The 57,671-nt window shown below is 69.1% G+C and carries 44 protein-coding genes and 1 riboswitch (2 of these 45 cut by a window edge); of the genes, 15 read left to right on the top strand and 29 right to left on the bottom strand.

What is annotated here, in order from left to right:
* The 3 genes from dnaJ to hemW all read right to left on the bottom strand — a co-directional run.
* Positions 1-244, bottom strand: the 5' portion of a protein-coding gene (gene dnaJ, locus G9Q41_RS15835; RefSeq protein ID WP_092523271.1) for a molecular chaperone DnaJ. The gene continues 935 nt to the left of window position 1, outside the view; the window shows 244 of its 1,179 coding nt (coding positions 1-244); the start codon lies at positions 242-244; its stop codon lies off the left edge, out of view.
* An 89-nt stretch (positions 245-333) separates the two neighbouring features.
* Positions 334-1,359, bottom strand: a complete 1,026-nt coding sequence (hrcA, locus tag G9Q41_RS15830; RefSeq protein WP_165633274.1) for a heat-inducible transcriptional repressor HrcA — start codon at positions 1,357-1,359, stop codon at positions 334-336.
* A 279-nt stretch (positions 1,360-1,638) separates the two neighbouring features.
* On the bottom strand, positions 1,639-2,865 hold the full coding sequence (gene hemW, locus G9Q41_RS15825; protein WP_347567571.1) for a radical SAM family heme chaperone HemW: 1,227 nt from the start codon (positions 2,863-2,865) through the stop codon (positions 1,639-1,641).
* A gap of 133 nt (positions 2,866-2,998) precedes the next feature.
* Here hemW and G9Q41_RS22745 point away from each other — a divergent pair, with 133 nt between their 5' ends.
* The 7 genes from G9Q41_RS22745 (at position 2,999) to G9Q41_RS15800 (ending at position 9,047) form a co-directional block, all read left to right on the top strand.
* Positions 2,999-3,091: a putative leader peptide gene (locus tag G9Q41_RS22745; protein WP_342751275.1), complete on the top strand. Its 93-nt coding sequence runs from the start codon at positions 2,999-3,001 to the stop codon at positions 3,089-3,091.
* Positions 3,092-3,212: 121 nt separating this feature from the next.
* Positions 3,213-4,925 (top strand): nitrite/sulfite reductase, encoded by a 1,713-nt coding sequence (locus tag G9Q41_RS15820; protein ID WP_165633194.1) that lies wholly within the window; start codon positions 3,213-3,215, stop codon positions 4,923-4,925.
* Positions 4,922-5,113 (top strand): hypothetical protein, encoded by a 192-nt coding sequence (locus tag G9Q41_RS22740; RefSeq protein ID WP_092523279.1) that lies wholly within the window; start codon positions 4,922-4,924, stop codon positions 5,111-5,113. The genes G9Q41_RS15820 and G9Q41_RS22740 overlap by 4 nt, the downstream gene beginning before the upstream one ends.
* On the top strand, positions 5,110-5,835 hold the full coding sequence (locus G9Q41_RS15815) for a phosphoadenylyl-sulfate reductase (RefSeq protein WP_092523281.1): 726 nt from the start codon (positions 5,110-5,112) through the stop codon (positions 5,833-5,835). The genes G9Q41_RS22740 and G9Q41_RS15815 overlap by 4 nt, the downstream gene beginning before the upstream one ends.
* A gap of 132 nt (positions 5,836-5,967) precedes the next feature.
* Complete coding sequence (gene cysD, locus G9Q41_RS15810; protein WP_165633275.1) at positions 5,968-6,912, top strand: sulfate adenylyltransferase subunit CysD; 945 nt, start codon at positions 5,968-5,970, stop codon at positions 6,910-6,912.
* Entirely contained in the window at positions 6,912-8,267 is a 1,356-nt protein-coding gene (locus tag G9Q41_RS15805; RefSeq protein ID WP_217637828.1) for a GTP-binding protein, read from the top strand. Before cysD ends, G9Q41_RS15805 begins: the two co-directional genes overlap by 1 nt.
* A 15-nt stretch (positions 8,268-8,282) precedes the next feature.
* Positions 8,283-9,047: a sirohydrochlorin chelatase gene (locus G9Q41_RS15800; protein WP_165633195.1), complete on the top strand. Its 765-nt coding sequence runs from the start codon at positions 8,283-8,285 to the stop codon at positions 9,045-9,047.
* Positions 9,048-9,221: 174 nt separating this feature from the next.
* Here G9Q41_RS15800 and G9Q41_RS15795 read toward each other — a convergent pair whose 3' ends face one another.
* Positions 9,222-10,016 carry an FkbM family methyltransferase gene (locus G9Q41_RS15795; RefSeq protein WP_165633196.1) on the bottom strand — a complete coding sequence of 265 codons (795 nt, stop codon included), beginning with the start codon at positions 10,014-10,016 and terminating at the stop codon, positions 9,222-9,224.
* Between the two features lie 197 nt (positions 10,017-10,213).
* On the bottom strand, positions 10,214-11,152 hold the full coding sequence (locus tag G9Q41_RS15790) for a DUF5818 domain-containing protein (protein WP_165633197.1): 939 nt from the start codon (positions 11,150-11,152) through the stop codon (positions 10,214-10,216).
* 726 nt (positions 11,153-11,878) lie between these two features.
* Between G9Q41_RS15790 and G9Q41_RS15785 the strand changes: the two genes are divergently transcribed.
* The 3 genes from G9Q41_RS15785 to G9Q41_RS15775 all read left to right on the top strand — a co-directional run bounded on the left by G9Q41_RS15785 (position 11,879) and on the right by G9Q41_RS15775 (position 20,480).
* Positions 11,879-17,116 carry a type VII secretion system-associated protein gene (locus G9Q41_RS15785; RefSeq protein ID WP_165633198.1) on the top strand — a complete coding sequence of 1,746 codons (5,238 nt, stop codon included), beginning with the start codon at positions 11,879-11,881 and terminating at the stop codon, positions 17,114-17,116.
* Between the two features lie 208 nt (positions 17,117-17,324).
* Positions 17,325-19,625, top strand: a complete 2,301-nt coding sequence (locus tag G9Q41_RS15780) for an ADP-ribosylglycohydrolase family protein (RefSeq protein WP_242687518.1) — start codon at positions 17,325-17,327, stop codon at positions 19,623-19,625.
* Between the two features lie 78 nt (positions 19,626-19,703).
* On the top strand, positions 19,704-20,480 hold the full coding sequence (locus tag G9Q41_RS15775) for an enoyl-CoA hydratase-related protein (RefSeq protein ID WP_165633199.1): 777 nt from the start codon (positions 19,704-19,706) through the stop codon (positions 20,478-20,480).
* Positions 20,481-20,589: 109 nt separating this feature from the next.
* On the opposite strand, the gene G9Q41_RS15770 is transcribed toward G9Q41_RS15775, so the two are convergent.
* The 7 genes from G9Q41_RS15770 to aceA all read right to left on the bottom strand — a co-directional run bounded on the left by G9Q41_RS15770 (position 20,590) and on the right by aceA (position 28,366).
* Positions 20,590-20,967, bottom strand: coding sequence for a barstar family protein (locus G9Q41_RS15770; protein ID WP_245695744.1), 378 nt, complete (start codon positions 20,965-20,967; stop codon positions 20,590-20,592).
* 353 nt (positions 20,968-21,320) lie between these two features.
* The gene (locus tag G9Q41_RS15765; RefSeq protein ID WP_165633200.1) at positions 21,321-21,605 is read right to left on the bottom strand and encodes a hypothetical protein; all 285 of its coding nucleotides are present in this window, start codon (positions 21,603-21,605) and stop codon (positions 21,321-21,323) included.
* 174 nt (positions 21,606-21,779) lie between these two features.
* The gene (gene mmsB / locus G9Q41_RS15760; protein ID WP_165633201.1) at positions 21,780-22,670 is read right to left on the bottom strand and encodes a 3-hydroxyisobutyrate dehydrogenase; all 891 of its coding nucleotides are present in this window, start codon (positions 22,668-22,670) and stop codon (positions 21,780-21,782) included.
* Between the two features lie 55 nt (positions 22,671-22,725).
* On the bottom strand, positions 22,726-23,784 hold the full coding sequence (locus tag G9Q41_RS15755) for an enoyl-CoA hydratase/isomerase family protein (protein ID WP_165633202.1): 1,059 nt from the start codon (positions 23,782-23,784) through the stop codon (positions 22,726-22,728).
* Positions 23,781-24,962 carry an acyl-CoA dehydrogenase family protein gene (locus G9Q41_RS22415; RefSeq protein ID WP_092523300.1) on the bottom strand — a complete coding sequence of 394 codons (1,182 nt, stop codon included), beginning with the start codon at positions 24,960-24,962 and terminating at the stop codon, positions 23,781-23,783. The genes G9Q41_RS15755 and G9Q41_RS22415 overlap by 4 nt, the downstream gene beginning before the upstream one ends.
* 182 nt (positions 24,963-25,144) lie before the next feature.
* The gene (locus G9Q41_RS15745) at positions 25,145-26,644 is read right to left on the bottom strand and encodes a CoA-acylating methylmalonate-semialdehyde dehydrogenase (RefSeq protein ID WP_165633203.1); all 1,500 of its coding nucleotides are present in this window, start codon (positions 26,642-26,644) and stop codon (positions 25,145-25,147) included.
* 399 nt (positions 26,645-27,043) lie between these two features.
* Positions 27,044-28,366, bottom strand: a complete 1,323-nt coding sequence (gene aceA, locus G9Q41_RS15740) for an isocitrate lyase (RefSeq protein WP_165633204.1) — start codon at positions 28,364-28,366, stop codon at positions 27,044-27,046.
* Positions 28,367-28,482: 116 nt separating this feature from the next.
* Between aceA and G9Q41_RS15735 the strand changes: the two genes are divergently transcribed.
* Positions 28,483-29,955 (top strand): XRE family transcriptional regulator, encoded by a 1,473-nt coding sequence (locus G9Q41_RS15735; protein ID WP_165633205.1) that lies wholly within the window; start codon positions 28,483-28,485, stop codon positions 29,953-29,955.
* Between the two features lie 373 nt (positions 29,956-30,328).
* On the opposite strand, the gene G9Q41_RS15730 is transcribed toward G9Q41_RS15735, so the two are convergent.
* The 7 genes from G9Q41_RS15730 to G9Q41_RS15700 form a co-directional block, all read right to left on the bottom strand.
* On the bottom strand, positions 30,329-32,008 hold the full coding sequence (locus tag G9Q41_RS15730) for a BCCT family transporter (protein WP_242687516.1): 1,680 nt from the start codon (positions 32,006-32,008) through the stop codon (positions 30,329-30,331).
* A 514-nt stretch (positions 32,009-32,522) separates the two neighbouring features.
* Positions 32,523-33,503 (bottom strand): LysR family transcriptional regulator, encoded by a 981-nt coding sequence (locus tag G9Q41_RS15725; protein ID WP_347567572.1) that lies wholly within the window; start codon positions 33,501-33,503, stop codon positions 32,523-32,525.
* A gap of 108 nt (positions 33,504-33,611) precedes the next feature.
* On the bottom strand, positions 33,612-34,571 hold the full coding sequence (locus G9Q41_RS15720) for a formylglycine-generating enzyme family protein (RefSeq protein ID WP_207631199.1): 960 nt from the start codon (positions 34,569-34,571) through the stop codon (positions 33,612-33,614).
* Positions 34,564-36,927: an arylsulfatase gene (locus G9Q41_RS15715; protein WP_165633206.1), complete on the bottom strand. Its 2,364-nt coding sequence runs from the start codon at positions 36,925-36,927 to the stop codon at positions 34,564-34,566. The genes G9Q41_RS15720 and G9Q41_RS15715 overlap by 8 nt, the downstream gene beginning before the upstream one ends.
* Before the next feature lie 553 nt (positions 36,928-37,480).
* A complete protein-coding gene (locus tag G9Q41_RS15710; protein ID WP_165633207.1) occupies positions 37,481-37,954 on the bottom strand; it encodes an OsmC family protein in 474 nt (157 codons plus the stop codon).
* Positions 37,955-38,225: 271 nt separating this feature from the next.
* The gene (gene lepA / locus G9Q41_RS15705; protein WP_092523312.1) at positions 38,226-40,079 is read right to left on the bottom strand and encodes a translation elongation factor 4; all 1,854 of its coding nucleotides are present in this window, start codon (positions 40,077-40,079) and stop codon (positions 38,226-38,228) included.
* Positions 40,080-40,259: 180 nt separating this feature from the next.
* Positions 40,260-40,640 carry a VOC family protein gene (locus G9Q41_RS15700; RefSeq protein ID WP_165633208.1) on the bottom strand — a complete coding sequence of 127 codons (381 nt, stop codon included), beginning with the start codon at positions 40,638-40,640 and terminating at the stop codon, positions 40,260-40,262.
* Between the two features lie 245 nt (positions 40,641-40,885).
* On the opposite strand from G9Q41_RS15700, the gene G9Q41_RS15695 reads away from it, so the two are divergent.
* The 3 genes from G9Q41_RS15695 (at position 40,886) to rpsT (ending at position 42,504) form a co-directional block, all read left to right on the top strand.
* Complete coding sequence (locus G9Q41_RS15695) at positions 40,886-41,830, top strand: SPFH domain-containing protein (protein WP_092523316.1); 945 nt, start codon at positions 40,886-40,888, stop codon at positions 41,828-41,830.
* 8 nt (positions 41,831-41,838) lie between these two features.
* The gene (locus G9Q41_RS15690) at positions 41,839-42,060 is read left to right on the top strand and encodes a hypothetical protein (protein WP_165633209.1); all 222 of its coding nucleotides are present in this window, start codon (positions 41,839-41,841) and stop codon (positions 42,058-42,060) included.
* Between the two features lie 183 nt (positions 42,061-42,243).
* Entirely contained in the window at positions 42,244-42,504 is a 261-nt protein-coding gene (gene rpsT, locus G9Q41_RS15685) for a 30S ribosomal protein S20 (RefSeq protein WP_017973828.1), read from the top strand.
* A 264-nt stretch (positions 42,505-42,768) separates the two neighbouring features.
* Here the strand turns inward: rpsT and holA are convergent, their stop codons facing one another.
* Positions 42,769-43,749, bottom strand: a complete 981-nt coding sequence (gene holA / locus G9Q41_RS15680; protein WP_165633210.1) for a DNA polymerase III subunit delta — start codon at positions 43,747-43,749, stop codon at positions 42,769-42,771.
* 106 nt (positions 43,750-43,855) lie between these two features.
* A riboswitch (SAM riboswitch) is annotated at positions 43,856-43,987 on the top strand.
* Between the two features lie 14 nt (positions 43,988-44,001).
* Here holA and thrC point away from each other — a divergent pair.
* Complete coding sequence (gene thrC, locus G9Q41_RS15675; RefSeq protein ID WP_092523320.1) at positions 44,002-45,273, top strand: threonine synthase; 1,272 nt, start codon at positions 44,002-44,004, stop codon at positions 45,271-45,273.
* 143 nt (positions 45,274-45,416) lie between these two features.
* Here thrC and G9Q41_RS15670 read toward each other — a convergent pair whose 3' ends face one another.
* The 9 genes from G9Q41_RS15670 to G9Q41_RS15630 form a co-directional block, all read right to left on the bottom strand.
* The gene (locus G9Q41_RS15670; protein WP_347568693.1) at positions 45,417-47,789 is read right to left on the bottom strand and encodes a ComEC/Rec2 family competence protein; all 2,373 of its coding nucleotides are present in this window, start codon (positions 47,787-47,789) and stop codon (positions 45,417-45,419) included.
* An 11-nt stretch (positions 47,790-47,800) separates the two neighbouring features.
* A complete protein-coding gene (locus tag G9Q41_RS15665; RefSeq protein ID WP_092523324.1) occupies positions 47,801-48,625 on the bottom strand; it encodes a helix-hairpin-helix domain-containing protein in 825 nt (274 codons plus the stop codon).
* A 110-nt stretch (positions 48,626-48,735) separates the two neighbouring features.
* Complete coding sequence (locus G9Q41_RS15660) at positions 48,736-49,611, bottom strand: DegV family protein (RefSeq protein ID WP_165633212.1); 876 nt, start codon at positions 49,609-49,611, stop codon at positions 48,736-48,738.
* A gap of 70 nt (positions 49,612-49,681) precedes the next feature.
* The gene (locus G9Q41_RS15655; protein ID WP_165633213.1) at positions 49,682-50,296 is read right to left on the bottom strand and encodes a histidine phosphatase family protein; all 615 of its coding nucleotides are present in this window, start codon (positions 50,294-50,296) and stop codon (positions 49,682-49,684) included.
* A complete protein-coding gene (gene rsfS / locus G9Q41_RS15650) occupies positions 50,293-50,718 on the bottom strand; it encodes a ribosome silencing factor (RefSeq protein ID WP_165633214.1) in 426 nt (141 codons plus the stop codon). The genes G9Q41_RS15655 and rsfS overlap by 4 nt, the downstream gene beginning before the upstream one ends.
* A gap of 512 nt (positions 50,719-51,230) precedes the next feature.
* Entirely contained in the window at positions 51,231-52,166 is a 936-nt protein-coding gene (locus tag G9Q41_RS15645) for a DUF2247 family protein (protein WP_165633215.1), read from the bottom strand.
* Between the two features lie 465 nt (positions 52,167-52,631).
* Positions 52,632-53,066 (bottom strand): hypothetical protein, encoded by a 435-nt coding sequence (locus G9Q41_RS15640; RefSeq protein WP_165633216.1) that lies wholly within the window; start codon positions 53,064-53,066, stop codon positions 52,632-52,634.
* 69 nt (positions 53,067-53,135) lie between these two features.
* The gene (locus G9Q41_RS15635; protein ID WP_165633217.1) at positions 53,136-53,645 is read right to left on the bottom strand and encodes a DUF2247 family protein; all 510 of its coding nucleotides are present in this window, start codon (positions 53,643-53,645) and stop codon (positions 53,136-53,138) included.
* Positions 53,642-57,671: the 3' portion of a DUF6531 domain-containing protein gene (locus tag G9Q41_RS15630; RefSeq protein WP_165633218.1), read on the bottom strand. The gene runs 1,208 nt beyond the window's last position; 4,030 of the gene's 5,238 nt are visible here — the last part of the coding sequence; its start codon lies beyond the right edge, outside the window; its stop codon occupies positions 53,642-53,644. Before G9Q41_RS15630 ends, G9Q41_RS15635 begins: the two co-directional genes overlap by 4 nt.

Below are 57,671 nucleotides of genomic sequence, written 5' to 3'. Positions count from 1 at the left end.
CGCGTCCTCCCGCGCCACCGCCGCCGCTGTCCATCGGATCGCCGCCCAGATCGACCATCTGACGCTTCTGGGGATCCGAGAGGACCTCGTAGGCGGTGCTCACCTCCCGGAAGCGCTCCTGGGCACCGTCCTCCTTGTTGACATCAGGGTGCAGTTCCCGCGCAAGCTTGCGGTAAGCCCGCTTGATCTGATCCTGGGTCGCGTCCTTGGATACCCCGAGGATCCCGTAGTAGTCCTTGGCCACCTTGTGCGTTCTTCCTCTGCTCGTCTAGCGGGTACATGCCGAAGATTTCCGAGGGATGGGTGCCGCTCGCCACGCCTGCCACGCGGACGTCACCGTCCCGCCAGGATCTCTCCCACGTAGGACGCAACGGCACGAACCGCTGCCATCGTTCCCGGATAGTCCATCCGAGTGGGGCCGACCACGCCCATGCCCCCCAGTACCGTCCCATGCGAACCGTAACCGGTGGAAACGACCGAGGTGGTCTGCATCTCCTCGGCCTCGTTCTCCATGCCGATCCGGACCGTCACGCCCTCCGAGTCACGGGCCGCCGCCAGCAGGCGCAGCACGACCACCTGCTCCTCGAGAGCTTCGAGCACCTGCCACAACGAACCGGGGAAATCCGCGACGTTGCGGGTCAGGTTCGGGGTCCCCCCGAGAACCATCCGCTCATCGGGGTGCTCGACCAGGGTCTCGATGAGCACGCCGCAAACCCGCGACATGGTCTCACGCAATTCGGGAGGCGCCTGTTCCGGAAGTTCTGCGACCGAAGCGGAGGCGTCGGCCAGCCGCTTGCCCGCCATCGCGGAATTGAGCACGGTGCGCAGCCGGGTGACGTCCTCCTCGCCTATGACGTCCCCGAGGTCGACCATACGCTGATCGACCCGTCCCGTGTCCGTGATCAGCACCAGCATCAACCGCGCCGAAGTGATGGTCACCACTTCCACGTGGCGCACCGTCGACTGGGTCAGCGTCGGGTACTGCACCACTGCGACCTGCTGGGTGAGCTGCGCCAGCAGCCGCACGCTGCGCCTCATCACGTCGTCGAGGTCCAGCGCGCCCCCGAGGAAGGCGTGAATGGCCCTGCGCTCCGGGGAGGTCAGCGGCTTTATCTCGTTGATCCGGTCGACGAAGGTGCGGTAACCCTGATCGGTGGGGATCCGACCCGCGCTCGTGTGCGGCTGCGCGATCAGTCCCTCTTCCTCGAGAACGGCCATGTCATTGCGTACAGTGGCGCTGGACACACCGAGGTCGTGCTGTTCGACGAGCGTCTTGGAACCGACCGGCTCGTTGGTGGACACGTAATCGGCAACGATCGCGCGCAGCACCTCGAAACGGCGCTCGTCCGCGTTCACCAGCGTCACCTCCTCGTCCGGCGCGTCCCGCTCCGGTGGACACGTCCGACTCGGCACACACGGTTCGTGCCTGCCATCCGTCAGTCGAGTTTACGGTGTTTCGCCCCTGCAGCCGAGAGGCCAGGGGACTCGTTTCCCCATCCGAACCGTCCGCCGGACCCTGGCACGACAACGCGCTCCTGCGGGCACCTCGGCAACGAGGAAGGTCCTCCGCCGCATTCCACCGGCACGTCCCGCAGAACGCCGAACCGACGGGCACCGAACCGGCAGGCGCGGAACCGATCAGCCGATCAGACGCCGCACGACCCCGTCCGCGAGCAGCCTTCCCCGGTCGGTGAGCACGCAGCGGCCCTCCCGCAGCCGCTCCCCCCGGAGCAGCCCGTCCTCCACGGCCTGCCACGCCTCGTCGACCCCTGCCCGGTCGAGCACCTCGACGGGAAGTCCGCCGTCCAGGCGCAGTTCCAGCATCACGCGCTCGATGCGGCGGTCCTCCTCGGTCAGCACCTCCCTGCCGGTGGCGGGGGAGTTCCCGGAGGCCAGGGTCGCGGCGTAGCGCGCGGGGAACTTGAGGTTCCACCACCGGACCCCGCCGACGTGGCTGTGCGCGCCCGGACCGGCACCCCACCAGTCGCCGCCGCGCCAGTAACCGATGTTGTGCCTGCAGCGCGCCTCCTCGGTCGAGGCCCAGTTCGACACCTCGTACCACCGCAGCCCCGAGCCGCTCAACACGCTGTCGATCAGTTCGTACTTCTCCGCGAGGACGTCCTCGTCCGGCGTGGGCAGCTCGCCGCGCCGAACCCGCCGGGCCAGCGCCGTGCCCTCCTCGACGATCAGCGAATAGGCCGACACGTGGTCGACCTCCGCGCTCAGCACGGCCTCGAGCGTGCTGCGCAGGTCCTGCGTGCTCTCCCCCGGGGTCCCGTAGATCAGGTCCAGGCTGACGTGCTCGAATCCGGCGGCGCGCGCCTCGCCCGCCGCGGCCACGGCCCGCCCCGGCGTGTGCCTGCGGTCCAGCACGCGCAGCACGTGCTCGGCCGCCGACTGCATGCCCAGCGAAACCCTGGTGTAGCCCGCCCGCCGGATCGTGTCGAACAGCTCGGGCGAGGTGGACTCCGGATTGGCCTCCGTGGTCACCTCCGCGTCCGCGGTCAGGCCGAACGAGTCGCGCACCGCGTCCAGCACCTCGGCCAGCCCGTCGCCCCCGAGCAGGGAGGGGGTCCCCCCTCCGACGAACACCGTCTCGGCCCCGGGGGCCCGCTCCGGACCGCCGAGCGCGCGGACACCGAGCCGGAGCTCCTGCTTGAGCGCTTCCAGCCACCCTCCGAGGCTGCCCCCGCCCTCCAGCTCGTCTGCGGTGTAGGTGTTGAAGTCGCAGTAGCCGCACCGGGTGGCGCAGAACGGCACGTGCACGTAAACCCCGAACGGACGCTTTCCCAGGCCTTCCAACGCCCCTTCGGGCAAGCTCCCGTCCGCGGGAGGGGTCTCACCGGTCAGTGGTTGTGCGGTCACGCCCCCAGTGTCCCAGCGACCAGCTCCCCGTCCGGATCCCGAGCCCCGGAACCGCCGGGTAACTCCGGTCACAGCGTTCCCAGCATGCGGATGAGACTGGACCACCCGGTGAGCTCCTGGCAGGCTGACGAACATGGACGCGACCCCCACCGAGCTGCTGCTGGTCGCCCGGCGCTACTTGGATCTGCGGCGGGTGTCGAGCGCGCTGTGCCGTAGCGCGGGCTAGTCCGTCGACGCGTTTTCACGACGCCCGATCCGGAAATCGCTCTTTTCGGATCGCGAGCAAACTTTCCCGAGACAGTCTCCTCGCGGCGTAGTAACGCCACGTCATCCCGGAGGTCGGCCGAATGGTCCCCCCGACGGAAGCACCGAGCCAGCCGAAACGCCGCTCCCCCGCCCGCAAGGGCAAGGGCGGCGCCGAAGGACAGTGGGCGCTCGGGTACCGCGAACCGCTCAACGGCAACGAACAGTCCAAGAAGGACGACAATCCGCTCAACGTGCGCAGCCGCATCGAGAACATCTACGCGCTGCGCGGCTTCGACTCCATCGACCCGTCCGATCTGCGCGGCCGTTTTCGCTGGTGGGGACTCTACACCCAGCGGGCCCCCGGAATCCCGGGCGCCCGGACCGGCACCATAGAGCCGGAGCAGCTGGACGATTCCTACTTCATGCTGCGAATCCGCGTGGACGGCGGCGCGCTGACCACCGAGCAGCTGCGGGTCATCGGGGAGATCTCGCAGATCTACGCGCGCGACACCGCCGACGTCACCGATCGGCAGAACGTCCAGCTGCACTGGATCCGCGTGGAGGACATGCCCGAGATCTGGCGGCGGCTGGAGTCCGTCGGGCTCTACACCACCGAGGCGTGCGGTGACTGCCCGCGCGTGATCCTCGGCTCCCCCGTGGCCGGGATCGCCGCCGACGAGGTCGTCGACGCCACGCCCGCCATCCGTGAGATAACCCACCGCTACATCGGCGACGAGTCGCTGTCCAACCTCCCCAGGAAGTTCAAGACGGCCATCTCCGGATCTCCGCGCCAGGACGTGGTGCACGAGACGAACGACGTCTCGTTCATCGGGGCGCACCACCCGGAGCACGGGCCCGGCTTCGACCTCTGGGTCGGCGGGGGGCTGTCCACCAATCCCAAGCTCGCCGTGCGCCTGGGCACCTGGATCCCGCTCGAGGACGTGCCCGAGGTCTGGAACGCCGTGGTGCAGATATTCCGGGACTACGGTTACCGGCGGCTGCGCAACAGGGCCAGGATGAAGTTCCTGGTCGCCGACTGGGGCGCGGAGAAGTTCCGCGAGGTGCTGGAGAACGAGTACCTCGGCCGTGAGCTCCTCGACGGCCCCGCTCCCCCGATCCCGGAGGGCGCGCGCGACCACGTGGGGGTTCACGAGCAGGTCGACGGCAACTACTACGTGGGTGTGACCTCGGTCGCCGGGCGGGTGAGCGGCTCCAAGCTCATCGAGGTCGCCGAGGCCGCCGAGCGAGTGGGCTCGCGCCGGGTGCGCACCACCGTGGAGCAGAACCTGCTCGTGCTCGACGTCCCCGGTTCCGAGGTCGAGGGCCTCATCTCCGAGCTGGACCAGCTCGGGCTGCACGCTCGTCCCTCCTCCTGGCGCCGCAGCGTCATGGCCTGCACCGGGATCGAGTTCTGCAAGCTGGCCATCGTCGAGACCAAGAACCGCGCCACGGATCTGGTCGAGGACCTGGAACGCAGGTTGAAGGACGTGCAGGGCGACATCGAAAAGCCCGTGACGGTCAACCTGAACGGCTGCCCGAACGCCTGCGCGCGCACCCAGGTCTCCGACATCGGCCTCAAGGGCCAGCTCGTCCGGGACGAGGAGGGCAACCAGGTCGAGGGGTTCCAGGTCCACCTGGGCGGCGGACTCGGCCGAGACGCCGGTTTCGGCCGCAAGATACGGGGGCACAAGGTGACCTCCGCCGAGGTGGGCGATTACGTGGAGCGTCTGGTGCGTCGCTACCTCGAGCAACGCTCCTCCGACGAGACTTTTGCCGAGTGGGCCAACCGCGTGAGTGATGAGGCGCTAACGTGAACGGGGGACATTCGACGGACTCCGGACCCGAAGGCAGGGCCGTTCCGTTCTACTGCCCGTACTGCGGCGATGAGGAACTCATGCCGCAGGCTGAACCTGCCGGCGCGTGGAAATGCCAGGCGTGCCGCCGTGTGTTCACGGTAAGACTCGCAGGATTGGCGCTGACCGAGGAGGACGAGGAACCATGACCGCGGAGAGCACCCCCGATATCGGCGTTCGGCGTGGCGACGAAGAGCTGCGAGCTCTCGTGGAGCAGGGCCGTGAACAGCTGTCCGAAGCGAGCGCCGAGGAGGTGCTCTCCTGGGCGTCACGGACCTTCGGTGACAACCTGATCGTGGCTTCCAACATGCAGGACGCCTCGCTCGTGGATCTGACCTCGAAGATCCACCCCGGTGTGGACGTCCTCTTCCTGGAGACCGGGTACCACTTCGCCGAGACGCTCGGCACCAGGGACGCGGTCGCACAGATGTACGACGTCAACATCATCAACGCGATGCCCGAGCAAACCGTGGAGCAGCAGGACGCCTCCGAGGGAGCCCGGCTGTACGAGCGGAATCCGGAGCGGTGCTGCCACCTGCGCAAGGTTCTCCCGCTCCAGAACACCCTCGCCCGCTACGAGGCGTGGGTCACGGGTCTGCGGCGGGTCGACTCGCCCACCCGGACGAACACTCCGCTGATCACCTGGGACGACCGGAACAATCTGGTGAAGGTGAATCCGCTCGCCGCCTGGACGGACGAGGACATGGACAATTACATAGCCGAGCACAACGTGCTGGTCAATCCGTTGGTGCCCGCCGGTTACCCCTCGATCGGGTGCCAACCGTGCACGGCCAAGCCCGGGGCCGGTGAGCACCCGCGCAGTGGTCGCTGGGCCGGGTCCTCGAAGACGGAGTGCGGGCTGCACGCCTGAGCCCACGAGCGCGGAAATGGCGCGGTGCGGTGCTGCCGTGGCCGGGCCTGCGGTGTCACCGGCACCGTGACATCCCTCGATGGGGTGAACTGATAACTGTGTAAGGGCACGCTGATGACGACGGAAGCGATCATGGATCAGAATCTCGACCTGCCGGAAGATCCGGCGATAGCCGAGGCTCCGCCACAAGTGGACAACCTCGATGCGCTGGAGTCCGAGGCGATTCACATCTTCCGGGAGGTTGCCGGGGAGTTCGACCGCCCGGTGATCCTGTTCTCCGGAGGCAAGGACTCCACGGTGCTGCTGCACCTGGCGCTGAAGGCCTTCCGCCCCGCGCCCGTGCCGTTCCCGTTGCTGCACGTGGACACCGGCCACAACTTCGAAGAGGTCCTGCAGTTCCGCGACGAGCTCGTGGACAGGCACGACCTGCGACTGGTCGTGGAAAGGGTGCAGGACTGGATCGACGACGGCAGGCTCAGCGAGCGTCCGGACGGCACGCGCAACCCGCTGCAGACCCAGCCGCTGCTCGAGGCCATCGAGAAGAACCGGTTCGACGCCGTGTTCGGTGGCGGCCGCCGGGACGAGGAACGCGCCCGCGCCAAGGAGCGCGTGTTCAGCCTGCGCGACTCCTTCGGCCAGTGGGACCCGCGCAGGCAGCGGCCCGAGTTGTGGAACCTCTACAACGGCAAGCACCGCGCCGGGGAGCACATGCGCGTGTTCCCGCTGTCCAACTGGACCGAGCTGGACGTGTGGCGCTACATCCAGCGCGAGAAGATCGAGCTCGCCGAGCTCTACTACGCCCACCGCAGGGAGGTCTTCGCCCGGGACGGCATGTGGTTGACCTCGGGACCCTGGGGCGGACCCCGCGAGGGCGAGGAGGTCGTCGAGAAGACGGTGCGCTACCGCACCGTCGGTGACGGTTCGTGCACCGGGGCTGTGGAGTCCGAGGCCTACACGGTGGACGACGTGATCGCCGAGGTCGCCGCGAGCCATCTGACCGAGCGCGGAGCGACGAGGGCCGACGACAGGATGTCCGAGGCCGCCATGGAGGACCGTAAGCGGGAGGGCTACTTCTGATGACCGACGAGACCGAGACCCTCACGCGATTCGCCCCGGACAGCGGCACCGAGGTCGCTCTCCCGGTGCACACCGATCTGCTGCGGCTCGCCACCGCGGGCTCCGTGGACGACGGCAAGAGCACCCTGGTCGGACGGCTGCTGCACGACACGAAGTCGGTGCTGGCCGACCAGCTCGAGGCCGTGCACCGGGTCAGCGCCGACCGCGGCCTGAGTCAGCCGGACCTGTCGCTGCTCGTGGACGGATTGCGCGCGGAGCGGGAGCAGGGCATCACCATCGATGTCGCCTACCGCTACTTCGCCACGCCCAAGCGCACCTTCGTGCTCGCCGACACCCCGGGGCACGTGCAGTACACGAGGAACACCGTCACCGGGGCCTCCACCGCTCAGCTGGCCGTGCTGCTCGTCGACGCCCGCAAGGGCGTGCTGGAGCAGACCCGCAGGCACGCGGCCGTCCTCGCCCTGCTGGGAGTTCCCAGGCTGGTGCTGGCGGTCAACAAGATCGACATGGTCGACTTCGACGAATCGGTGCACACTTCGATCGCGGAGGAGTTCACCGAGCACGCCAGGGCTCTCGGCTACTCCGACGATCACGTGGTCACCGTTCCGGTCTCCGCGCTGCACGGCGACAACGTGGTGGAGCGCTCCGAGCGCACTCCCTGGTACACGGGCCCGTCGCTGCTGGAGCACCTGGAGAACGTTCCGGTCGCGCCCGACCCGCACGACGCCCCGTTCCGACTTCCGGTGCAGTACGTCATCCGTCCGCGCACCGCCGAGCACCCGGACTACCGCGGTTACGCGGGCCAGGTGGCTGCGGGCGTCGTCTCGGAGGGGGACGAGGTCACCGTGCTCCCCGGCGGGGCGCGCAGCAGGGTGGCCAAGGTGGACACGCCCGACGGCTCCGTTCCCAGTGCCGCCGCGGGCCGCTCGGTGACGGTCCTGCTGGAGGACGACTTGGACATCGCGCGCGGCGACGTCATCGTCTCCGCCGCGAGCCAGCCCCGGGTCACCGACGAGATCGAGGCCACGGTCTGCTGGCTGGCCGAGAAGCCGCTCGCGCCGCGCGCCCGGGTGCTGGTCAAGCACGGAACGCGGACCGTCCAGGCCAAGGTCGCGGAGCTGTCCACCCGGTTCGACGAGCAGGAGCTGTCCGGGGTGGGGGCCCCGGAGCAGTTGGAGCTCAACGAGATCGGCAAGGTCCGGTTCCAGACCTCGGAGTCGCTCCCGGTGGACGAGTACGCGGAGAGCAAGCGCACCGGCTCGTTCATCGTGCTCGACCCCTCCGACGGTTCGACACTCGCCGCGGGCCTCGTCGGAGTCCCCCTGGCTCCGTTGGCCGCGGCCGCAGTCGACTGATTCCTGGAGACCGGGATGAACGCACCGCTGGTCGCGGTGGCGCACGGCAGTCGTGACCCGCGTTCGGCAGCCACCATTCGGGGGCTGCTGGACGTGGTTCGCTCCGTGCGCCCCGAGCTGGACGTGCGCACGGCATTCCTCGACCTGTCCGCCCCCGCTCTCGGCGACGTGCTCGATGCCGTGCACTCCGACGGCCACGGCAGCGCGGTCGTGGTTCCGCTGCTGCTCGGTCACGCCTACCACGCGAGCGTGGACATCCCCACCGCCGTGACCGAGGCCCAGGAGCGGAACCCGCTGTTCCGGGTCCGCACGGCCGAGGTGCTCGGACCCGATCAGCGGCTGCGCGAGGCGGCTTGGCGCCGGTTGCTGCAGACGGGCGCCGATCCGGACGACGAACGGCTCGGCGTCGTCCTCGCGGGCGCCGGTTCCGCCCATCCTCCGGCGAATCGGCTGGTCGCCGATGTGGCCGAAACGTGGCAGCGCCACACCGCGTGGGCCGGGGCGGTGGCGGCCTTCGCCGCGGCCGCCGATCCCGACGTCCCCGCTGCTGTGGAGCGACTGCGCGCCGCGGGCGCGCGGCGCTTCGCCGTGGCCTCGTGGTTCCTCGCTCCGGGGCGACTTCCCGACCGCGCGCTCGAACGCGCGCGGGAGAGCGCCCCCTCCCCACTGCTGGCCGAGACCATGGGGGCCGATCGCGGGATCGCCGATCTCGTGCTGAGCAGGTACGACGCCGCGCTGGGGGCGCCAGGTCAGCAGCCGCGGCTGTCCCGCGTCGGTTGACCGGTGCCTTCCGCTCTCCCCGTTCGCTCCTGCCGTGGGTGATCGCTGCCGCGGGTTCGCCCGGTTCACCCACGGCGGCGCGGGCTGCTCGGCTGCCGGTCTCGGCGTCGCGGGCGCCGAAGGCCCGCGGCCCGAGCGGCCGGAGAGCCGCCACGGAGCGTCACACGCCGGAGCTCACGTCGCCCGCGGCGTGAAGAGGTAGTTCCGCTTCCACGCGGTCACCCGTTCCACGGGTTCCCATTTTCCGCCGTGCCGCACGTGGGCCCGATATCCCAGATCGCGCAGCCATCCGATGATTTTCTCCGATTCGGTTCCGTACCGCGCGAGATGACGTTGCTCGATCTCCATCAGAATTTTCGGTCGACATTTCTCCAGGGTTTCCTCCGCCCCCTCCAGCACCGCTGACTCGTACCCCTCCACATCGATTTTCATGAAATCGATCCGGTTCAGTCCGCGCGTGCGCCGCACCCGGTCCACCGAGAACGTTTCACTCGAAACTGAACGCTTTCCCCGAAAAAGACCAACCGATTCCGGAACGAGCACTTCGTCGGCCACGTGCGCGTGCCCGTGGATCGGGAGTCCGAACCGGGTGGGGACGGCGAGCACGCGCGTTCCGGGGCGGCTCCCCAGCGCGGCGCGGGTGACTCGCAGGTTCCGCGCTCCGGCCAGCCACGCCGCCGCCGTGAGAATCCGGTGCGGCTTGCGCTGAGGCTCGAAGGAGTGAACCTCGCCCGCAGGGCCGACGAGACGGGCCAGCGGAAGGCTGTACATCCCGTACGCCGCGCCGATGTCGAAGCACACCGCACCGGTTCCCACCAGCTCTCCCAGCGCCTCCACCTCCGGTTCGACCACCGACAGCCGCGAAGCCCCGCGCAGCACCGCGTCCAGCGCGTTGAGGCGACACCGGCCGGAATCCGTCCCTGCAGCCCACCGAGAGCTCCCTCCGGAATCAGTCCGTCCGTCCGACATGTGGGTTCCCTTCGAAGCCCGGGCCCGAGTGACCATCCCACGGTATATTTAGTCCACATAGGACAAACACGGGGAGTTCCCCGACGTGCACTCGCAGTGTTTCCCCGAGGAGCTCGAATGGGGAGCTCGGACCGCCGGGAGCACCCGGCACTCCTCCGGGCGGGAGAGATCCCGTCCGGAGGAGTGCCGAGCACGGTTCAGGAGGCCGCGAAAGTCACCTTCCGCACTCCGTGCCTGCAGGTGTAGTCGTAGCCGCCGAGCTCGCTGTCGGACTCGCCGGCCAGGCAGGTGAACTCGTGACTGCGGTAGTTGTCTCCCAGGTTGCCCTCCGCGTCGGCAGCGACCTGGCGGGCGAGCCCGCAGTCGACCCCGGTCGCCCGCACCCCGAAGGCCCCGTGGTCCGAATCAGGGGTGAACGAGACGTCGCCGCAGGAGCGAACGGCCCGGTAATCCGTGGACACCGTGGTGTCCCCGTCCAGCACGACCGTGTTGTCCCGCTGCACCACGCTCTGCGGGTGGATCACCTCGCGCGGCCCCGTGGCGGTGCTGCCCACGGCGATGCGGGCCACGACCCGACTGTCCCGCTTCATCCCGAGCGGGGCGGTGTAGACCCCGTCACCGTCGAAATCGTTCAGCGCGATCGCGCCGAGCTCCTCGATGCCCGCCACCTTTCCGCTGGGATCGGGGCCGGGCTCGCCGAACAGACCGTAGAACGTCATCCCGTCGGGAACGTCGGCACCCGTGCTCACCTCGAACTGCAGCTGCGTGGTCCCGCGCTCGGGGAGCTGCTCGCCACTGGCGACCGGTTCCACCGTGCGCACGGTCAACCGGTCGGCGCCGCCGCTCGGGCCGCCGGGGGTACTGCCCGTGACCTTGACCCGCTTGCCGACGTAGGGACGCAGAATTCCGGAACCGGAGGACAGCTGATAGCGATCGCCGCTGCTCTCCCCCGTTATGGAATATCCCGATTCACCTCGAACCAGCTTTCCCGTGACGCTGGTGAACAGACCGTTCCGCTCCGAAGCACCCCGGGACGAATTCGTCTCGGAATCCTCGGGCGAGTTCACGGCGGCGGCCGTTCCCACACCACCGAAAAAGGTCAAGGCCGCGGCCGCTGCTGCGAAAGTCTTACGCATACGGACAACATCCACCTTCCCGCATCGCAGTGCTTCGTTTCCGTCACCCCGGGGGACGCGCTGCAGAACGCAAGAGTTGCCTCGCCGAACGCATGGATTCGCGAGTGAATGCCCCTCACCTCAAAGTAGTAGCGCGGACCGCTCCGCGCGCGCTGAGACGACGAAACCCCGGAATCGCCCTTTCCGCGCACAGCGCGAGCACACGCTCCGTGCCGGAGCACGCGCAGCTGCCCGACCGTCCCGGATCCCGCTCGGCCCCGGAGGAACTCCACGACTCCCGAAGCAGCAGACCCGTGAGCCTTTCGGCGTAATTCGGAGCGACTCGCCCCACCGGGACCGGGTTCACCGCCATGCTCGTGTGGCGCCCTCGGGGCGCCCGCCCGGCGGCGGCACGGAAGCCACCCCCGACGCTCCGGCCGCCGCCGGGATCTCGGCAGTCGAGGACAGGCCCCCGTCACAGCGCATACCGGTGTTTTCACGTTTGGTAAACAGGATATACCGATCTTCATTCCAAAAGGTCATGAGACAGTAACGGTCGTGCAGTGACGCACGGAACCGATCGCTTATCGAGTCGCGTCCGATCGTCACGCCCGATCGGGCGCGTTCCACGGGGAGATCGCCTCCGACGGACGACGGGGCTCCCCGGGCACGCCGACGAACTTGACACGGGAAGCAGCGGGGGAGATGAGCAGTCAGCAGCCGAGCCGACCGGCTATTACACCCGCGATGCGGGAACAGGCAGCGCAACAGCCGAACAGCTGGCTGTACGTGGTGGATCCGATCTTCACCGACCCCAACGCGGAGGTGCCGCCGTGGGGTTTCATAGGCGGGTTCCGCGTGGACGAACGCGGACAGCTCACGGAGGAGTTCTCACCGAACCCGAACTACCGCCCCTCCCCCGTGGCACTGCGGCTGCCCGCTCCGGCCAACGACGTGGAACGGGCCCTGCAACTCACGAGCACCGGTTACGCGCCGGGGCAGACCCTGCTGGGGGCGCTGCTGGAGGCCGAGCTCATCCTGTTCGCGCAACCGCAGGGCGACGGCCTGTTCACCCTCGAGCACCACTCCGGCCGCAAGCAGCTCCAGGTCTTCACCTCGGAGGCGCAGCTTCCGCAGAACTGGACCAGCTGGCAACGCATGACCGGGCGTTCCCTCGCGGGAATGCGCCCGGTCGGTGTCGACCTCCAGGTGAACCCCGCCAGCTCGACCAAGGTCCGCGTCCCCTGTGAGGACCTGATCCGGGCCGCCGGTCTTCCCGTGGAGCTCAACGGCTCCCCCGCCAGCCCCGCCGGCGGCACTCCCGCCGAGGTCACCTCCGTCACCGCGCGGGCCGACCTCGACGGCGCCGAGCGCTCCGACGGGCAGCCCCGCAACGCGGCACCCGCCGAAGCCGCGCCGGTGCGATCCCCCGAGAGCACGCCGGAGGCGGAACCTGCTCCCGCGGCGACCACCGAGCGCGAATCGGTCGGCACGGAACCGTTCGGGGACCGCTTCCTCGGGAGCCTGCTGGCCGCGGCGGCCGGGGACGCCCTGGGAGCACCCGTCGAGTTCTACCCGGTGGAGCAGATCAGGAGCCGCTACGGCACGAACGGCGTAACCGACTACGACCGCGGCGGGGAGCACGCGGGGGAGTTCACCGACGACGTGCAGCTGACCCTGTTCGCCCTCGAGGGGATGATCCGCGGGCACGTCGCGGTCCGCTCGGGCGCAGCCACCACTCCGCTGGGGTCGGTCCAGCTGGGACTGCAACGCTGGCTGCACACCCAGGGGTACTCCTGGCAGCGCGCGGCGGGCCCCTTCGCGGAGACCCATCCCGAGCCGGACGGCTGGCTGGTCGAGATCCCCGAGCTCTTCTCGGTGCGCTCACCGGCCAGCAGCAGCATAAGCGCTCTGCGCGAGTTCGTCTCCGCGGGAGCTCCGGGCCGCATCGGCGCCCCGCTGCAGCGCTCCGACTCGCACGGTGGGGTGCTGCGCGCGATCCCGGCCGCGCTGTGGTCGACCGATCCGCGCGAGGTGTTCGAGCTGGCCGCGAGCTGCGCCGCGCTGACCCACGGCTCCCCCGACGGCTACCTGCCCGCGGGGGTGCTCGCCGTGGTGCTGCGTCGACTGCTGGACGGGGAGCGGCTGTCCGCGGCCCTGGACGAGGCCCGCTCGGTCCTCGACGAGCACGCTCCCGACTCCACCACGGAGCAGGCGCTGGCCTCCGCCGTGAGCCTGGCCGAGCACGGGAAACCGACCCCCGAGCGCCTCAAGGATGTGCTCGGGGCGGGTTGGTCGGCTCCCGAGGCGCTGTCCATCGCCGTCTGCGCGGTGCTGAGCACCGAGAGCCTGGCCGGTGCGGTGCTGCTCGCGGTCAACCACTCCGGAGACAGCGACTCGGCCGGGGCGATCTGCGGAGCCCTCGCGGGCGCCGTGTACGGCAGCTCCGCGCTTCCCGGGGTCTGGTTACGGGACCTGCACGCGCGGGAGACGGTCACGAACCTGGGCAAGGACGCGCTGCTGGAGTTCGGGCAGAACCCTCCCGAGGACGAGCAGTGGACCAGGCGTTACCCGGGCGAGGGCGATGTCTCTCCTCTGGAGTTCGGCCCCGCCTTCCCCGGCCCCGAGGCCTTCGCGGCGGACCAGCAACCCCCGCAGGAGCAGGAGGATCCCCAGGAGTCCGCAGCCGCCGAGGAACCGGAGCCCCCGCTGGAGTCGGCGGAGGCCGGGCAGGACGCGGGAGAAGCAGCCCAGCCGGTTGCCCAGGAGGACCAGGCCGACTCCGTGCCGGACGACCCCGGACAGCCCCGGAGCGGGCTGCTCGGTTCGCTGCTGGGTGGAGCCGTCGGCGACGCCCTCGGTTACATCGTCGAGTTCGACTCGCTGCCGACGATCCGGCAGCGGTTCGGCCCGCAGGGGGTCACCGGGTTTCCCGACTCGACGGCCGGTTCGGCCGTGGTCAGCGACGACACGCAGATGACGCTGTTCACGCTGGACGGGATCATCCGCGCCGGTATCGCCCACCGCTCGGACGATCCGGTCGATCCCGGGAAGCTGGTCCAGCACGCCTATCAGCGCTGGCTGCACACCCAGGGGTTCGACTGGAAGGACGCGCGCGCCCCCGGCGACGCCCCCGCCCCGGACGGCTGGTTGATCCGGGTGCGCGAGCTGTTCACCCGACGCGCCCCGGGGACCACGTGCATCCAGGCGCTCCACGGGTTCGCCAAAGGTCGGAGAGCCGGTTCGGTGGACAGCCCGCTGAACGACTCCAAGGGCTGCGGCGGGGTGATGCGCGCGGCGCCTGCCGCGCTGTGGTCCACCGATCCCGCGGAAGTGTTCCGCATGGGGGTGCGCACGGCCGTGCTGACCCACGGGCACCCGAGCGGCTACCTGCCCGCGGGGGCTCTGGCCGTGCTGGTGCGCGTGCTCCTGGACGGCCACACCTTGCGGGAAGCGCTCGACAGGGCGTTGCGCGAACTGTCCACCTGGGACGAGCACCAGGAGACGACGGCCTGCCTCAAGCGGGCCGCGGAGCTCGCGGCCGCCGGGGAAACCGGCCCCGAGGTCATCGCGCAGCAGCTCGGCGGCGGATGGGTCGGCGAGGAGGCGCTCGGCATCGCCGTGCACGCGGCGATGACCCATCCCGATTCGTTCGCCGACGCGGTGCTGCTCGCGGTCAACCACTCGGGCGACAGCGATTCCACGGCTTCGGTCTGCGGCAACATCATGGGGGCGGCGCTGTCCGCCGAGTCCATCCCGCCCGAATGGGTGCGGGCCCTCGAGCTGCGCGAGACGATCGAGCGGATCGCGGCCGACGCCGAGCGCGAGTTCGGTCCCGAACCCCCGGAAGAGCCGGAGTGGTACGAGCGCTACCCGCTCCCCTCCGCCGCGGAGAACTCCGGGGATTCGACGGACGCCGAGGAGGACTCCGCGAGAAGTCGCCCGCGGAGCTGGTTGACCGTACGGCCCCCTGCCACGGAAACCGCCGAGTTCACCGAGGTCACTGCCGCGGACACCACCGGAGCGGAAGCCACTGTCCCGGGGGCGGGGGCAGCCACCGCGGAGCAGGAGGTGTCCGGGCTCGCCCACCCGGGCGGCACGGCCACCGCTGAGGCCGGCGCAGCCGAACCCGTCGCGGGGACCACGGACGAAGCCCACGTTCCGGAAGCCACCGAGCCGGCCCCCGCGACGGAACCCGGGGAGGCCTTCCCGGCAGCGGAGCCGGCGGAAGAAGTCACCACCTCCGGCTCCCCGGAGTCCGCTCCCTCCGCGGTGGAGAGCGCCGCGACCGAATCGCCCGGCGCGGAGCGGGTGAAGCCGACGATCCGCTGGAAGAGCGCTGCCGAGCAGCACGCGGCCGCACTGAGCCCCGCCGAGCGGGAAGACGCCGAGCGGGAGGACGCCGAGCCCGCTTCGACGGCTGGGGACTCCGCGGGCGAATCGCACGGGGCTCGGCAGGAGGAACAGCACACCACCCCCGCGGAGTCCCCGAGCGACGATTCCCCGTCCGAGGAGCCCCAGCCCGAACAGCCCGTGTCCACGGAGTCCGTGTCCGAGGATCCCCAGTCCGCGGAGTCCTCGGACGAGGGCTTCCCACCCGCCGAAGCGGAAACCGCCGAGGCGGGAGCCGCCGAGCACGTCCCGGCCGCCGCTGCTCCCGAGGCCGCCGAAGTCGACGGCGCGGAGCACGACGGCGCGCTGTCCACGACGGAGTCCCGACTGCTGACCGCGTGGCGACGCGTGCAGGAGGGCGGCGAGAACGTCCCGGAGGAGCTCTACGAGGGGTTGCGCGCCCTGGCCGTGGAAGCGTTCGGCTCGGAGGAGGCCCGCAGACTGCTCGGGCAGCGGGACGCGGATTCCGCTGCCCAGGCGGGACTTCCCGGCGAAACACCGCTGAGCCTGGACCTCGACAGGCGGATCGCGGGCTGCGTGCTCGGCACGGCCTGCGGGGACGCGTTCGGGGCCCCGCTGATCTTCACGCGGGCGGACCAGGTGGAGCCCGCGGACCCGGAGAGCGAGCTTCCCGAGGTCTTCGGCGGCCGCGGCAGGGGCAGCGCCGTCACCCAGCAGCTCGTCTTCGTGCTGCACGGTGCGCTCCGGGCGGAGCTTCGGCGGGAGCTGCACGAACCCGGAGCGAGCAGGGTCGAAAGCATACGCACGAGCCTGCGGCAGTGGGTTCGCACCCAGGGGGTCGCGCCGCCTGCTCCGCGAAGCGCGACCTGGCCCGCCACGCTCCCCGAGCTCAACGCCCAGCGGTTCCCCGATCACGCGAGTCTCGCCGCGCTGGCCGGTCCGGCCGAGCACAGCAGCGCTTCGGGCCCGTTGAACCCGCCGAACGCCGCGGACGGTTTCCTCGCCACCGCGCGCGCCGCTCCGCTCGGGCTGTTCGCTCCCGATGTGGGCGAGGCCTTCGCCCTCGGCGCGGAGACGGCCGTGCTGACCCACGGAGGTCCGGACGGGTATCTGCCCGCCGGGGCCCTCGCCGGGCTGGTCAACGTGCTGAGCGCGGAGGTCCCCCTCTCCCGGGCCGTCGAGCGGGTGCTGACCGAACTGGACAAGCACGCGGGCGGGGCGAACACGGCGCAAGCGCTCCGTTCGGCGCTGCGCCTGGCCGAGCGGGGCGAGCCGAACTCCGAGGTGCTGCATCGTCTCGGCACCGGTTGGCAGGCCCCTGGCGCGCTGGGCATCGCGGTGCTGGCCGCGCTCTCCCACCCGGACTCGTGGCAGCGCGCCGTCGCGCTGGCCGGCTCCCACTCGGGGAACAGCTCGGCCACCGCGGCCATCTGCGGTGGACTGCTGGGCGCCGCGCGGGGCGACGACTCGCTGCCCGCGAAGTGGACCGACTCGCTGGAGCTGCGCGAAGTCGTGGACACGCTGCTCGCGGACCGGAGGCGGCTCCGCGAGCTCCCCGCGGACGGGCAGGCTCCGGATTGGACGGTGCGCTACCAGGACGCGGAGACCGCGCGTAACGACGGCGCGGACTGAACCGATGCACCGGTGGGGCGGCCGGTCCGTTGCGACGCTGCCCCCACGTCGCTCGACGGGGGCGAGAACGTCCTCGGCAGTGCACTTCCGGAAGCGACGGGCGGCGTAGGCGGACGAGAGGACGAGCGCCCTGGACGAGAACGAAGCACGATTACTCGCGGTCCTGCGCGCCGGAACGGATCCGGGCGAGGCCGGCCGCGAGCGGAGGTTGCTGACCGTCTGGCGTGGCCTGCTCGCGGATCCGGCGCGGCCCCCGTGGGCCACCGGCTTGCTGCACCGGCTGAGGTCGGCGGAGGAGCCCCCTTCCGAGGGGACGGAACCAGCGCGGGCGGGGCTGTTCGGGAAATTCCCCGAAGCGCGGGGACGGCTGCTGGGGATGCTGCACGGGTGCGCCACGGCCGAGGCGTTCGTCCGCGGGAGCACCGCGGCCACCGCCCGCACCACCGCGGTGCTGTCCGTAGTGGAGTCCCTGGTCCACGCCCACGCGGAGTGGCGGACCAGCGGGGACGCCGACCCGGTCTCGGCCGCCCTCCGGGGGCAGCAGCGTTGGCTGCACTCCCGCGGGCTCGCCTGGCAGGACTGCGTGCCGCACCGTCCGGACGAGACCGAGCCGCGCGGGTGGCTGGCCGCCGACGAGCGGATGCGGACGGCTGGTGAGGGGGATGCGGTGACGCTGACCGCCCTGGCCCGCATCGCGGCGGGTGAGCGCCCCGGTTCCCCGGAAGAGCCCGGCAACGGCGCCGGTTCGGCCGGTGCCGTTCCGCTCGGCGCGGCTGCCGCGCTGTGGGCCGCGGACGCGCACTCCGCGCTCGTGCTGGGTGAGCGCATCGCCGCGCTCACCCACGGCGGGCCGGACGGGCACCGCCCCGCGGGGGTGCTGGCCGCCGTGCTGTTCGCGGTGCTGCGCGGCGAGGATCTGGAGAGCGGTTCGGAGGCGGCCCTGGGGCTGCTGCCGCACGACCGGCCGTGCGAGCAACCGGCCGAGGCCGTTCGGCTGGCCCGGTTCCGCCCGGCCGGACTGGTGCCGAGCCGGAGGAACCTGGAAGCCGCCGCCGACGGGAACACCGGCTCGGGGGCGCTGGCGGTGGCGCTGCGCGCGGCGCTCGGCTGTTCCGGGGACTTCACCGGCGCACTGCGCGTCGCCTCCGACCACGGCGGGGACACCGCGGCCTCGGCGATGCTCTGCGGCCAGCTGCTCGGAGCGCTGCACGGCCCGGAAGTTCTCGGTTCGGGTCCGCACCGCGCGCCGTCCGTGGCGCCGCTGCTCGAACGCGTCACCGCCGAAGCCGCGTCCGAGTTCGGCCCCCGGCCGGAGAACCCACCGCAGTGGACGAACCACCACCCGACCCGCTCGCAGGCGGAAGGTGCGGAGCAGCCGGAGCGAGCGGAGGAGCGGGGGCACGAGCCCGCCGGTGAGGACTGGCAGTCCCGCTTCGTGCAGTGCGTGCGCGGCTGCGCCGCCGGGGAGGCCCTGGGTGGGGCCGTCACCGCGGAGACCTGGCGCGAGATCAGGGACCGCTACGGATCCGAGGGGATCCGGGAGTACGTTCCGGCGGGGTACCCGTCCGGGCGGATCGGCAGCGAGACCCAGCTGCTGCTGTTCACTCTGGAGGGCGTGGTCCGCGCGGGCGTGGCCGGGCGGAGCGGCGACTGCCCGCGGGTTCCGACCCGGCAGGTGCAGCACGCCTGCCAGCGCTGGCTGCACACCCAGCACCTGAGCTGGGCGCGCGCGGCGGGCGAGTTCCTGTCCACCACCCCGGAGCCGGACGGTTGGCTCGTGGAGCAGCGGGCGCTGTTCCAGACCCGCACTCCGGGCAGGACGATGATGCGCACGCTGATCGCCTTCGCCAAGGGGCAGCGCGAGATGGGCGATCCGGAGACCCCGGAGACCGACTCGGACGGCAGCACCGCGCTGCTGCGCGCCGTGCCCGCCGCGCTGTGGAGCGCCGAGGACGCGGAGACCTTCCACGTGGCCGCCGAGCTCGCCGCCCTGACCCACGGTCACCGCGACGTGCGGTTGAGCACGGGCGTGCTGGCGGTGCTGATCGCGCGGCTGCTGCGCGGGGCGAGCCTCTCCGAGGGGATCACCGCCGCGCTGGAGGAGCTGGACGAGCACCCCGAGGGCGGCACCGTCCGCGCCGGGGTGGGCGCGGCGCTCGAACTCGCCGAGTCGGGGGTGGTCCCGCCCGAGCGCGTCGAGAACACCCTCGGAGCCGGGTTCAAAGCGGTGGAGGCCCTCGGGATCGGGCTCTACTCCGCGCTGAGCGCGCACGGGGACTTCGCCACCGGGCTGCGGATCGCCGTCAACCACTCCGGCAACAGCTCCGTGTGCGGGGCCGTCAGCGGCGGGCTGCTGGCGCTGTCCGCTCCCGAGACAGTGGGCGAGCACTGGTTCCTCGAGCTGGAGCTGCGCGAGGCGGTGGAGCGCATGGCCACCGACGCCGCGCGCGAGTTCGGCCCCGCTCCCCCGGATACCCCCGAGTGGTTCGAGCGCTACCCGGCGAGCTGAACCGTCCGGATGGCCGGGGACCGCACCGCGCGCCTCCGCGGTGTCGTCACACGCGCCCGGCGCGGCTAGGCTGCCCGCATGGCCGACGAACTCGTGCATCGCGAAGTGGACAACGGGGTCGCCACGATCACGCTCGACTCGCCGCACAACCGCAACGCGCTGTCCGCGCGACTGCGCGGGGAACTGCTCGAAGCGCTGGACGCCTCCGCGGCGGACGACTCGACGCGGCTGATCGTGCTCGACCACACCGGACCGGTGTTCTGCGCCGGGATGGACCTCAAGGAGTCCCGCTCCGAGAGCGCCGAGAACCAGGGGATCAACGAGGTCCCCCGGCTGGTGGAGCGGATCTGGAACAGCCCGAAACCGGTGGTCGCGAAGCTGGCCGGACCGGCGCGGGCCGGTGGGCTCGGCCTGGTCTCGGCCGCCGACATCGCCGTCGCCGCCGAGGAGGCCACCTTCGCCTTCAGCGAGGTCCGCATCGGAGTCGTGCCCGCCGTGATCTCGGTGACCGTGCTGCCGCTGCTGCGGGCGCGGCAGGCCCACGAGCTGTTCCTCACCGGCGAGACCTTCGACGCGCGCCGCGCGGTGGACATCGGGTTGCTCAACTCGGCGGTGCCCGCCGAGCGGCTCGACACCGAAGTGAACCGCTACAGCGGGATGCTGGCCAAGGGAGCCCCGAACGCGCTGGCCGCGACCAAGGAGATGCTCCGCTCGCCACGCCCCGACGATCTGGAGACGGACTTCGCGAACATGCTGGAGCTGTCGGCCCGCCACTTCGCGAGCGAGGAGGCAGCCGAGGGGATGCGGGCCTTCGCCGAGAAGCGCGCACCCTCCTGGGCGCAGCGCTCCGAATAAGAGAGTGCGCGGCTTGGTCTGCTCGGGTGGTGAAGAGCGGCTCCGCCGCTTGCTCGCCAACCGGCCCATCAGAGTGAGTACTCGTCCAAGCCGCGCGGAGAGCGCTCCGCTACTCGGCGTCCCCGCCCTCGGCGCAGACCGCCCGGAACACGCGCTCACCCGACTCCTGGGCGGCCGCCACCAGCACGGACCCGATCCCGCGGTACGCCTTGGGATCGTGCTCGGCCAGCACGCGGTGGTTCGACCAGACCAGCACGTGCTCCCCGGCGGGCAGCCACGACAGGTCGATCAGGCAGTCGTGCAGCGCGTCCAGATTACGCCCCGCCCACTCCGGGAACGACAGCTCGGCCGCGACCGCGTCCAGCATCATCCGCTTGCTGACTACTTCGGAACCGTCCACCACGTGCGCGAAGGCACCAGCGGACCGCACCTGCCGCACGGCTTCCTCGGTGGTGTCGAACACGGGCAACGGAGCTGGCTCGGGCACCGCGGCTTCCTTCCTCGCGTTCCGCTTCAGAAACCCAACCGGACTCATCATCGACAACCGCGCAATTCGATCTCAACGTCCGCCGACGCGGACGATTCCTTCGCGACCATTCATCAAGATGTTCACGTTCAGATTGTCATAGCTGGTCACTCGGCGGAACCTCTCGTGGGCTCTCGCTGCGGGGCCCCGGCATCGGGCAGCCCCCCGCCCCAACTAACGATCCGATCGAAAAACATCGATCAGACGACATCGACGTGCTCGGCGACCCAGCCGAACACGACCAGAGCGATCATCACAAGCAGCACGAGCGTTATGCGGGCACGCGAATTCACCCTCGCCTCCGGCGGAATCGATCAGGAGTGAACACTGCGCCGCCCCGGCCCGACACGTCGCCATCTCACACCGAGTCCGGACCCCGCCCGTCCGCGAACGTGGCGTTCCCGCCTGCGCAACGGGGGTTCGGCGTCCCGAACCCTCGTCAGCTTGGCCGAGACCTCGTCCGTGATCCGGTCGACCAGGCGAGCGACGAGCCAGCACAGCGGGACGAGCACGGCCAGTACCAGCGTCACCTGGAACGGGTAGGCGAGCATCACGAGCCACGACTCGACCCCGTCCCACAACGCGACCAGTTCGCCCATCACGAGAAGTCAGCGTACCCCGAGGTCTTCGAGAACGTGCGCGGGTGCCCCGGAGCGTCCGCGAGCCCGGTTGCCACCCGCGTGTGGCCGCCCCACCCCGTGATCGGGGAAAACGGCTCCCCGACGGGCGAGCGCCCCGGATGCTCCGGAGAACCCGATCAGCAGGAAGCCCTCCTAGCCCTCGGCCGAGCGCTGCCTGATGGAATCGATCACGGCGCTGAAGTCGTAGCCACCGCCTCCCTCGGAGTTGAACCGCTCGTAGATGTTCGCGGCGAGCCGCCCCACCTCCGTGTCCACACCGCTGCGCTCGGCCGCCGAGACCGCGAGCCCGAGGTCCTTGAGCATCAGCTCGGCGGCGAACCCGGGTTCGTAGTCGTGATCGGCCCTGCTCGTGTCCACCATGCCCGGCACGGGGCAGTTGGTGGTCAACGACCAGCACTGGCCGGTGGAGATCGAGGCGACGTCGTACAGCGCCCGGTGCGAGAGCCCGAGCTTCTCCCCGAGCACGAACGCCTCGGCCACGCCCAGCATCGAGGCCGCCAGCATGAGGTTGTTGCACATCTTGGTGACCTGGCCGTTGCCCGCCCCACCGCAGTGGATCACCTTGCGGGCCATCGGTTCCAGGAACTCCTGCGCGGACCGGTAGGCCTGCTCACCGCCCCCGACCATGAAGGTCAGCGTCCCGGCCTCGGCCCCGGCCGTACCCCCGGAAACCGGCGCGTCCACCGAGTCCAGCCCGACCCGGGCGGCCAGCTCGTGGGCCCGCCGGGAGTCCGCGACGTCCACGGTCGAGGAATCGACCAGCAGCGTGCCCCCGGAAACCGAACCGAGGATCTCGTCGTAGCACTCCAGCAGGTGCTTGCCCCCCGGAAGCATCGTGATCACGGCGTCGGCGCCGTCGACGGCGTCGACGGCCGAGTCCACGGCCGTCGCCCCGTGCTCCGCCGCGCTCCGCAGCACGTCGGACGAAAGGTCGAACCCCCGTACGGTGTTTCCGGCTTTGACCAGGTTCGCCGACATGGGCCCGCCCATGTGTCCCAACCCGATGAATCCGATGACAGCCATGGCCGATCTACCTTTCTCGTGATCCGACACTGTGACCACCGAGGGGCACCGGACCTCAGCCGGAGAGACCGAGATCCCCTCCGGTGGGACGTTCGAAGAAGGCGGCGACGCGTTGCTCGTCGACGTCCTCCAGCCGGGCAGGCGACCAGGAGGGATCGCGGTCCTTGTCCACCAGCGTCGCGCGCACCCCCTCGACGAAGTCGCCTAGGTGGGTGCACGCCAGCGAGACGCGGTACTCCTGGTCGAGCACCTCCTCCAGCGAGCCCAGCCCGCGCGCGGCGCGCAGCGCGCTCAGGGTGACCTTCAGCGAGGTCGGCGACTTGGTCGAGATCGTCCGGGCCGCTTCCTGCGCCGCCTCCTCGGGGCGCGCACGCAGCCCCTCCAGGATCTCCTCCACCGAGTCGCGCGCGTAGACCTCGTCGATCCACTCGCGCGCCTCGCCCAGCTCGGAGCGCGGGGGCGTGGTGGAGTACTTCTCCAGGGCTGCCTCCACGTCGCCCGCCCCGAGCGCGGAGATCAGTTCCCCGAGGTCGTCGCTCGCGACGTAGTGGTCGGCCAGCCCGCAGTGCACCGCGTCGGCCCCGCTGACCGGAGCACCGGTCAGCGCCATGTGCGTGCCGAGCTCGCCCGGAGCGCGCGAGAGCAGGTGGGTGCCGCCGACGTCGGGGACGAACCCGATCCCCACCTCGGGCATGCCCACCTTGGAGCGCTCGGTGACCACGCGGTGCGAACCGTGGGCCGAGACCCCGACGCCGCCGCCCATGCAGATGCCGTCCATGATTCCCACGACCGGCTTCGGGTAGCGCGCCAGCGCGGCGTTCATCCGGTACTCGGCCGCCCAGAACGTCTCGGTGAGCTCCGGTTCGTCCGCCTTGATCGCGTCGTACATCGCGCGGATGTCCCCGCCTGCGCACAGCCCGCGCTCACCGGCGCCCTCGATGAGCACCGCGCGCACCCTGTCGTCGGTGCGCCACTGGTCCAGCGCGGTCAGCACCGCCCGGACCATGTCGTAGGTCAGCGAGTTCAGGGCCTTCGGCCGGTTGAGCGTGATCCGCCCGAGCGCTCCCCACACCTCGAACAGCACCTGCTGCTCGTCGTTCTCCTGGCTCGTCATGAAACAGACTCCAACAGTCCACGGGAAATGATCAGCCGCATGATCTCGTTCGTGCCTTCCAGGATCTGATGCACCCGGAGATCACGTACGATCTTCTCCAATCCGTACTCGGAAAGGTATCCGTAACCCCCGTGGATCTGAAGGGCTTCGTTGGCCACGTTGAAACCGCCGTCGGTGGCCAACCGCTTGGCCATGGCGCACAGCCGGGTGGCCTCGGAGTCACGGGCGTCGAGCGCGGCGGCAGCCCGCCACAGCAGGGTGCGGGCCGCCTCGAGCTCGGTGGCCATGTCGGCCAGCTTGAACCGCAGCGCCTGGAAATCGCCGATCCGCGAGCCGAAGGCCCTGCGCTCCGCGGCGTAGCTCGTGCTCAGCTCCAGCGCCTTCCGCGCTCCCCCCAGGGAGCAGGCCCCGATGTTGAGCCTGCCGCCGTCCAGGCCGGACATGGCGATGCGGAAGCCGATCCCCTCCTCGCCGAGCCTGTTGCGCGCCGGAACCCGCACGTCGGTGAACACGACCTGCCTGGTCGGTTGGGCGTTCCAGCCCATCTTGCGCTCCTCCGGGCCGAAGGAGATCCCCTCGCTGCGACCGTCGATCACCAGCGTGGAGATGCCCTTCGCCCCGGGCTCGCCCGTGCGCACCATCACGACGTAGACCCCGGCGTGGCCGCTTCCGGAGATGAACTGCTTCACTCCGTTGACCACGTAGTCGTCCCCGTCGCGCACGGCCCTGGTCTTCAGGGCGGCCGCGTCCGAGCCCGCGTCCGGTTCGGTGAGGCAGTAGCTGCCCAGCCTGCGCATCGAGCACAGCTCGGGCAACCACTCGGCGCGCTGCCGCTGGTCGCCGTAGGCGTCGATCATCCAGGCGACCATGTTGTGTATCGAGACGTAGGCCGCGATCGTGGGACAGCCGGTGGCCAGCTCCTCGAAGATCAGCGCGGCGTCGAACCGGCTGAGTCCGCTGCCGCCGTACTGCTCGGCGACGTAGACGCCGCCCATGCCGAGCTCACCCGCCTCGCCCAGCACGTCCACCGGGAAGTGCTTCTGCCGGTCCCACTCCTCCGCGTGGGGGGCGATGCGCTCGGCGGCGAACTCGCCCGCGGTTTCCCTGATCGCTCGCTGGTCCTCCGTGAGGGAGAACGGGGACGGCGGGGTCTCTGCCGATGCGACGGAAGCGGTCACTTGGTACTCCTGCTCGATCGGGAACGCCGGTTCGCGGCTTCGTTTCCTCGCGTCTCGCCGGGCACGCCCCGCGGGGCACCGGCCGTGGCCGCTCGTGGAACCGGGCGGGATCACCCCCGATTCCGCGAGCGGAGGAGCGTCGACTCACCCGCCGACCACCGACCAACCGCGCGGAGCGCGCGTCAGTGCATCGTCGGAATGGTGAAGCTGGCGTCCTCCTTGCGCCCGGAGGGCCAGCGGGAGGTGACGGTCTTGGTCTTGGTGTAGAAGCGGATGGAGTCGGGGCCGTGCTGGTTCAGGTCCCCGAATCCGGAGCGCTTCCAGCCGCCGAAGGTGTGGTAGGCGATCGGCACGGGGATGGGCACGTTGATGCCCACCATCCCGGTGTTCACCCTTCCGGCGAACTCGCGCGCCGAGTCCCCGTCCCTGGTGAATATCGCCACCCCGTTGCCGTACTCGTGCTCGCTGGGCAGGCGCAGCGCCTCCTCGTAGTCGGCGGCGCGCACCACCGACAGCACCGGCCCGAAGATCTCCTCCCGGTGGATCCGCATCTCGGGGGTGACGTTGTCGAACAGGGAGGGCCCGAGGAAGAAGCCGTCCTCGTGCTCCGGCATCCGGAACCCGCGACCGTCGACCAGCAGGTCGGCGCCCTCCTGAACACCGAGCTCGATGTAGTCCTCGACCTTGCGCTTGGCCTGCTCGGTCACCAGCGGGCCGAAGTCCGCGGACTCGTCGAAGCTCGTGCCGATCCGCAGTCGCCGGACCCGTTCGCTCAGCTTCTCGACGAGCGCGTCGGCGGTGGGCTGGCCGACGGGCACCGCCACCGAGACGGCCATGCAGCGCTCCCCCGCCGAGCCGTAACCCGCCCCCACCAGCGCTTCGACCGCCTGGTCCAGGTCGGCGTCCGGCATGATGATCATGTGGTTCTTCGCGCCGCCGAAGCACTGCGCGCGCTTGCCGTGGGCGGCGGCGGTCGAGTAGATGTACTCGGCGATGTCGGAGGAGCCGACGAAACCAACGGCCTCGATCTCGCCGTGGGTGAGCAGCGCGTCCACCGCCGTCCTGTCCCCGTTGACCACGTTCAGCACGCCCGGGGGCAGCCCCGCCTCGACGAACAGCTCGGCCAGGCGCAGCGGCACGGAGGGGTCGCGCTCGGACGGCTTGAGCACGAAGGAGTTGCCGCAGGCGATCGCGGGGGCCGCCTTCCACAGCGGGATCATCGCCGGGAAGTTGAACGGAGTGATGCCCGCGACGACGCCGAGCGGCTGCCGCATCGAGTAGACGTCGATGCCGGTGCCCGCTCCTTCGCTGTACTCCCCCTTGAGCAGGTGCGGGATCCCCGCTGCGAACTCGACGACCTCGAGACCGCGCTGCACGTCGCCGCGCGCGTCCGGGACCGTCTTGCCGTGCTCGGAGGCCAGCAGCCGCGCCAGCGAGTCCATCTCCTCGTTGCACAGCTCGAGGAACCTCATCAGGACCCGTGCCCTGCGCTGGGGGTTCCAACTCGCCCACTCGCGCTGCGCCTCGGCCGCGCCGCGCACGGCCGCGTCCACCTCCTCGGCGGAGGCGAACGGCACCCTGGACCGGACGGTTCCCGTGTTCGGATCGAAGACCTCGCCCCGGTTCCCCGAGGTCCCCGCGACGCGTTTGCCTCCGATGAAGTGCTCCAGCTCGTTGGTCATTCCGCTACGCACCCTTCCCCTGGGCCGCTCGCCCGCTTCCACCAATAGGAAGACAAACTTTTGGTGGCCCAATCATTCATCGATCGCGCCACCTCGCAACAGGGTGTTCTACGTCACAACACGATCGTGTGAGCCAAGAAGGCGGACCGGAAGACTCCGGGAAAGTTCGCGCCACGGCCGATGGGCCTCGCCGGGCGACCCCGGTACACACGAGCGTGGGCGGGAACCCGCCGATCCGGGTTCCCGCCCACTCGCACCATCGCGATCATCACACCCCGCCACAGGGCCGCTGGTGCGTCTCGGGTGAACGCCTGCCCACCGAGGCGTTCACAGTTCTCGTGAAGTCGGGAGATGAGAAGTTCCGTCCCGGCGCTCAGGCGCGGGAGCGGCCGCCTCGACTCAGAACTGGGCCGCTTCGGTGGACCCGGACAGGGCGGTGGTCGAGGACTCGGGGTTCACGGCCATGCTGATCCGGTCGAAGTAGCCGGTGCCCGCCTCGCGCTGGTGCTTCGTCGCGGTGTAGCCGTCCTTCTCCGCCGCGAACTCCTTCTCCTGGAGGTCGACGTAGGCGGCCATGTCGTCCGTGGCGTAGTTCTTGGCCAGGTCGAACATGCTGTGGTTCAGCGCGTGGAAGCCGGCCAGCGTGATGAACTGGAACTTGTAGCCCATCTGGCTGAGCTCCCGCTGGAACTTGGCGATGGTGCTGTCGTCCAGGTTCTTGCGCCAGTTGAAGGAGGGCGAGCAGTTGTAGGCCAGCATCTTGTCCGGGTACTGGGCCTTGATCGACTCGGCGAACTTCCTGGCCACGTCCAGGTCGGGAGTCGAGGTCTCCATCCAGATGAGATCGGCGTAGGGCGCGTAGGCGAGGCCGCGCTCGATGCACGGCTCGAGGCCGTTGTTGACCTTGTAGAAGCCCTCGGAAGTGCGCTCGCCGGTGACGAACTTCTGGTCCCGCTCGTCCACATCGCTGGTCAGCAGCGTGGCCGCCTGCGCGTCGGTGCGGGCCACGACCAGCGTCGGAACTCCCGCGACGTCGGCGGCCAGCCTGGCCGAGTTGAGCGTCTTGACGTGCTGGCTGGTGGGGATGAGCACCTTGCCCCCGAGGTGGCCGCACTTCTTCTCGGAAGCCAGCTGGTCCTCCCAGTGCACCCCGGCGGCACCCGCCTGGATCATGCCCTTCATGAGCTCGTAGGCGTTGAGCGCACCGCCGAACCCGGCCTCGGCGTCGGCGACGATCGGGGCCAGCCAGTGCCGGTCCTCCTGCTCCACCTCGGAGGCCTCGGGGTCCAGCGCCTCGGACCAGGCGACCTGGTCGGCCCGCTTGAGGGCGTTGTTGATCCTGCGGACCACCTGCGGGACCGAGTTGGCGGGGTACAGGCTCTGGTCCGGGTAGGTCTCGCCCGCGAGGTTGGCGTCGGCGGCGACCTGCCAGCCCGACAGGTAGATGGCCTGCAGCCCCGCGCGGACCTGCTGGACGGCCTGGTTGCCGGTCAGCGCGCCGAGAGCGTGGATGTAGTCGTTGTCCCGCAGCAGCTCCCACAGGCGCTCGGCGCCCAGCCGCGCCAGCGTGTTCTCCTCCTGCACGGAGCCGCGGAGGCGGATGACGTCACTGGCGGAGTAGGTGCGCTCGACGCCCTTCCAACGCGGGTTCGTCTCCCAGTCGTGCTGGAGGTCCTTGGCTGCCTGCAGGGCCTGTTCGCGGATACCGGGTTGAGGGCTCATGGCTTTCACCTTTCCGATCGCTTGCGGCCTGTTGAGCCCAGTGTTGGTGCTGCATCAAGAAAAAACGAGGAGATACCGAGACAAAATTTTCGGTTTTTTCTGCTACAGTAAAGGACATGTCGGAGTTCACAACCGAGTCCGCGGAAGAAGCGGGAACTTTCTCCACGGAGCAGGACCTGCTGGTGTTCGGCCAGCGGCTGCGTCACATGCGCAAGGCTGCGGGGCTGACCCTCTCCGAGCTGGGCAAACGCGTGGACCGAGCCCCCTCGCAGCTCTCGCTGCTGGAGAACGGGCACCGCGAACCCAAGCTCTCGCTGCTCAGATCGCTGGCCACGGCGCTCGGCAGCACCGTCGACGAACTGCTGTCGAAGAAACCGCCGAACAGGCGCGCCGAGCTGGAGATAGCCGTGGAGCAGGCACAGCTCGACCCGCTGTACCAGCAGCTCGACGTTCCACCGCTGAAAGTCACCAAACGGGTCCCCACCGAGGTGCTGGAGCACGTGCTGGCGCTGTACGAGGAGCTGCGCCGCAGGGAGACCAAGCGGGTCGCCACCCCGGAGGAGGCCCGCGCGGCCAACGCCGACCTGCGCAGCATGATGCGCGAGCACGGCAACTACTTCCCCGAGATCGAGAAGTCGGCGGACGGGATACTGCACCGCGTCGGGTACCACGGGGGGCCGCTCTCCGAGGGCCTGATCCAGTCCATCGCGACCCATCTCGGATACGGCCTGCGGTTCGTCACCGACCTGCCCCGCTCCGTGCGCTCGGTCACCGACCTGCGCCACAGGAGGATCTTCCTGCGACGCGAGTCCCTGGGCATGCACAGCCCGCGGACGATCCTGCTGCAGACCCTGGGGCACCTCACCCTGGGGCACCGGCAGCCGCGGGACTTCGCGGACTTCCTGCGCCAACGCGTCGAGGCGAACTACTTCGCCGCGGCCGTGCTGATCCCGGAGAGCTCGGCGGTGCCCTTCCTCCGGCAGGCCAAGGCCGACCGCGACCTGGCCGTGGAGGACCTGCGCGACGTCTTCTCCGTCTCCTACGAGATGGCCGCGCACCGCTTCACCAACCTGGCGACCCAGTACCTGGACCTGGTGTGCCACTTCGTGCGCAACGACGAGACCGGGATCATCTACAAGGCCTACGCCAACGACGGGCTGGAGTTCCCCGCCGACCCCACCGGAGCCATCGAGGGGCAGCGGATGTGCCGGTACTGGGCGGGCAGGCAGGTCTTCACCTCACCCGACCGCTACTCCACCCACTACCAGTACACCGACAAGCCGGGGGCCACGCACTGGTGCGTCGCCCACGTCGACCCCAGCCGAGGGCGCGACTTCGCGATCACGCTGGGCGTGCCCTACACGGAATCGCGCTGGTTCCGGGGACGCGAGACCACGAACCACTCCAAATCGGGCTGCCCGAACGGGGAGTGCTGCCAGCGCCCTCCGACCGAACTGGCCAACCGCTGGCAGGGCATGGTCTGGCCGTCGGCCCGGGCGCACTCGCACGTGCTCTCGGCGCTGCCCTCGGACACCTTCCCCGGTGTGGACGAGGCCGACGTCTACGCGTTCCTGGAGTCGCACCAGTGACTCCAGCAGCGCCCTTCCCGAGCGCTGCTGCCCGCCCCGGGCTGGGAGGGGACGGCAGCGCTCGAGGCGGCGCCGGTCGAGCCGGTCCCGATCGGCCGACCGCCGATCGGGACCGCCTCCACGCGGGGCTTTCATCGAACCGACGTGATGGCCCGTGCGCCGGAGCCGCGGGGAGAAGGCGCTCCCGCGCCCGCCTCGGCGGACGACTCGCCCCTGGTCTCCTCGGCCACAGCACACACGCCACCAATCCGAGCACGGTGATCCCGGCTCGGCGGCACTCCGCGACACCCGGTCACCGAGGCACCGAACCGATCCGGCACGACCGGATCCGATCACCACGAACACCGCGAACAGCAGTGGTCACCCGCGGCGCTCACGCGAGGTGCACGCGCTCGTCGGGACGCTGCTCGTCCCCGACCGCCCGGTCCTGCCGCTCCGCCGGCCGCTCTCCCGGGGCTGCCGGATCTTCCGAGGCTTCAGGGCCTTCCGGGGCTTCCGGGTCACCGGCCTCGGTGGTCCGGCCGCGCGCGTCCCCCTCCACGCGAGGACTGCGCTCCTTCGACAGGGTCTTGAAGAAGGCCACGCAGATGCCGAGCAGCACGAGCGCGAACGGTGCCCCGATGAGCACCGAGGCCTTCTGGAGGGCGCCGAGCCCACCGGAGACCAGCAGGACGGCAGCGACACCGGCCAGCAGGAGTCCCCAGAGGAGTCGCACCCAGACCTTGGGGTCCGGGGAGCCGCCGCTGGACAGCTCGCCCAGCACCACGGTGCCGGAATCGGCGCTGGCCACGAAGAACACCCACAGCAACACCAGCGTGATGATCGCCAGGAGGATGGGCAGCGGGTACTCCTTGATGAACACGAACATGCCCGCGGCCGGGCTCTGCGCCACGGTTCCGGCGATGTCGGAGGCCTGCCCGTTGCGAGCCAGCTGCAGCGCCGCTCCGCCGAACACGGCGATCCAGATCATGCTGACGATGCTGGGAGCGAGCACGGTGGCTCCGACGAACTCGCGGATGCTGCGTCCGCGGGAGATGCGCGCCATGAACATCCCCACGTACGGTGCCCAGGCGATCCACCAGGACCAGTAGAAGACGGTCCAGCTCCCCAACCACTCCGTGTTGATGTCGAACGCGTCCAGCCGGAAGCTCATCGGAACGATGTTGGTCAGGTAGTTGCCGATGCCCTCGGTCAGGACGTTGAGCTGCACGACGGTCGGGCCGACCACGAAGTAGAAGATCAGCAGCAGCGGGGCGATGAGCATGCTGATGTTGGCGATCCACTTGATGCCGTGCTCGATCCGCGTCGTCGCCGAGATCATGAACGCCGCAGTGGTCAGGCCGAGGATCGCGAGCTGCACCCACACCCCGGTGGGCAGTCCGAAGGTCTCCCCGAGTCCCGCCGTCAGCTGCAGTCCCGCCTGCCCCAGGGCGACGGCGATGCCGAACACCACCGCCAGCACAGCCAGGACGTCGAGCGCCTTGCCCAGCGGACCGTCGACGCGGTCACCGAGCAGCGGCCGGAAGATGGCGCTGATCAGGGCCTTCTCCCCCTTGCGGTGCGTGAAGTAGGCCACGGCCAGCCCCGCGGTGGCATAGATCGCCCAGGGGTGCAAGGCCCAGTGGAAGAAGGAGTACTGAATGGCCAGTCCGGCGGCCTCCTGTGAACCCGGCTCGGCCAGGCCGAACGGAACGTTGTCGTAGTGCGACAGCGGTTCGGCCAGACCCCAGAAAATGATGGCAGGCCCCATGCCCGCCTGAAACATCATGGCGAACCAGGAAAGACGACCGAAATCGGGCTTGTCGTCGTCCTTGCCGAGTTTCGTCCTGCCGTACCTGCTCAGTCCCAGGTAGATCACGAACACGAGAAAAACGTTCGCCGCGAGCAGGAAGAACCAGCTCATATCCGAGACCACGTAGCCGAAAACCCTGTTGGTGACGACGCCGAAGTTGTTCGGCGCCAAGGCACCCCACAGCACGATCAGCGCCGTGATCACGACGGAGACGAAGAAAACGACTCCGACCGCGGGGCGGTTCTTTTTTGAAGTTTGCATAGGAATCACTGTCTTCAATGTCGGGGACATGCGGACGGAGCGGGCGCTGTGCGCGGCCTCCGGAGTCACGACGCCGGACGTGCGCGGCGCGCTCGGACTCGACGGAGCGTTCGGGCAGTTCGTGGCCGGATCGCCGCCCGCCGCGAACGATCTCGAACGTCGTTCACAGCGCCCAATCGACCGGTCGGTCGAACGCCCCACCCGCTCCGAAAAACACCGAGAACGCCATTCCACACCTCCCTTCCTTCCGCGGCCTCGCCACCGCGGAAAAGCACGATCGGGACCCATCGGAAGAATCCCGGATCAGGACGGCCGGCCCCGTAATCGCCGTTTCGGTATCCTGATCGATGTCATCCCGGATCGGGGTTCGCGAACCCCTCGGTCCATCGATCCTCTCGCCGTTGAGAAGACACGCGGTTCCGAGCCGGAACGTCGCGCGTTCCGACGCGGAACGATTCGTTCCACTTCGCGGCGCGGGGTCGACCGCGCCTCGCGGCCCTGCCGGGCCGCGGCACTACTCGCGGGGGGCCTCGTCGCCCCGCCCGCGCCGCACGAGCTCCTCGACCAACCGCACGAACTCCGCAGCCGAGGGCGAAAGCGGGCCACGACGCCAGAACAGCACCCCGCGCCGGATCACCCGCGGACGCAGCGACATGATCGTGGCCCCCTGCTTTCCGGCCTCAGCGGCCATCGAAGCGGGCAGCAGGGTGGCCCCCGCTCCGGCGAGCACGCTCGGCACGATCATGGCCTGGTGCGCGGTCTCCACCATCACGTTCGGGCCGCCTCCCCGGGTACCCACGGTCTCCTCGATCACCTCGCGGGTGGCCGTTCCCTTGGGAGTGCTCACCCAGTCCAGCTCGGCGAGATCGGCCGGGGTCAGCTCCGCGCGCTCCGCCGGTGCCGCCGAGGCGGGCAGCACCGCCTGGATCTCCCTGCCGGGCAGCACCATGCTGGCGAGGTCCTCCAGCACCTCCTCCGTCGAGTCGACCATGCCGAGCTCGCACTCGCCCGCTCGCACGGCCGCCGTCACGTCCCAGCCGAGCTCGGGGTCGGCGATGTGCACCGCCACCTTCGGGTGCGCGCGCAGGAACGATCCGACCAGCTCCGCGAGCGGGTCCACCGCCAGCGTCGTCTGCGCGACGATGTCCAACCTCCCGCCTGCCAGCCCGAGCACCTCGCGCACCGACTCACTCGCCGTACTCAGATCACGCATCACCTGGCGCGCGGGCTCGATCAGGGCCTCGCCCGCAGGCGTCAGGGCAATCCCCTGGGGGAGCCGGTGAAAGACCCTGCCCCCGAGCCGGTTCTCCAACGTCGCGATCGCGTGCGACAACGAGGGCTGCGCGATGCGCAGCGTCTGCGCCGCCGCGGTGAAGCTCCCGCACTCGGCTATGGCCAGGAAGTACTCTAGCTCCCTGCGCTCCATGCATCCGACCTTCCACTCGCCGTGCTCGTCGACCGGCAGGACCCTGCCTCCCGGACCGGGACCGCTCACGGGGCGCCGCGCCCGCGGGGACCACCACGGCGGGGTCCCGCGGGCACGGCGCGAGCCGCCCGAGCGTCCACCGCGGACGACGCGGTCGACGCACCGGGCGAAGCGCCGCTACGCGTCACGCACGCACCGGAAACCGATGTTGCCGATCGAGGAGTCCGGGGTCACGCCCTGCCGCGCCGACACCCGGTAACGGCGGCAGTGGGACTCGTGGCACAGGTAGGAACCACCACGTGCGCTGCGCCGCTGCCCCACCGGAGGGCCCTGCGGATTGGTTCCGACTCCTCCGGCCGGGTACTCGGGATCGAACCAGTCCGCGCACCACTCCCACACGTTGCCGGTCATGTTGTACAAGCCGTACCCGTTCGGGGCGAACTCGTCCACGGGGCAGGTGCCGTACCAGCCGTCCGCGCACTCGTTGCGCCCGGGGAACTCACCCTGCCACACGTTCATCCGGTGCTCTCCCGAAGGTTCCAGCTCATCACCCCACGGGAAGGCGCACCCCTCCAGTCCGCCGCGCGCCGCGTGCTCCCACTCGGCCTCGGTCGGCAACCTGAGCCCGGCCCAGACGCAGTAGGCCTGCGCGTCCCGGAAGGACACGTGCGTGACCGGGTGATCCGAACGCTGGACCACATCGGAGTGCGGCCCCTCCGGGCACCACCAGTAGGCCCCCTCGACCTGGCGCCACCAGGGGGCGGCCGCCACCCCCCGCGTGGGCGGGAAGTCGTCGGGCAGGAGGCCGCCGAACACGAACGACCACCCCCACAGCTCGGCGTCGGTCCGGTAGCCGGTCGCGTCCACGAAGGCGGCGAAATCCGCGACCGTCACCGTCGTGGGCGAGATCCAGTACGGATCGAGCCGCACCTCGCGTACCGGCCCCTCGCCGTCCTGCGCGTAGGCGTGGTCCCGGTCCTCGCCCATGCGGAAGACGCCTCCGTCGAGCCGCACGAGTCCCGCGGTGGAACCGGAGCGGGCCTCGCCCCGGTCCACCACCGGCTCCTCCGCGGACGAGCTCGCGGCACGTCCCGCCGAGGGGGCGCAGCAGGCCGGTTTCTCCTCCTGCTCACTCATGTGCCGCCCTGAACCTCTCGCGTCCCAGTTCGCTGTCGCTGTCGCTGTGCAGGTCGTCGCCGAGGTCCACGCGCACCGTGTGCAGCTTCCCCGTGAAGGCGTTGTCGACCACGGGGTAGTCCTCGGTGACCGGCGAGGCGCGGTCCACCCCGACGTCGAACGTCTCGTCGAAGGCGAAGTAGTAGGGGATGGTGGCCTCGACCCGCCCCTCGGCGACCTGCGCGCCGTCCACGGAGAGGGTCGCGGTGCCGCCCATGCCGACACCACCGCCGTCGTAGGAGAACTCGAGCGCGATCTCGTGCGTTCCCGCGCTCAACTGCTCGGAGTCCTGCACCCGGTAGAGCTCGAGCCCGAAGTAGTTGTACGCGTAGCAGGCCCTGCCCTCGTGCACGTACAGCGACCACCCGCCGAAGCGACCGCCCTGGGCCACCAGGACGCCCTCGGCGCCGGCCTCGGGGATCTCGCAGCGTGCGGTGAGCGTGTGCGAGCGGTTCTTGACGTTGGGCGCGGTCTCCTCGGTCAAGCGTGACGCCGAGCCGGGGAGGGTGATCGTCTTGCGGTCACCGTGCAGGTCGCGCCGTCCGGCCTCCCGCGGGTTCTCCCGCTCGGTCATGCGGTCGTCGAGCGGGAGGACGTTGTGGCGACTGGCCTCGATCATGAACAGCTGCTGCAGCTCCCGGAGCTTTTCCGGGTACTCGGCGGAGATGTCGTGGGCCTGGCTCCAGTCCACATTGGTGTTGTAGAGCTCCCACCGGTCGTCCTCGAAGCTGCTCTCCGAGCCGTCCTGCACCATCTCCCACGGGGTTCCGTGCCGGGTCACCGCCATCCAGCCGTCCTGGTAGATGCCCCTGTTGCCCACCATCTCGAAGTACTGGACCCGGTGGCGGTCGGCGGCGTCGGCGTCGTTGAAGGTGTAGAGCATGCTCGTGCCCTCGACGGGCTGCTGGGTCACCCCGTTGACCTCCGCTGGCTCCGGGATCCCCGCCGCTTCCAGGACCGTGGGCAGCACGTCGATGACGTGGTGGAACTGGTTGCGGATCCCGCCCGGTTCGGCGATGCCGCGCGGCCAGTGGACGATCATCCCGTCCCTGGTCCCGCCGAAGTGCGAGGCGACCTGCTTGGTCCACTGGTAGGGCGTGTTCATCGCCAGCGCCCAGCCGACCGGGTAGTGCGCGTGCGTGCTGGAGTCGCCCAGCTGCTCGCGGTACCGGTTGATCGTCTCCGCGTCGTCCGGGATGCCGCTGGCGTAGCGGTGCTCGTTGAGGGTGCCGCCGAGGCCGCCCTCCGCTGAGGCCCCGTTGTCGCCGAGGATGTAGACGAACAGGGTGTTGTCCAGCTCCCCCTGCTCCTCCAGGGCGTCCACGAAACGACCGATCTGGTCGTCGGTGTGCTCGGCGAAACCGGCGTACAGCTCCATCAGCGAGGCCGCCGACTCGCGCTCGGCATCGGAGAGCTCGTCCCAGTGCGGGACTCCCTCCGCCCACGGCGCCAGCTCGGTGTCCGGCGGCACGACCCCCAGCTCCTTCTGCCGCTGCAGGGTGATCTCGCGCTGCCGGTCCCAGCCGTGGTCGAAGGCCCCGCGGTACTTGTCCCGGTACTCCTTCGGGACGTGGTACGGGGCGTGGGTGGCGCCGAACGGCAGGTAGGCGAAGAACGGGTTGTCGGGTTTGAGCGACTTCTGGTCCTTGACCCAGTCGATCGCGCGGTCCACGAGGTCCTCGGAGAGGTGGTAGCCGTCCTCCGGCCTGCGCGAGGGCTCCACCGGGGTGGTCCCGTCGAACAGCACCGGGTACCAGTGGTTCATCTCCGCGCACAGGAAGCCGTAGAACTTCTCGAAGCCCTCACCCGTGGGCCAGCGGTCGAACGGCCCCGCCGCGCTCACGTCCCGCGCCGGGGTCTGGTGCCACTTCCCGAAGGCGCCGGTGTTGTAACCGTTGCCCGCCAGGATCTGCCCGATCGTCCCCGCGCTCAGGGGGCGTGTCCCGTCGTAGCCCGGCGCGGCGCTGGCCATCTCGGTCGTCACGCCCATCCCCACGGAATGGTGGTTGCGCCCGGTCAGCAGGGACTGCCTGGTGGGAGAGCAGACGGCTGTGACGTGGAAACGCGTGTAGCGCAGTCCCCCCTCGGCGAGCCGCTCCGCCGTGGGCATCTCGCACGGACCGCCGAAGGCGCTCGGAGCTCCGAAACCCATGTCGTCCAGCAGCACGACGACCACGTTCGGTGCGCCTTCGGGGGCGCTCACCTGCTCCGGAGGGGTGAACGGCGGGTCCTGCGAGTGGATGTCCAATGAGGTGGGATCCTGCCGGGTCTTTCCCGAGATCGGCAGACGTGTGCGCGACGTCTCCGCGTCTCCCATGTTCGACCTCCTGCACTGGGTGGATTGCGACAGCATGCGATCCGGACCGTTCAAACCGGAAAAACCACGGTCGTCAAAAAAAGATCGCCTTTGATCGTTCGACGCTTTGCCCCGCGGCGCGACAACGGACTCGGACAATTAATCGCCGACCCCTGTCGTTATTCGACGGGCATACTATCCGACAGCGGAACGAACGCAACCCCCATCGCGACCGACCCCCTCCTCGAGATCGACCTCAAAATCGAAAACGGCAAACTCCATCCCCAGCGCAGAGACCACACGGGAACACTTCAGACGATTTTTGAATTAACCCCATAGATAGTTTCTATATGGGTACCGCAAACCACAGGGAAGAGAAAGGACACACTGCTCGCGCCCCGCGCAACGGACCGAGGACCGGCCGCCCGAACACGAAGGGTGTCGGACGCAAATCAGTATGTGCACGATTCACGGGCGGAAATGCCCCGCGAACGAGTCGCGTCCACCGGAACGGATCCGGTGGACGCGCTCCGCGAAAGGCCTTCCCCGCGGCAGCGCGGAGGTGGGCCCGGGGTCAGGACTCCACGCGGATCTCCGGCTCGTGGCGCACCGGGAAGTTGACCGAATTCGCGATGAAGCACCGGCGGTGCGCCTGCTCGTGCGCCCTCGACGCGGTCTCCCGCATCGACTCGTCCCGCACGGTCACGACCGGACGCAGCACCACCTCGGTGAACCGCCCCCCTCCGGAAGCTTGCTCGACCATGGTGCCCGTGGCGGAGTCGCGGTAGTCGGTGACCACCGCCCCGGAGGAGGCGCAGATGCCCAGGTACCAGAGCATGTGGCACTCCGCGAGCGCGGCGACCAGCAGCTCCTCCGGGTTCATCAGTCCCGGATCACCCAGGAAGGCCGGATCGGCGGAGCCGTGCAGCACCGGCTTGCCCGTCACCTCGACGACGTGCTCGCGACCGTAGGAGCGGTACGTCTCGGTACCGCTGCCCCGGTTGCCCGTCCACCGCACCGCGGTGGTGTACTCGTGCTCCTCGGACATCGCTCTCCCGTCTCGTGCTCGGTGTCGACGGCTACGGGAGACGATTCAACTACGCACCCCGGACACTCGGCGACACGAACGCACCGGAACGCGGATGCCCGTCAGCGAGCCACCGGCGGAGCGGGCTTCGCCCCGCTGGAGCGCTCACTCGCGCGTGCCGGGCGCACCCGGAGGGCGCGAGTGGCCGCGCCGCGCGGCAGCGGGGCACGTGGAGCCGATCACTGCCGCACGCGCCCCGCGACGACCTCGCGGAGACTTTCAGCGGCGGGCCTTACTTCTTGCCCTTGGAGGAGTCGTCCTTGGCCGAATCGTCCGTGGACAGCGCGGCCACGAAGGCCTCCTGCGGGACCTCGACGCGACCGACCGTCTTCATCTTCTTCTTGCCTTCCTTCTGCTTTTCCAGCAGCTTGCGCTTACGGCTGATGTCACCGCCGTAGCACTTGGCGAGGACGTCCTTGCGCATGGCGCGGATCGTCTCGCGGGCTATGATCCGCGAGCCCACTGCGGCCTGGACCGGCACCTCGAACTGCTGGCGCGGGATCAGCTCGCGCAGCTTCGAGGCCATCCGCGCACCGTAGGAGTAGGCGTTGTCCTTGTGCACGATCGCGCTGAACGCGTCCACGGGCTCGTGCTGCAGCAGGATGTCCACCTTGACCAGATCCGAGGCCTGCGTACCGGACTCCTCGTAGTCCATGGAGGCGTAGCCGCGCGTGCGCGACTTGAGGTGGTCGAAGAAGTCGAACACGATCTCGCCCAGCGGCATGGTGTAGCGCAGCTCGACGCGGCTCTCGGAGAGGTAGTCCATGCTGTCGAGCTGCCCGCGCCTGCTCTGGCACAGCTCCATGATCGCGCCGACGAACTCGGACGGAGCGATCACGGTGCACTTGGCGATCGGCTCGCGCACCTCCTGGACCTTGTTCTCGGGCCAGTCGGAGGGGTTGGTGACCTCGACCTCGGTGCCGTCCTGCAACGTGACGTTGTAGACCACGTTCGGGGCGGTGGAGATGAGGTTCAGGTTGTACTCGCGCTCCAGCCGCGCCCTGGTGATCTCCAGGTGCAGCAGCCCGAGGAAACCGCAGCGGAAACCGAAGCCGAGCGCTCCCGACGTCTCCGGCTCGTAGGTCAGCGCGGCGTCGTTGAGCAGCAGCTTGTCCAGCGCGTCCCGCAGGACCGGGTAGTCGGAGCCCTCGATCGGGTAGAGCCCGGCGTAAACCATGGGGATCGGGTCCCGGTAGCCGGGCAGCGCCTGCTCGGCCCCGTTCTTCGCGAAGGTGACCGTGTCCCCGACCCTGGACTGGCGGACGTCCTTGACCCCGGTGATCAGGTAGCCGACCTCGCCGACCCCGAGTCCCTCGGAGGGCTTCTGGTCCGGCGATATGACCCCCACTTCCAACAGCTCGTGGGTGGCCCCGGTCGACATCATCCGGATCTTCTCCCGCGGGGTGATCTTGCCGTCGACCACCCGGATGTAGGTGATCACGCCCCGGTAGGTGTCGTAGACCGAGTCGAAGATCATCGCACGCGCGGGCGCGTCCTGCTCGCCGACCGGCGGGGGGACGTTGACCACCACCGCGTCGAGCACCTCGGCCACGCCCTCACCGCTCTTGGCCGAGACCCGCAGCACGTCGGACTCCGCGCAGCCGATGATGTGGGCGAGCTCCGCGGCGTAGTAGTCCGGCTCCGCGGAGGGGAGGTCGATCTTGTTGAGCACGGGGATGATCTCCAGGTCGTGCTCCATGGCCAGGTAGAGGTTGGCCAGGGTCTGCGCCTCGATGCCCTGGGACGCGTCGACCAGCAGGATGGCGCCCTCGCACGCGGCCAGGGAGCGGCTGACCTCGTAGGTGAAGTCGACGTGCCCCGGCGTGTCGATCAGGTGCAGCACGTAGTCCTCGTTGTCGAGCTGCCACGGCAGCCGCACGTTCTGCGACTTGATCGTGATGCCGCGCTCGCGCTCCAGGTCCATCCGGTCCAGGTACTGGTCCCGATACGCGCGCTCGTCGAGCACCTCGGTGAGCTGCAGCACCCGGTCGGCCAGTGTCGACTTGCCGTGGTCGATGTGGGCGATGATGCAGAAGTTCCTGATGCGTTCAGGAGACGTGAAGGTCGTGTCTGCGAAGGTGCTCACTGAAGTCTTCCTCGCGGGATGTCGACTCGCGTACGGGCAGGGATTTGCTTCCATCGTCCCACGAAAGTCGTGGATGTCCGATGCCAGCTCCGGGACCGGGGTGCTGCGCGGACCGCTGCCTCCCCGGCAACGGCGGTCTCGCGCGAGACGGTACGCCGGAGCGCGGGAGGGCGGAAGCGCTCACTGCTGCCGCACGTCGGCGCGCAGCGGATGCTCGGGGGGCACCTCGACGAGCACGATCCGCATCCCGTCCGGGTCCGCGACGGTTCCCTCGATCAGCCCCCAGGGTTGGCGTGCGGGCTCGGACAGCACCTCGACTCCGCGCTCGCGCAGCTGCCGAACGCTCTCGGCTGCGTCCCGCACCTGCAACCACAGCATCTGGTCGGGACTCGGACCGGTGCTGCCGCTGCCGGAAATCTCCAGCAGCCCCTGCCCGAGGAAGAACACCGTTCCCCCGGGGAACTCGCGGTGGACGGCCAGGCCGAGCACGTCGCGGTAGAACCGCACCGAACGATCGTGGTCTCCGGGCCGCAGAATCATCCTGCTGCTGAGAACGTCCATGCCCCCGTCCTACCCGATCGCGGACGGCTCCGCCGAACGGTCGCGGCGCTCACGGGCGCTCCATCAGGCCGGGCCCAGCCTCGGCAGGAGCTGTGGTGCGTCCCGTCGACGGCTCGTTCGGCCGGCTTCCCCGCCACTCCCGTGGGCAACTGGGATCACCCGACGGTTCGGGATTGATCACCTACCGAAAAAGTGATATCACTATGATGTCTACAAGACATCGGTTTCGACTCCGAGGAGGATCGATGAGCGCGGACGGTTCCGCCACCCGACCACCGGACCCCGCATCCGAGGCCACCGTCTCGATGCCCGACCCCGAGATCCGCGAGTACGCGGCACGGGAACGCGCCCCCGGACTGCCGATGCTCGGGCTGGGACTGCTCGCGCTGTTCGGCGGCATCGCGCTGGTGACCATCGGGGGTGCCACGTCGACGTGGTGGCTGCTGGCGATCGGGATCGTCGTCGTAATCGGAGGACTGCTGGTCCTGATCGGGCTGGTGGCCGTCTCCCCGGGAGAGGCGCGGGTGCTGCAGTTCCTCGGCCGCTACACCGGGACGCTGCGTCCGGCCGGGTTGCAGTGGGTCAATCCGCTGACCACGCGCAGGCCCATCTCCACACGGATCCGCAATCACGAGACCAACGTGATGAAGGTCAACGACGCCGACGGCAGCCCGATCGAGATCGCCGCGGTCGTCGTGTGGCAAGTCGCCGACACCGCGCAGGCGTCGTTCACGGTCGACGACTTCGTCGAGTTCGTGCAGACCCAGACCGAAACTGCGGTGCGGCACATCGCCACCAGCTACTCCTATGACAGTGCGGGCTCGGAGAACCTCTCGCTGCGGGAGAACGCGTCCGAGATAACCGCCAAGCTGTCCGTCGAAGTCGCCGAAAGGGTCCGCCCCGCTGGGGTGGAGGTCGTGGAGTCCCGCCTCACTCACCTGGCCTACGCTCCGGAGATCGCGCAGTCGATGCTGCAGCGCCAACAGGCAGAGGCGGTCGTGGCCGCGCGGGAGCGGATCGTGCAAGGCGCGGTCGGGATGGTGGAGTCCGCTCTCCGCGATCTCTCCGAACAGGAGGTCGTCGAGCTCGATGAGGAGCGCAAGGCAGCCATGGTCAGCAACCTGCTGGTGGTGCTGTGCGGCGACAACGCGGCGCAACCGGTGGTCAACACCAGCTCGTTGTATCACTGAGGTGTTCCGTGGCATCCCGCAAGAGCTTCCTGCTGCGGTTGGACCCGACCGTTCACGACGCGCTCGCGCGCTGGGCAGGTGACGAACTGCGCAGCACCAACGCGCAGATCGAGTTCCTGCTGCGCCGCGCGCTCGAGGACGCGGGGCGGCTACCGAGCAACGCCGGGTCCCAGCCCCGCCGGGGACGGCCGGCCAAGCACGACGAGCAGCCGCGCGAGCACGGCGGCTGACCTCCTCGAACCGGACACGGCTGCCGTATTCGGGATTGCTACCATGGCCAACCGCACCGCGCGGCGTTTCCGACATGGAGGAAGGCCGTCCGCCGCACCCTCGTCTTCGCACGAGGGCAGCACGGGGACGGCGCCGTTCGAGCGCGGTCGCGACACTCCGGTCGATCAGAAAGAGGCGTAACAGTGGCCAACATCAAGTCCTCCAAGAAGCGTGTCCTGATCAACGAGCGCAACCGCCGTCGCAACAAGTCCGTCAAGACCACGGTCAAGACCGCGATGCGCAAGTTCCGCGAGGCCGCTGCCGCCGGCGACAGGGAGAAGGCCGTCGAGCTGGAGCGGGCCGCCACGCGCGAGTTGGACAAGGCCGCCAAGAAGGGCGTCATCCACCGCAACCAGGCCGCCAACAAGAAGTCCTCGATGGCTCGCCAGCTCAACCAGCTCTGACGATCCGGTCCGACCGGGCGGTTCACTTCCGCGTCGAGTCGAGGGGGTCGAGTCGAGGGGACTGTCGAACCACGTCAACGACGACTCCGCGCGGTGAAACCGGCTCGGCTCAAGAGATCGCGCGGATCGGCTCGGTACTCGTCCGATCCGCGCGGGGCACTGCAGCGGCACCCCGCGAAAGCGGTGGAGACCGCGGGCCCCTCCGGCGCTGCCGGAGGGGCCCTTCTCGCTCCGGGGGACTTGATTCCGGCAGTGCCCGGCGACTCACCCCGAGCGCAGCTCGATCAGCTCCAGCACGGCCCTTTCCAGGGCGTACTCGGCATCCGCGGCCTGCCCCTTCACCTGAGCGTTGAGCGAGGCCACCAGCCCCATCGCCTTGGTGACCCCCTGCCTGTTCCAGCCCCGGGCCTGTGACTGGGCCTTCTTGACCTTCCAGGCCGGCATGCCGAGCTCGCGCGCCAACCGGTACTGGTCACCCCCGCCCGCACTGGCCACCCGGCCGATGGTCCGCACCGCGTCGGCCAGCGCGTCGGCGATCAGCACGTGCGCCACCCCGAGCTGCAGCGCCCAGCGCAGCGCTTCCAACGCCCCGGCCCGGTCCCCCATCACCGCCTTCTCCGCGACGACGAAACCGGTCACCTCGGCCTTGCCCTGGTGGTAGCGCCGCACGGCCGCCTCGTCCACCCTGCCGTCGGTGTCGGCGATCAGCTGGGACACCGAGGAGGCCAGCTCCCTGAGGTCGTTGCCGACCGTCTCTAGCAGCGCGCTCACCGCCGGGGGGTCGATGCGCCCCCCGCACCTGCTCGCCTCGGCCCGGACGAACGCCTCGCGCTCGGAGTGGCGGGTCAGCTTCGCGCACTCGGTCACGGTGGCCCCCATGTCGCGCAGCGCCTTGGGCAGCTCCTTGGCCTGCTTGGCACGGCCACCGCCGTTGTGCAGCACGAGCAGGACCACCCCCTCCGCCGGTTGGCGCGCCAGGGACAGCAGCGCCTCGGCGATCTCCTTGCCCGCCTCCTGAGCGCCTTCCAGCGCGACGACGCGGCTCTCGGCGAACAGCGAGGGGCTGAGCATCTCGTCGAGCTCGGGAGGCGTGAGGTCACTCACCTTGGCGCGCCGCAACTCGGTCCCCGGATCGGCCCGGCGAGCCGCGGCCAACGTATCGGAAACGGCGCGTTCCACCAGCAGTTCCTCCTCGCCGAGAACGAGGTGCAACTGAGCCGGCGCTGCTGCGTCCGGAGGATTCATGCCCCCCATTCTGACACCGGTCCACCCCGTCAACCCCGTCCCGGATGCTGGGTCGCAGTGGTCGCATGGCGGGCGTATGGCGTAACGTCGCCCGCACAACTTGGATAGCTCATCCAGAGGGGCAGAGGGACCGGCCCTGCGAAGCCCCGGCAACCAGCGTCGGCTGTCGTGATCACGAACGCGAGGCAGTCGGCGAAAACGGTGCCAATTCCGACCCCGCCAGCGGGACAGATGAGGGGAGAGGACCTCGCGATGACAGCTGCCGCCCAGACACAGACCGATGCGGCGAATCGGAAGCTCGATCTCGGACCGGCCGCGGAGCTCGTTTCCAAGGAAGAGGGGCACCGGCAACCCCTGGCGCCCGAGTTCGTCTGCCTGGAGGACTTCTCTCCGCTCGAGGTCACCTACGACTTCGGCCGAGTACGCCGCGAGGACATCGAAGCGGGTCCCAATTCGATCTGGCGGTACAAGAACCTGCTGCCCGTCCCGTCCGACGTGGAGCAGCACCCGAACACCGACCCCGGCTGCACGCGGCTCATCCGCGCGGACGCGCTGGCCGAGGCGCTCGGTGTGAAGCGGATCTGGGTCAAGGACGACACGGGCAACCCGACCCACTCCTTCAAGGACAGGGTGGTCGCCGTCGCGCTGGCCGCCGCTCGCGAGTTCGGGTTCAAGGTGCTCGCCTGTCCGTCCACGGGCAACCTCGCCAACGCGGTGGGCGCGGCCGCCGCCAGGGCCGGGTGGGACTCGGTGGTGCTGGTCCCCTCCTCGCTCGAGCGGGCGAAGGTGCTCATGACCGCCGTGTACGACGGCTCGCTGCTGTCCGTGGACGGCAACTACGACGACGTGAACAGGCTCGCCACGGAGCTGGCGGGTGAGCACGAGGACTGGGCGTTCGTCAACGTCAACGTCCGCCCCTACTACTCGGAAGGCTCCAAGACCCTCGCCTTCGAGGTCGCCGAGCAGCTCGGATGGCGACTGCCCGAGCAGGTCGTCGTCCCGATCGCCTCCGGCTCGCAGCTGACCAAGGTCGACAAGGGCTTCCGCGAGCTCGGCGAGGTCGGGCTGGTCGAACCGACCCCGTACCGGCTCTTCGGCGCCCAGGCATCCGGGTGCTCCCCGGTGGCCAACGCCTACAAGGGCGAGCAGGACGTGGTCCAGCCGGTCCGCCCGGACACCATCGCGCGTTCGCTGGCCATCGGCGCCCCGGCCGACGGCCCGTACGTGCTGGACACCGTCCGCCGCACCAACGGTGCCGTGGAGGACGTGAGCGACGAGGAGGTCATCGAGGGCATCAGGTTGCTGGCCCGCACGGAGGGCATCTTCGCCGAGACGGCCGGAGGCGTGACCGTCGCTACCGCGAAGAAGCTGATCGAGGCGGGGCAGATCGACCCCGACTCCGAGACGGTGCTGATGATCACCGGTGACGGCCTCAAGACGATGGACTCCCTGCAGGAGCACATCGGCCCGAAGGCCACCGTGGAGCCGAACACGGAGGCCGTGGACCGGGCGCTGAACGGCTGAACGGCTCGTTCTCCCCGGCGCTGCCCGGGCATCGGGGCAGCGCTCGGGAACGGGTTCGCGACGAGCGCGGCGCGGGTGGGAGCGAGCTGCTCGCTCCCACCCGTCCGTCGCAGGCGGCCCTCTCCCCGCGACCTGCCGGCGAGTCACTCCTCGGGACGAAGGGGATTGCCGGAGCCGACCACGCGCAACCTCCCCGGATCGCCCAGTACTGCGATGTCGCCGCGGTGATCGGTTCGCCGCACGAGCGCTCCGGAGCTCCGCAGCGTCGCGACGATCGCCGCGCTCGGATGCCCGTAGTCGTTCCCGTGCCCGACGCTGATCAGCGCCAGCTCGGGCGAGACCGCGCGCAGGAACTCCTCGCTGGTGTAGCGCGAGCCGTGGTGCGGGACCTTCAACACCTCCGCGCGCAGTCGCTCGCCGCTTCCGAGCAGTCTTCGCTGGGCGGCCAGCTCGATGTCGCCGGTCAACAGCACCCTTCCGGCCGGGGTGGTGGCCTTCAGCACGGTCGAGGCGTCGTTGATCCGCTCCCCGGCCGCACGGCATCCATCCGCTGCCGGGGCGAGCACCTCTAGCACGAGCCCGGGCCAGCCCAGCCGCTGCCCCGCGGCCAGGCGCACCTCGCGCGCACCCGCCTCCGCGATCCGCGCTCGCACCCCGGTTCCGCGCCACGCTCCGCGGCAGGCCCCGCCCAGGGCGACCCGTCCGAGCCGCCTGCCGTCGGCCACCCCGGCGATCCCGGCGAAGTGGTCCGCGTGCGGGTGGGTGAGCACCAGCAGCGGCACCCGCTCGACACCCAGCCGATCGAGGCACTCACCGACCAGCGCGGCGCTCGGCCCCGTGTCCACGACCACTGCGGTGTCGCGCACCCCCGTCGCCAGCACCAGGGCGTCCCCCTGCCCGACGTCGCAGGCCACCAGGCTCCAGCTCCCGCCCGGTGGCCAGGGCGGGCGGACAGCCGCGGGCACGATCAGCATCACCACGAGCGCGAGGCAGGCCCCGAGCACCGTCCACCGCCGCGTGGCGCGAAAGCGCGCTCCGAGGAGCACGAGCCCCGCGCAAGCGGCCAGCAGCACGGCCCCGAACACCCCGGCGGGCAGCGGAACCGTGGCCAGCGGAACGTCGGCGGCCCTCCTGGCGACGAGCAGTATCCACTCCAGCTCCGGAGCGGCTGCCCACACGAGCAGCTCGCCCAGCCGGGGGATTCCGGCGGCCAGCGTGGCGGCCACGCCGAGCACCGTGGCCGGAGCCACCACCGGCTCGGCCAGGATGTTGGCCAGCACCCCCACGAGGCTGAACTCGCCGGACAGGGCCACGACCACCGGTCCGGTCGCCAGCTGGGCCGCTGCGGGCACGGCCAGGGCTTCCGCGAGCCCGCGCGGGACTCCCCGCCCGCGCAGGGCCGTCGACCAGCCGGGGGCGATCAGCACCAGCGCCGCCGTCGCGGTGACCGACAGCGCGAATCCCGGCCTGATCGCGAGTTCGGGGTCGACGAGCAGCAGCACGATCACGCTCGCCGCCAGGGCGGGCAGCGTGGCACGCCCGCGCCCCAGCACGAGGGCGAGCAGCCCGATTCCACCCATCACGGCGGCGCGCAGCACGCTCGGCTCGCCTCCGGCGAGGACCACGAACCCGAGCAGCGCGCAGCCCGCGCCCGCGGCCGCCAGCGGGCGCGGGGCCCGCACGAGGCGCAGCAGCGCCAGCGCGGCACCGCAGACGATCGCCAGGTTGGCTCCGGAGACGGCCGTGAGATGGGTCAGCCCCGCCTTCCGGAACTCCTCGCGGACCGTGGCGGGCAGGGCGCCGGTGTCGCCGATCACGAGCCCGGGGAGCAGCCCCGCCGCCTCGGAACCGAGGACCCGCGAGCAGACTTCCCGCAGTCCGGCTCTGAGACCTTCGGCCACCCGCTGGACGGGCGGGGCCGCCCGCAACTCCTCCGGCGGCTGGTGCACCACCAGCACGGCCGCGAGCAGCCCGGCCCCGTGCGGCGGCACCACCACCGCCGTGGTGCGCACTCTCCGCCCCGGAAGCGAGTCCTCCCAGGAGGAGGTGGGCACCAGCAGCAGTGCTCTCCCACCGATTGGGTGCCACTCGCCCCCTTTTCGGAGGGCGCGCAGCTCGGCGCGGACCACGGAGCGCTCCCCGGCTCCCCGACCGCTGGCCGGGTCCGCGTCCGTCGGCCGGGGGCGTCGGGTGAGCTCGACGCGGACCCCGACGCTCTCCCCGTGCAGCTCGGCGGCGCGCAGTTCGTGGGTTTCCACGTGGTGCAGCCTGGGCACCAGGCAGAAGGCCGTGGCCGCCCCCAGCACCACCAGCACGACCGCGCCGTTGACCCGGCGGCCGCGGAGGAAAGCCAGCGCCACGGTGGCGAGACAGCCAGCGCAGGACACCCCGGAGGCCACCTGCCAGCCGGTGTACAGGCAGACCAGCGTCACCGCCCAGGTCCCCGCAGCGGCGGGCACCAGCCGCATGTCCGCGGAGGGCGGGGTCGCCTTCCCCGCGTTCGACGCGGTCGCCACCGCCCTCGTGGTCACACGCGGACCAGATCGCGCAGGCGGGCCAGGGTGGCCGGGCCTATTCCGTCCACCTCGCTCAACTGCTCCACGGAGTCGAATTCCCCGTGCTCCGAGCGCCACCGCAGGATGGCCCCTGCCGTCACGGGCCCCACCCCGGGCAGTTCCTTCAGTCCTTCCTCCTCCGCGGCGTTGAGATCCAACGTCTCGGAGGAGGCCGAGTCCGCCCCGCTCCCGCCGGATCGTTCCGCTCCCTCGGGAGGCTCGATCCCCACGTAGAGCTGCTCCCCGTCGGAGAGCTCGCGGGCCAGGTTGAGCGCCAGCGTGTCGCTGCCCGCGCGCGGGCCGCCCGCGGCGCGCAGCGCGTCGGCCACGCGCGCCCCCGCCTCCAGGGTGACCAGCCCCGGTTCGCGAACCTTGCCCACCACGCTGATCACCAGCTGCTCGGGCGGGGACGTGGTGGTGCTCGCGGCCCGCTCCACGGTGGGCAGCGCGCGGGAGGGCACCGGGGTGCCGCTCCCACCGGAGTTCCAGGTGACCGCGAAGACCGCGCAGCCGAGCACCGCGACGGCCACCACGCCGAAGCACCCGGCGCGTCCCGGGTCGGGCAGCGCTCCGAGCAGGGACCGGGGCAGCCGCTCCCGCAGCCACCGCGGAAGCGGAATCCGCCGTTCCCGCGCGTTCTCCTCCGCGGAGGATTCGGAGGAATCCGCCGGGTGCACGTCCTCCGCTCGGTCCATCAGCTCCCGCAGGCGTTCCCGCGCGGGCGAGCTCCCCTCGGTGGCCGCGTCCTCTCCGGTGGCCCGCGTTTCGGAACTCCGCGGCGGGAAGAGATCGGACATGTTTCCGAAGCTAGCCCGTTCACGGGGCGCTCAGAACACCGCGAGCAACGTCCTGTGCACAGTTCGAGGCGTTGTGGACGAACCGAAGCCGGGAAGCCGCGCGGGGCGGATCACGCGTCCGGCGCGCCCTGCTCGCCCGGCAGCACGACGACCCCGACCGCCCCCGGGCCCACGTGCGCGCCGACGGTGGGGCCGATCTCGGAAATCACGCAGTCCGAGCAGGCGGGCAGGCGGGCGAGCACCGACCGGGCCAGCGCCTCGGCGCGTCGGGGCGCCGCCAGGTGGTGCACGGCCAGCGCGACCGGTTCCGAGCCGACCGGATCGGGCAACGCCCCGACCGCGAGCTCCTCCAGCCTGCTCAGGGCCCGTCCCGTCGTCCGGACCTTCTCGGTCGCCTCGATCAGCCCTGCGCGCACCCGCAGCAGCGGCTTCACCGCCAGCGCGGTCCCCAGCAGCGCCGCCCCGACGCCGATCCTGCCGCCCCGGCGCAGGTACTCCATCGTCTGCACCGAGAACAGCACGGTGGCGCGCCGCGCGGTCCGCTCCGCCGCGGCGGCCACTTCCGGCAGCGAAGCTCCCCGCGCGGCGCGAGCAGCCGCGGCCAGCGCGGCGAAGCCGAGTCCCATCGCTGCGGAACGCGAGTCGAGCACCCGGATCCTGTCCGGGTCCACCTCGCGAGCGGCCACCCGGGCGGCGTCGCAGGTGCCGGACAACTCCCCGGACAGGTGAATCGAGAGGACCCCGTCCGCACCCGCGCTCAGCGCGTCCCGGTAGACCCGGACGAACTCGGGCACGGTGGCCCCGGAAGTCGTCACCCGCCGCCCCGTCTCCAGGGCGGCGGTCAGCTCATCCGGGGTGAACACCGTCTCGGGCCTGGAGTCGGCCTCGTCCAGCCGCACGTGCAGCGGGACCACGCGCAGCCCGTGCGAACCGGCTCGCTCGGGCGGGATGTAGGCGGTGGAGTCCGTGACGACGGATACGGTCACGGGGCGGCCTCTCCGGCGGGGAGAGCGGAGGGTCTCGCCTCGGGGAGGTCCGCCGGTTCCGACGGCTCGTTCATTCGGGCAGTCCGCCGTTGTAGGTCAGCAGGCGCCAGCCCTGACGTCCAACGGCGTTGTGCGTCAGCACCGCCCACCTGCAGTTGCCCACGCCGCCCAGGCTCGGCCACATGTCGGTCGGCCACTCCAGCAGCCGGGCGGTCAGCGCCGTTATCAACCCGCCGTGCGCGCACACCAGGGCGGTTCCCCCGCAGGCCTCGTCGAGCTCCCGCACCACCTCGTGGGCGCGCTCGGCGACCTCGACCCTGGACTCACCGCCCGGTGGAGCCCAGGTCGGCTGGGCACGCCAGGTCCCCATCTGACCGGGCCAGCCGTTCTCCACCTCGGCCCCGCTGAGTCCCTGCCACTGGCCGACGTGGGTCTCCCGCAGCCGCTTGTCCAGCCGCACTTCCCGACCGCTCACCTCGGCGTAGGCGGCGGCGGTCGCGGCGGCACGGCGCAGATCGGAACTCACCACCACCTCGGGGGTGAACTCGGCGATCACCGGGGCGGCCCTCTTGGCCTGCTCCAACCCCGCTTCGGTGAGTTCGCTGTCCAGGTGCCCCTGGATGCGGCCGGTCACGTTGTACTCCGTCTCACCGTGCCGCCAGAGCACCAGTCGCTGCAGGGTCACGCCTGCCCGCCCTCTTCGTCCCGGTCCGCTTCGTCCCGGTGCGGCGTGGAACCGTCCGCACCCACGTCCTCCGCGAACTCGATGACCGGGCAGTCCTTCCACAGCCGCTCCAGCTCGTAGAAGGCGCGCTCCTCGGAGTGCTGGACGTGCACGATCACGTCGACGAAGTCGAGCAGTACCCAGCGGCCCTCTCTGGTTCCTTCCCTGCGAACGGGTTTGGTACCCGCCGCGCGCATCTTCTCCTCGACCGACTCGACGATCGCGTCCACCTGACGCTCGCTGGGGGCGGAAGCGATCACGAAACAATCGGTGATGATGAGCCGGTCGGACACGTCGAGCAGAAGGAGATCCTCGGCCTTCTTGTCCGACGCCGCCCGCGCGGCTACCAACGCCAATTCACGGGCGTCTTCACTGGCTGCCACATCGCTCCTCTCGGTGGCCACGGTCTGCGACCCATACCCGAACGAGGATAACCATTCGACGTGCGGAACGCGGAACGCGTGGGGAGCTAAGCCCGCACGGGCCGACCGCGCTCCTCCGCTGCCGGTCACGGCAACCGGGCACGGCGCTGCGGCACTGCTTCGGGGCCCGTCCTCCCCCCGCTCGGCCCGTCAGCCGTGCTGCCGCGTTCGACGTGCCCCGTGAGCCGCCTCGCTCCGCGGGGCTGTCCGGCGCTGCGGTCCCGGTGGCTGCGGGCCGATGCTGCGGCCGTTCCGCGCCGCCTGGGATCGAGGAGGACAGCCCGTCTTCGACTGCCGCGCTGCCACGCCGTTGCGAGTCTCAGATGTCGACGGACTCCTGCGCAACACCGCTGACGCATCCACCACGCGAGTTCACCCCTCGCCACCCAATACCGCCACCCACTCAGCCATCTTCAGCGAGTGCTCCACATCATCAACGGAATCCAACGTCTCCGAACGAACCCCCCTGCACATCAATTGAGTGCATAACCTTCAGATAACTCTTCGGATAGGTCGTTTATCAATTTTCTAAACTCCCAGGAAGGATGTGTTTTTCGAATCGATACCATTTCTCCGGTATAGTGATTTATTACGTATAGATAGTGTGACCCACAAAAAAACCTCTCCCTTGGAGACCCTAAAGTTCCGTAAATATCGTTAATTTCATCCTGCTTCTCATCTGAATCGATTTTCTCGTCGATATCAATAAGATGCGCCAAAATCCACGCCTTCAGTATTTTTTCTGGGTCCGATTTTTCGCTATCCAGTTTTTCCAACTGGCTACAAAGGTCGAGCATTCCCTCCTTCCCTTCGAAGTCGTAGACTGCTAGCCGCACCGCACGGTCGTCGGCGGCATCACGCTCTTCCGCGAGGACATCGGCTGCGTAGTCTGCTACGGCATCAACTCCTATCCAATCATGTTCGATCCCGTATCGGAGAACCGCCCAAGATGCCAATCCCAAACTTCGCAGTACTCGAAATTCCTTCATCTGTTCCCCAACGGTTTTTAACGATTGAATAGGTCCACCCCGGTGATCCGTTATCTGCTGCAGCAGTGCTCTTTCCGCCCTCATGTCCAGCTCGAAATGATCCGATCGTGCTGTGACCAGTATATTTCCCTCCAAAGGATCGATATCGAGGTCGACAATTTTTCTGCTGCTCTGCCCTCGTATCACGAGACTCTCGACATCGGAGAAAGTGATATGAAGATGGAGGGTGTCAGCTCCTCGTTGCGCCCACTTTTTCGGCATCGTGGTGGGCAGATCCGGCATGTCGAATCTGAGATCGACACTGTTTCTTCCGTTTTTGAGGTAAGTCTCGTCGACCCGCGCTCCTCCCAACCGGGGAGCATGGTAACCGTATATGGCCCGGACCCCTTCTGTACTGTCGACGAGGTCGAGCCAGCTCACTGTTTTCCTACTTCCCGAAGGTGTACTGATCGCGTGTTTCTGGGGCCGTTCCAGTCCACTACTCCTTCGGGCGAGGAGGAGCGCACGTGAAGCGAGGGCCCTGCTTCCGGTGCTGCGATGGTTCCGGCGATGCGGAGTCCATCGATGAGGGCGTTTTCGGGGACGGCGATACCATGTTTATCGTCCCCCATGGTTCTACGGTTACCGCCACTCGCGCCGGTCAATGAGTTCGAAGGATACCCTGCTCGGACTCCCCTGCAAAACTGATTCAGGGTCCTTTCCCGCGCCGAGACACCCAACGCCTCTCGGAGGACAGGGATACAGTCCCTCTACGCCTCACAGGTCCGTGCCGTTATGGAGCCATCTTATCCTCCTGCACCTGAGCTAGCCCGGCACCATCGGCGAGCTCAGCTACCTCAGTGATGACGCCACCCCACCCCCCGGTCTCAGTTCCAGAACAAGCTCTCAGAGGTCGAGTCCCAGGAAGCTGGACACGATTTTGTCGCAGTCGGCACGCTGTTGATTCACACCGAGACGTAGGTAAGTGCTGTCGAAAACTTCGACCAAAAACTCGCAATCGTCGTATTGTCCGGACGAGAGTGCGGATTCAAGTGTCGGAAACTTCCAAAGGTCGAAGGCAACGAATAAGATGTTGATAGCCTGCACCATGCCCCCGGAAAGTTCCTTCACTTCGTTCCAGGACAACCCGATACCTGACGGAGAGGAAAACGCCGACTCTCCGATATCATCGATAGACCTCCCCTGAAACGGGTCACCAGGTCCCTCCACCTCGAGCAGCCTCCACTCCAGATCATTGTTCGGCAGAACCCTCAACGCGTCGTTGACATCCGGAACTTTCTTGCCAGGGCGGATCTCATGATACTCGATCAAGGACGACACACACCCCACCAGAGTCTCAACGAGCCCCCTACACAACACCGCCGACGCACCCACCACTCGAATCCACCCTCAACAATCCCTCCTGACAGACAACTCTTCGGACAACTCGTTTATCAACCTTCTGGCTTCATCGAGAGGACATTCCTCATGAACAGGAGGAGTTTTCCCGGTGGAATAATCGAATTCATCGTACCTACTACAAAATCGCATCTCTTCCGGGTATTCCAAACTCGCGTAAGCCTCACCGATCTTGTCTATTTTTTCTTCCGAGTCCTCCCAATTTTTCTCGATAACGGTAAGCCTTACCAGGATCCACGTCTTCAGTATTTTTTCCGGGTCCGCGTCCTCGTTGTTCAGTTTTCCCAGCTGGCCACAGAGATCGAGTGCTTCCTCCTTCCCTTCGAAGTCATACACCGCCAACCGCACTGCGCGATCATCGGCATCCTCTCGCTCTTCCGCAAGAACATCGGCTGCGTAATTCGATACATCCTCAAACGATACCCAATTCTCCTCCAACCCATATCGAAGCACCGGCCAAGACGCCACCCCTAAACTTCGCAGTACTTGAAATTCCTTCATCTGTTCCTCCTTGGAACTTGGTTCGGCTTTCCTGTTATTTCTCCTCCCCTAATAAATCTTCTATGTGTCACAGATTCGCGGCTGACCACCCATTCGAACACCCCCGACTTTCCGTCAAGCTCCCCTTTTAGTTGATACAGATCAGAGTAATGAGAAAAGACGCCTCCATCTTTTCTGGTTTCAATCTTGAAATGACTACCCGTTTTTGCGTGATTATCGACTATAGCGGGGAAATTATGATCCCTGTCAAGCTTATATTCCCTTAGACTTAGGGGAAGTCCGCTGACTCCCGGAGCATCGCTTGGTCCGCCCAGCGAATTTCTGCCGAGTGTACCGAGGGCGATGGCCGCCTGGGTGAGGTGACTGAAGCGGTCGTCGGTCTGCTTGGCCAGGTGTGCCGAGCCCAGCTGGTCCCAGAAGGCCGTGACGCCGGTGGTGTTGTAGACGCAGCCGAGGATCGGAAGTTGTCGGTTGCCGCGGTCGCAGGATTCCGCTGTCGAGCGGAAGGCCTCCACGGGTTGCTGCAGACCGCGTAGTGTCGCGGACCCGACGGCATGGAGTCCTTCTCCAACCCCGGACAACGCCTCGGAACCGGGACACGAGCTTTCTCCGCTCCCCGGGACCCACCAGCACCTGCCGCTGGGGTCGACGGCGACGCCCGGCCGGTCGGCGGCGTAGGCGTAGGTCGAGGTGTGCGGCTCGTCGGCACGTGGTGTCGCCGGGTCGGTGCTGGTGAACCGTCCCGTTTCCGCGCGGTACTGCCGGTCCCGCAGGTTGTGGAGCCCCAGCGTGTCGTCGCGGTACGCACCGGTGAAGCGCAGCGGGTTCGAGGGTGCTGATTCGGCGTGCTGTTGGGTGTTTCGTGTGCTGCCGAACGGTTCGTAGTCGTAGGAGTGCTGCTGCTCGCCCTGCTGGGAGAAGACGTCCCGGACGCTGCCGATCCAGTCGTGGGCGTAGTACTGGTTCGTGGTCCCCGTGCGGGTCATCACGGGAGTGCCGCCGGGGCCGGTGCGGTAACTGCGATCGGGGCTGCCGTCCGGGCGGAACTGCACCGCCAACCGCGGCAGCGGATTGTTGATGTCCCACCGCGAGATCGTGGTCTCGTTTCCCCTGGTGGCGGCGATGCGATTGCCGAGCGCGTCGTAGGAGAGCTCCGTGGTGGTCCCTGCGACGGTCGCGCTCGTCATCCGGTCGCGGAGGTCGTACTCGTATGTGGACTCACCCGCGCGGACCTGGTTGCCATCGGCGTCGTAGCCGAATTCGGTCGTCTTGTCCGGTCCGGCACGTGAGGTGAGCTGGTTGGCGGCGTCGTAGCTGTAGTTGAACTCGCCCGGGTTCTCCAGGCCGGTGCGGTTTTCCGTGACCCTGTTTCCGAGGAGGTCGTACTCGTAGCGCACCGCGTGCTCGGCTCCGGTGCACGTGGTGGTGCCGTAGCAGGCCGCCGTCACACGGTTCGCGGAGTCGTAGTCGTAGCTCGCGGTGGTGCTGGTGCCTTTTCGGTTGGTCACGATCTTCGTCGGGTTGCCGACCGGGTCGCGGGTGAGTCGGAACCGCGCCAGCGGTGTGTCCTGGTTGCTCGTTCCGATGCTGGTGATGCGACCGAGCCGGTCGTAGGAACGTTTCTGGACGTGACCGGTGGGGTCGGGGTACTGGATGCTGGTGAGGTTCCCCGCCGTGTCGTATCCGTAATTCGTGGTACCGCCGTTGGTGGTCTGGCTGACCATACGACCGTTCTCGTCGAACGTGGCCTCGACCGTGGATCCGTCGGGCAGGCTGCGTCGGGTGACGTTGTCGCTCGAGTCGTAGCCGTATTCGAAGGCCTTGCCGTTGCGCACCGCCGAAGTCAGCCGGTCCGCCGCGTCGTAGGTGTAGGTGGAACTCCCCCGTGGATCGGAGGTACCGATCCGCCTGCCGTCCGCGTCGTAACTTCGGGTGTGGACCGGCCCGTTCTCACCGAGCTGACTGCGGACCAGACGCCCGTGCAGGTCGTAGCGGTTGGTGATGGTGCCGGCTGCCTCGGTGGCGGCACCACCGGGTTGCCCTGCCGCATTGCCCCGAGCAGTGACGATCTTCGTCCGGTTTCCGTTGGCGTCGTAGTCGAAGGTGCGGGAACGTCCGAGCGGGTCGGTGCGTTCGATCAGCCGTCCGGCCGCGTCGTAAGCGAATGTGGTGCGATTCCCGTTCGGGTCGACGCGAGCCGTGCGTTCCCCCGCCGCGTTGTACTCGTGACGAGTCGCCTGCTCGGGCTTGTCCGCATCGCTTCCCAGTACGCTGACCAGTCGATTCGACTCGTCATAGCCGAATCGAACCGTGTTGCCGTTGGCGTCGGTGCGACTGGTCAGCAGGTTCGTGGCGTCGTAGCTGCGCTCGGTGGAATTGCCGCGCGGATCGGTGGTGCTGACGAGGTTGCCCGCGGCGTCGTAGGAGTATCGGGTGGTGAACCTGCTCGGGTCGGCACCGTCCGCGTGTCCGCGTTCGCTGACCGAGCTCGTCTTGCGGCCATCGGCGTCGTAGGTCCACGTGCGTTTCGTACCCAGCGGGCTGATCGTGGCGGTGCGGTTGCCCGCGACGTCGTACTCGTACTCGGTGACCGCACCGCGCGGGTCGGTCACGCTGAGCAGTCGATTCTTCTCGTCGTAGTCGTAGCGGGTGACGTTGTCCAGCTCATCGATCCGCGCGGTGACATTGCCCGCCTCGTCGTACTCGACCTCGCGGGTGTTGCCCAGTGGGTCGGTCACGGAGACCGGCCGATCCAGCGCGTCGTAGGTGGTCCGGGTCGTGTTCGTGCCACCCCCGACTGCGGGCCGATGTATCGCCGTGCGGTTGCCGTTGAAGTCGTACTCGAACGTGGTGGTGAACCGGGCGGAGTCCGCCCCGGAAACGTTGCCGCGCGGTGTGGTCACGCTTTTCCGCAGTCCGGCGGCGTTGTAGGTGTAGCTGGTGCGTTCTCCGGCCGGATTCGTCTTCGACTTCAGCAGCCCACCCGGTGTGTAGGTGTACGTGCTGGTGCGATCCAGCGGATCGGTCGTGCTGACCAGACGGTTCGCGTCGTCGTACTCGTAGCGGGTGGTGTTTCCGGCCGCGTCGGTCGTGGAAGTTCGATTGCCGGAACCGTCGTAGGAGATCGTCTGCTTGTTCCCGCGCGGGTCGGTGACGCTACGCAGCCGGTCCAACGCGTCGTACTCGTAAGTAGTCCGGAACTCGCTCGGATCCGCCCCCTCGACGTTGCCACGCGGGTCGACCGACCAGATCATGTTCCCGGTGCTGTCGTATCCGAAGGTGGTGCGGTTGCCGAGTGGACTGATCTCGGCGACGCGATTGCCCGCCGCGTCGTACTCGTAACGCGTTGCGTTCCCGCGTTCGTCGGTCACCGAGGTGAGCAGCCCGCGGTCGTCATAGGTGAAGCGCCGCTGGGTTCCGTCGGCCGCTGTCACCGTCGTGCGTTCGCCGTAGTCGTTGAACCGCTGCTCGACGACACCGCCGGCCTCGTTGCTCCGTGACGTCGGATTGTTGTGCGTGTCGTATTCCGCAGTGACGTTCAATCCTGATTCGGGGATGCCGACCGAAGTGAGATTGCCCGACGAGTCGTGGGCCATGCGGTATTGGCGTCCCAGCGGATCGACGACCAGGCTCGACTCGAGATCCTCGTCGAAGCGATACAGCGTGCGGTCGCCGTTTCCGTTCTCCTGATACTGCAGTACACCGTTGCGGTACCCGTCGTAGCTCTTGCGCCCGTCCGGGCCGGTGATGGTGGCTTCCTGCTTTTCCTGATCCCACGCGTAAGTGGTGCTCGCCCCGTTGCCGTCGCGCTGTTCGACGATGCGGCCCGAATCCGGGTCGTAGACGTTGGTAACCACGACACGTCCCGCGGGATCGGTGACGGTGGTCAGGCGATCGGCGGAATCGTATCCGTAAGTGGTGGTCCCACCCTCAGCGTCGCGGACCTCAGACAACCTGCCCTCGGAGTCGTAGCTGTAGGAGACGTACCGCTCATCGGGCAGGGTGAGCTTGGCCAGGCGCCCATTC

Origin of the sequence: Actinopolyspora sp. BKK2, from assembly GCF_011291845.1 — a bacterium.
Lineage (GTDB): Bacteria > Actinomycetota > Actinomycetes > Mycobacteriales > Pseudonocardiaceae > Actinopolyspora > Actinopolyspora saharensis.
The sequence above is the reverse complement of the archived record's forward strand: the minus strand, read 5'-3'. Positions and strand labels throughout refer to the sequence as shown.

Excerpts from the sequence above, each read along its gene's own strand:
- G9Q41_RS22745 (WP_342751275.1), top strand. The coding sequence starts at position 2,999 with ATGGACGCGACCCCCACCGAGCTGCTGCTGGTCGCCCGGCGCTACTTG.
- G9Q41_RS15820 (WP_165633194.1), top strand. The coding sequence starts at position 3,213 with ATGGTCCCCCCGACGGAAGCACCGAGCCAGCCGAAACGCCGCTCCCCC.
- G9Q41_RS15815 (WP_092523281.1), top strand. The coding sequence starts at position 5,110 with ATGACCGCGGAGAGCACCCCCGATATCGGCGTTCGGCGTGGCGACGAA.
- cysD (WP_165633275.1), top strand. The coding sequence starts at position 5,968 with ATGGATCAGAATCTCGACCTGCCGGAAGATCCGGCGATAGCCGAGGCT.
- G9Q41_RS15805 (WP_217637828.1), top strand. The coding sequence starts at position 6,912 with ATGACCGACGAGACCGAGACCCTCACGCGATTCGCCCCGGACAGCGGC.
- G9Q41_RS15800 (WP_165633195.1), top strand. The coding sequence starts at position 8,283 with ATGAACGCACCGCTGGTCGCGGTGGCGCACGGCAGTCGTGACCCGCGT.
- G9Q41_RS15795 (WP_165633196.1), bottom strand. The coding sequence starts at position 10,016 with ATGTCGGACGGACGGACTGATTCCGGAGGGAGCTCTCGGTGGGCTGCA.
- G9Q41_RS15790 (WP_165633197.1), bottom strand. The coding sequence starts at position 11,152 with ATGCGTAAGACTTTCGCAGCAGCGGCCGCGGCCTTGACCTTTTTCGGT.
- G9Q41_RS15785 (WP_165633198.1), top strand. The coding sequence starts at position 11,879 with ATGCGGGAACAGGCAGCGCAACAGCCGAACAGCTGGCTGTACGTGGTG.
- G9Q41_RS15775 (WP_165633199.1), top strand. The coding sequence starts at position 19,704 with ATGGCCGACGAACTCGTGCATCGCGAAGTGGACAACGGGGTCGCCACG.
- G9Q41_RS15765 (WP_165633200.1), bottom strand. The coding sequence starts at position 21,605 with ATGGGCGAACTGGTCGCGTTGTGGGACGGGGTCGAGTCGTGGCTCGTG.
- mmsB (WP_165633201.1), bottom strand. The coding sequence starts at position 22,670 with ATGGCTGTCATCGGATTCATCGGGTTGGGACACATGGGCGGGCCCATG.
- G9Q41_RS15755 (WP_165633202.1), bottom strand. The coding sequence starts at position 23,784 with ATGACGAGCCAGGAGAACGACGAGCAGCAGGTGCTGTTCGAGGTGTGG.
- G9Q41_RS15745 (WP_165633203.1), bottom strand. The coding sequence starts at position 26,644 with ATGACCAACGAGCTGGAGCACTTCATCGGAGGCAAACGCGTCGCGGGG.
- aceA (WP_165633204.1), bottom strand. The coding sequence starts at position 28,366 with ATGAGCCCTCAACCCGGTATCCGCGAACAGGCCCTGCAGGCAGCCAAG.
- G9Q41_RS15735 (WP_165633205.1), top strand. The coding sequence starts at position 28,483 with ATGTCGGAGTTCACAACCGAGTCCGCGGAAGAAGCGGGAACTTTCTCC.
- G9Q41_RS15730 (WP_242687516.1), bottom strand. The coding sequence starts at position 32,008 with ATGCAAACTTCAAAAAAGAACCGCCCCGCGGTCGGAGTCGTTTTCTTC.
- G9Q41_RS15720 (WP_207631199.1), bottom strand. The coding sequence starts at position 34,571 with ATGAGTGAGCAGGAGGAGAAACCGGCCTGCTGCGCCCCCTCGGCGGGA.
- G9Q41_RS15715 (WP_165633206.1), bottom strand. The coding sequence starts at position 36,927 with ATGGGAGACGCGGAGACGTCGCGCACACGTCTGCCGATCTCGGGAAAG.
- G9Q41_RS15710 (WP_165633207.1), bottom strand. The coding sequence starts at position 37,954 with ATGTCCGAGGAGCACGAGTACACCACCGCGGTGCGGTGGACGGGCAAC.
- G9Q41_RS15700 (WP_165633208.1), bottom strand. The coding sequence starts at position 40,640 with ATGGACGTTCTCAGCAGCAGGATGATTCTGCGGCCCGGAGACCACGAT.
- G9Q41_RS15695 (WP_092523316.1), top strand. The coding sequence starts at position 40,886 with ATGAGCGCGGACGGTTCCGCCACCCGACCACCGGACCCCGCATCCGAG.
- holA (WP_165633210.1), bottom strand. The coding sequence starts at position 43,749 with ATGAATCCTCCGGACGCAGCAGCGCCGGCTCAGTTGCACCTCGTTCTC.
- thrC (WP_092523320.1), top strand. The coding sequence starts at position 44,002 with ATGACAGCTGCCGCCCAGACACAGACCGATGCGGCGAATCGGAAGCTC.
- G9Q41_RS15665 (WP_092523324.1), bottom strand. The coding sequence starts at position 48,625 with ATGTCCGATCTCTTCCCGCCGCGGAGTTCCGAAACGCGGGCCACCGGA.
- G9Q41_RS15635 (WP_165633217.1), bottom strand. The coding sequence starts at position 53,645 with ATGAAGGAATTTCAAGTACTGCGAAGTTTAGGGGTGGCGTCTTGGCCG.